Genomic DNA, 54,407 nt, shown 5'->3' on the forward strand with positions numbered 1-54,407 from the left:
CCCCGAGCAGTTGGAAAATGCTCTTGGCCCGGTATTCAAGCTGAGCGCGAAAGTGGGTCTGGTATCCCCACATGAAAAAGTTGATTGTATTAGGCATGGTAGGAATAGTTTTGTAGGCGCGACGCGCGATGCTCAAGCGCTTCTTGCCGTGCGCACAGTTTGCTAGAAGGGAACGTGATGACCGATGAGGCCACTCAGAGCGCGGACGCGCCCACACCGTTTCGCATCTTAAGCTTGGATGGCGGCGGCGCTAAGGGCTTCTACTCGCTCGGTGTGCTTCGTGAAATCGAGGCTCTTGCGGGCAAGCGGTTGTGCGAGGTTTTCGACTTGATTTTTGGCACCAGCACGGGCGCGATCATCGCCTCGCTCCTTGCGCTCGGCCACTCCGTCGAGGAGATTCACGCACTCTACGTCGAGCATGTCGTCAAGATCATGCGTTGTAAGTCCCCCGTGGACAAGACGGGGGCGCTAAATACGTTGGCCCGCGACGTTTTTGCCGACACTAAGTTCGAGAGTATGCGGACCCGTGTGGGTATTGTCACAACCAAATGGGACATCGAACGACCAATGATCTTCAAGGGTCAACCCGCTCAGGCGCACGGCCGCCGCAGTACATTCGTACCCGGCTTCGGGGTCTCTGTTGGTGAGGCTGTCGTAGCATCCTGTTCAGCCTATCCTTTTTTCGAGCGCAAAATCGTCACCACTGCCGCTGGTGACCGAGTCGAGCTGGTCGATGGTGGCTACTGCGCCAACAACCCAACTCTTTACGCGATCGCCGACGCGCTGGGGGGGCTGGCTCAGCCGCGGTCGGCGGTACGGGTGGTCAGCGTGGGCGTCGGTGTCTATCCCGAGCCAAAGCCGGCTTTCTTCAGTAAAATGGCATTCGCTCGTCGACTCTTGAGTATCCAGCTTCTTCAAAAGACGCTTGAGATCAATACGCAATCGATGGACCAGTTGCGGCAGATCCTGCACGGCGACATCCCTACTGTCCGGATCAGCGACACGTTCGAGAAACCGGAGATGGCGACTGACCTGTTTGAGCACGACCTAAACAAGCTTAATCTGTTGCGTCAACGAGGAGCTGAATCTTTCGCGAAGAATGAGGCTGCTTTGACGGCGCTTCTGACGTAAGTTCAGATCATGACCATCTCGGAAATGCAGCTCGACATCTGGTCGCGGCAAGGCTCCATCACACAGTCAGCGGCGACATACCAAGCGCTGCGCAACGTGCTGGACCGCGATGACGCACCCTATGCGCAGCGAAGCTACCTGACCTTCCTGCAGGGGTCTTATGGCAACGACACCAATATATATGCCGACAGCGATGTCGACATTGTCATGCGGCTTGACTCAATCTTCTACACTGACCTGTCCGAACTTTCTGCAAGTGATAAGGCCAATTACGAGACCAATCGCTCACCGGCGCAATATAGCTGGACCGAGTTTCGGAAAGAGGTAATCACACAGCTTGTCAAAGCTTACGGCTCTGCCGTTCAGCCCCGCTCGAAGGCGATCTATGTCGAGGGGAATGGCGGACGTCGTGATGCTGATGTGCTGCCCGCAGCAGAGTTTCGCCGCTACTTTCACTACGTCAGTCCCTCTGATCAACACTACGCCGAGGGCATCTGTTTCTGGCTCCCGAACGGGACACAAGTCGTCAACTACCCGAAGCTGCATTCGGCGAACTGCACGGGCAAGCATCAGCGTACTGGGTCTTGGTTCAAGCCGACCGTTCGTATCCTCAAAAATATGCGCAACGCTATGGTCAATCAGGGCCGGTTGGCGGAGGGGATCGCTCCGTCTTATTTCATCGAAGGTATGCTTTATAACGTGCCTGACGCCAACTTTGGGTCGAGCTACCGAGCCACGCTGGTCAAAGTGCTCAATTGGCTGAATGGCTGTAATCGGGCCGATCTTGAATGCGCCAACGAGCAGTACTTTCTCCTTCACCCTACGTCGCCCGTTACGTGGCGTCGGGAGCAGTTCGAGACCTTTTTGACAGCATTGATTAATTTCTGGAACGACGGAGGCTGAGCAACTCGGGTGTCCCCTGCAGAGGTGTTTTCATCGAGTTCAAGGGGCACCAGAGAGAACGGTAGAAATGTCCCAATCGTGGTCTATCACTGCTCTCCTAACAGTTTGTCTGCTTCATTTTCCTTGAGCGGACAGGTGCTACAGGAGGGGATTGTAGCAAGTCCGCTTTCGGACAAGAAAAGGGAAAGCCGCCAGCTCCTACACTCATGTTCATAATGCCTGCCGACCAGAATGCGTCATTCACGTATAGGGCTTTGAACGGTAGCTTCATGTTAGAACTAGCCATTAAATCTCAATTAGCAGTTCCATATCCGTCACACTCTGCTCAGAAGGGATCAGGCGGCTCCGTCGCGACAACAGAGAAATGATAGTTGACTTTGTCGATGTAACGAACTGCGGATGCAGTTTCATCGAAAGTGAATAACGCAGGTTCGAATACGCAGAGGTTACGGCCTGTGCCGACTGAGCTGCCATAGGAAACTGCATCAAATCCTCGCCGGATCAGCACGTCGGCAAGGAGTTGGGTGGCGGCGTAGAGGTACCGTTCTTCCGGGATGACCGGCATGCTGAGTAGCGAGTCCAGATGATAGATGAGTGCAAATTCGTTAAGTCGCTTATCGGAGCTGGAAAACCCGGCAATCGGCACATCAAAGCGCGCGACCCGGAGTGACCGTGTCGGCCGAAACCCGGCGACCGAAATCGTATGACCCGGATGCGGGCGGATTTCCGCAAGCGCGGTGTCGATCTCTGACGCCACATAGAGCACCGACACACCGGCACGATTCATCCGGCCGGCGCTCGCCCTTGGGGGTGGCAGCGCCCCAATGTCGGCACCTTTGTACGGCGTGACGATGCGTGTAACCGTGTTAAAGCCAATGTGCGTTTCGCTATGTTCGAAGCCGATCCGGCCGCGATACCAGAGCGTTCCTTGAGGGATCTCGGACTCTATGTCAGCGCTAATAGAATCAACGAGCTTTTCCATTTTGGGTTCCACTGCGTAGAAATTCTCGCGCATCAGCCGAGACTCGATATTCCGCAGTTGGGCATTGATCGTATTTGGGATCGAGAATTGCACCATCCTCATGTCATGTTTGTCATGGCCGGCGTAGAGGCAAATTCCTTGGTCATACTCCGGGTAGATCCCACCTTCCCAAGTAATTCGGTCGATTAATTCGTCAGGAAAGCCTGCGGGTTTGGCGGTCTCGATGATCGGATTTTCCTCGTTGAGCAGAATGTCATTGATCGATGACCCTCCCCAATGGCTGTTATAATCCTCCTCATCGAAATAGAGCCGGATCAGCGCGCGGATCAGATTGCGTAACGGTGCGAACTGTTCCGGATTGAATACGCCTTCTTCCGACTGCCCGCAGACACCGCAGACACCATGTGCGAGATTGTTCTCAACAAGCGCTTTCACCTCGGGATGTTTGGCGCAAGCGGCGCACAAGCTGATTTGTTTTTGCGTCCAGTGATCTTCGTCTGTCATATTCTCGCTCGGCTAGGCGGCTCTGTCAGATACGGTGTCGGGCGGGCAAACGCCGTATGTCGGCTTCCCACCCTAGCCAGACGCGAGAGGCCGTGCTGCTCATGTTCGCTAGGCGGGAAGCTGTTCATGGGGGCGTATACCCGAATGTAAGCGACTGCTGCCAGTCTGCTCTTGTATTACTGAGCGGGCAGGCAGATTGGGGACAGGGAGAGCGGAGTGTCCGCTGTTGATGGATAGGCTTCGATAAGCATATATCTTGAACGGGGAGCATTGAGCACCTGTGAACTCGGAGTACAAATTCTGTCTATTTCCTAGTCGCGAACACCTTCCCAGTTCCCGAGAACTGGCCATCCTGATCCAAATATCCGTCATAGGTCTGGCGGACTTCATCTTCTAAAAATGCATCGAAGATACTTGTAATCTCGCGTGGTGAGAAATGAAAAAGCTGCTTCTTGCTCTGCGTATCTGATGCGATCAACAAGCCGTCTGGCAAATAGGTGCTCCCACAAAGAACGCCTATGACCCGTGCATGCAGCATTTTGTCGGAGATTGTTTTCGGCATTTTTCTACCAAGCTGCCGCCCCGTCATGTCGTAGTTGTTGAATATCTCGCTTGCAGTGCGACTTACAAACGGTTCACGCCATTTCGCATCCTTTTTACGCATGATCTCGTGAACCTCCAGCGGCGTTGCGCAAAAATGATCCGTCACCAGCCGGCATTCGATCAACCGTCTCATGCATATCGCGGCAAGTCCAACCGCCTTTTCTAGCATATGATAGGAGTTGTTATCGGTTTCCACCTCAGCAAATGCTTCGCCAAGGTGCATAATAATTCTGCGTCGCTGCTCGGCTAGCTCGTTCTTCCATGTGTAAGACTGCCACTCGGAAGAGCTCACGCGTCCCAACTTACGCGCTTCGTTGATCCGATTTTCTATGTCTCGGTCAGCTACCATCGCTTATACTCCTTTACTATCTCGACAATAATAATTTTAGAAAATTTCTAGTTAGAAATAGCACAGATAATTAACTTATTTACAACTTTCGTTTTAGATAAATCTAATTAGAATAAATAGTTTGCTTTTGGGATTAATCAGGCATGTCCGTATATCTCTATGTATAAGACATTGACGTCTTATGAGTAGGCACTGCGCATCAGCGGCGGGATCTATCATCGTGGCATACGATCGGCAGAACCGACGATGTCAAAATTAGGAATTTAAGCGTGACACTGATCCAAGGGATGCGACATAGATCGCGATCGGAAATCCATTTGGCAGGGGTGAAAGGTGGTATGAGCAACGCTGAATTCGCGCACTGGGACAGTTATTCCCGCTTTGCGCGCCATGTGCGGTTCACCAGCCGCTATGTCCTTGGCGCCGAAGAGCGGAACTTTCTGGACACCGTACTGGCAACGATCCGAAACCGAGAAGGCGAATTTCAGCCCGGACATACGCTCTATCGTGCACAACACGGCGTTGATTGGGTCGAGCAAACCGATGGAGAAGGCAACTGGATCGGGGAGGACGTTTGGGGCTTTGGGGCCTCCCGAATGAAGCCTCTCACCGATCGTGCCCGCGAAGGGCGGGCTAATCCCAGAGGGATCCCGGTCCTGTATGTCGGCACGACGGTCCTGACGGCAATCTCCGAAGTTCGGCCATGGGTTGGAGCTGATGTGTCGGTCGCAACGTGCAAGGTTCTGAGGCACATGAAAATACTTGATCTCTCGCCAGGCTACGGTCAGTCCTCGCTCGCCGGTGCAGTATTCAGTCATGTTATGGGCGGCCGGGAGTTGACAGCCGATGAGAAAGAAAAGGCGGTCTGGATCGATATCGACAATGCGTTTTCTGAGCCTGTCACTACCTCGGATGACAGGGCGGACTATGCGCCAACGCAGATTCTCGCAGAGTTGTTTCGCAGCGCCGGGTATGATGCAATTGTCTACAAGAGCCATTCCGGCGATGACGGAGAGCACAAGAGATACAATGTCGCGATATTCGACCCAGCGGCAGTGGAGATCGTTAGTTGCGCGCCGTATCGCGTGAAGTCGATCAAGATTGAGGCGGAGCAGAATGGCAATCCCTGGTCGCGCGTGAAGGCATAGGACGCACAAGATATTTTGCCCCCTATTTAGCCCGATTTCGTGCTTGCCGATCCGGCCAAACTGATTGCCATTCAATATCGCGGGGAGGTATCCACACACCGTTTGGAGACAATATTTGAACAGTACATAGATCCCATTCACAGCCGAGCGCTGTATGATTGATGTCCGCTGTGTGGAAAGCGATATGAGCAACCGTATGACCGAGATGAGGCGATAGCTGTCGCTACATTTATGTGCCAAACTCCAAACACATGCCTCTCCTTCGCCTCGCCGTCGAATTTGCTGTCCTCTATTTCGGTGGCCCCCTTGTCATCCTAGAATTCCGCCGTCCCGGCATCCTGTTCGGGCTTATCTGGGTGGCGGCTATCGTGGCGTTTTTCGCGATCCGAAGTGAAAAGCCGCACCCTCATGACGTGCGTCGCGAGCTACGGGCCATCTTCGTGCGTTTCGCGATCCTCGCGCCGGTTATTGTGGCGCTAGCGGCATGGTTCTGGCCCGAGACATTCCTCAGCCTGCCGCTTCAGAAACCGCGGTTCTGGCTGCTGATCATGGTGCTTTATCCGGTACTGTCCGTATGGCCGCAGGAAGTGCTCTACCGCGCATTCCTGTTTGCCCGATATCGCCCGCTGTTCCGTAGCGACACAGGCATCATCATCGCAAGCGCGCTCGCTTTTGGCTTCGCCCATGTGATCTTCCTGAACTGGATCGCAATCGGCATGACCACCGTCGGCGGCCTGCTCTTCGCCCGCGGCTACGCACGCCACCGGTCGCTCCGCCTGACTTGCCTGGAACACAGTCTCTATGGTTGCCTGATCTTCACCGTAGGCCTTGGCCGCTTCTTCTACACAGGCGCCGCCTGGCACCCCTGAGAGCGCTAGCCGACCGGGCTGGAGCCGCCGTTTGCCCGCCTCGGCACCTGCAGACCAACGCCCCTGAATCTAGCCAGGCCGCCACGTCAGCGTTATGGAAGATGTCCAATTTCTGCGTCTCGCGCGGGCAGTTCGGGCAGGGCGATGACCGACACCCTGGTGTACCGCCGGTTAAACGGCGTCAGGATCGGCCGAAAATCAATCCTTGCACGCCATGAGACACGTCTGCTTCGAGAAAAGGTCGTGCCGCGCTCTGACGTTCGACAAGGAGGCGAAAGCGGTCACTTTACGGATAGCGGGAAATGCGTTGTGCCGTAGGCAGAAGGTCCCGGAATTGTGTCAGTACAGGGCGCATAAACGCGTCACTGAACTGACCGATGGATGAGGTTTGCTGCAAGTAGTATGAGCTGGCGATCGGATCTAGATTGTACTCGTCGAGTACGATCCATTGACGCAACGCTTGATCAAGGCCAGCACGCTTCTTTTCGGTCGCTGGCACTTCAACAGCAATGCGGGTTGCAGACGGCTGTTTTGTCGTCAGGGGCAACAGCAGGACATACTGACGATCATCACGACCTATAAAGACTGCGGCCACCGCCGTTGGACGATCCTTGCGTCCTTCTGTTTCGCCATTCCCGTTCTGCCAATGCCATAGATAAGGATACCGCAGCACCATGCCGGGCCGGAAAGTCTGGCTCATGGTTCTGTGCGGGTTTCCAGCAGGTACCCGTCAATCGCATTTGCTATGTCGTGAGCCAAATCCTGAGGCATTTCCGTAGTGGCACCGGCAGTGCGCTCTGGTGCACTTCCGACCAATGCCTCGTATTGTTCGACACTCAGCATGACCAATCGTGGTTTGCCGCGCTGATTGATTGAAATTGGCCCTTGCAGGGCACTGGCGATGATGTCTCCGGATTTGCGGGACAGATCGCTTGTCGAGAATGTGCGCATTGCGTTCTCCTTTATTTGCGTAAAATACAGCATTTGCAGATCTGATGCAATTCCTGACAGGAGAGTGCTTTGAAAAGATGAAGGACAAGAAGAAAAGTCGGGGCTGTCACGAACCAGCCAGCCGCGCAAGGCTCAGGCCGGGCGCGCTTCGCGCGGCCTTGCGCGGCTGGCTGGCCCGTGACGCGGGAGGGACATCTGAAAAATTATAGAAAGAGCGTCCCATGGCCGAGCTGCGCCGCGTCGATCCGAAAACCCTTGTGCCCAATCCGAACAATCCGCGCTCTTCCATCGGAAGCCTTGAGGAACTGCGCAAACTCGCCCTGAACATCCGGGCGATTGGTATTATCCACCCTCCGGCTGTCCGGGAACTGGAAGACGGACGCCTGATGATCGTGGCGGGCCATCGTCGCACGCAGGCTTCCATCTATGCGGGCTTGACCGAGATCGACGTGTATGCCGGCGATCAGAGCGAAGACCTCGACGCTCTGGCCGCTGTCAGTGAAAACTTCATTCATCTGGACATGACAGAGCCGGAACAGTGGAACAGCGTTACCCGCCTGCGCGAGCAGCTTGGCTATACAGATCCGCAGGTCTGTGCCGCCCTGATGGTCACGCCGAGCTATCTCAAGCGTCTCAGTCTGCTGGCGAAGCTGCACCCGCCTATTCTGGATGCCATCGCCCTCGGCCGAGGCCCTGACGAGCGGCAGCGCAAAATTATCGCGCAGGCCTCACTGGACGAGCAGCGCAACGCGTGGGCGGAAATGTTTTCCGAAAGCGTCGAAGACGACGAGGATCCGGCCGAGTACCGCGTAAAGGCCGAAGATCCAGAAGACACCGTGGCCTGGGGCGCGCTGGCCCGAAACCTCGAACAGAAGGAATGGTACGCCCGCGACGCCCGGTTCGGCGACGATCTTGCCCGCAAGCATAACATTGTCTGGATGGAGGATCTGTTTGCAGAACCCGGGACGGACAGCCGATATACGCTCGATGCCACGGCTTACGCGGCCGCACAGCAGGACTGGCTGGACAATGAGCGGCCCGAAACCTCCATTGTCCTGACGTCGGACGAATACGGATATGCCCGCGCCCCCGAGGGCTTCATCACCATGGGCACCTGGATGGCGACACAGGAGGGGGAGGTCATCGGTTACGGCCTCAATCCCCGAACCCTGAAGATCGTGGAAGAACGCTGCCGTCCTTACAGCGCCGCGAAGGTTAACCACTCGGGCAGCTCTGCTACGCCAGAGGCCCCGAAAGAGCGACCGGACGTCTCCGGGACTGGCCACAAGATGATCGGTGAGATCCGCACCGTCGCTTTGCGCGAAGCCCTCGGCCAGGTATCCGAGACAGCCGACCCATGGGATCTGATCGCTGCCCTTCTGCTGGCGCTGGAGGCCGAGAACGTCCGGGTGCATGGCGATGCCAGCGGAAACAACTGGTCAGAACCGACCGCCCGCACGCTCGCTATGGCTGACCTCTTTCCCGAAGGCAGCCTTGTCCGTGACGAAAAACTGATCCGCCGCCATGCCGTCACCGTCCTGCAAAGCATCCTGAACTGCGATGTGTCGATGCACAGCGGCAGCGGTCTGCCCGCGCAGCTCGTGGGCGTTCTGTTCGGTGCCGACCAGAAGATGCCGAGCATGGCCTTTGAGGCGTTCCTCAAATGCTACAGCAAGCCGGGCATCACCAAAGCCGTTCAGGCCGAAGGCCTTGCCCCGCAGAATACGGGCAAGGAGATGCGTGCGGCCCTGATGAACCATGTCGGGGAAGGCCACTGGTTGCCCGAGGTCGCATCGTTTGCGCAGGCGCAGGACGTCTGGACGCAAAAGCAGAAGAAAAAACAGGAGAAGATCCGGGAGCTGGAAAGCGTGATGGACGATGAGGACCTGGACGAGATGCCTGAAGATGATTTCGAGGAAGCAGCCGATGATGAGGTTGACCTTTCGAGCGGCCCTGTCGTGTCGGTGACGGAGCCTGATACGGAAGAGACCTTCTCTCTGCAAGCGCCCGAGAGCGAGCCCGAGCAGACGGCGCACAATGAGGCCATGCAGTTCATGCGTGACCATCTCGAAATCGTGGTCGTGGCCTGAAGCAGGGAGAGGAAAAAGAAGAGGAAAGGAGGGGAGAGGCGCTGCCATCGCGCTCCGTCCGGGTCAAAAGGTGGCTCCTCACCGGCTTCGCCGCCTCCGGTGCCGGCGCACGCGCCGCTTTTGACCCGGCCGTCCCGCGCTGACGCTGGAGAAGACATCACGAAAATCCAAAGGAAAAGGATCAGACGATGTTCGTCCCCTCTCTCGTTCCCGTTCAGGTCGGCACCCGCGTTTACACCCATCTCTACAGCCGGGGAGCCGGGATCGTCATGGCCGTTTACGGCGAGGAAAGTCCGACCACCGTCCGGTCCCTGTCGCGTGGCGGGGCCATCGTGTCGGGCGGGAGCGCTTCCTATGACATCGTCTTTGCCTGTGGCTCGATCTCCCGTCGTCTGCCCGAGGCCATTCTGCGCGGTGTCCAGTGGCGGATCGAAGCCGACAAGGGACTGGCCAGTCCCGAGGAGATTGCCTTTCTCCGCACTCATGCCGAAGAGGTGGAGGCTGAGAAGGTCGCGGCTGAGGCGCGCGCCAAAGCCGAACATGCCGCTGAGGTCGAAGCAATCCGCGTCAATCCGGACTATGCCCATCTGGAGCAGGGCGACGACAGCAGCGGCACGTTGGCCGCCAAAAACATCCGCCGGATGCTGAAAAAGGCGTTCCCGAAGGTCAAGTTCTCCGTCCGCAAACGCGACTACGGGAGTGTGACGGTGCAGACCGAGGAGGATCTGGACGAGACGGCGACCGAGACCCTCCAGGCCATCACCTCGCGGTTCAAGTCCGGATATTACGACTGGCAGTCCGACTGCCACCTGACGAGTAACAGTCCCTGGCAGGACGTGTTCGGCAGCTCCGAATATGTGAGCGACTGAGTCTTTTCTTTTTTCGTCCGCCCTTCAAGGCCGCCCGCTCCGGGGCGGCCTTTTCCATTTCTGGAGCCTGACATGCCCGTTTTTATTGTGACGCTTAGCGAGCGCCAGCTTCTCTCCGACCGCGTCAATTTTGAGGTCGAGGCCGAGACCGCCGAGGCAGCCGGTCAGTTCGTTCTGGACGCGACGGCCGACGAGGCGAATGAGAGCGGGCTGCGCCCTGTTCACCTGCCGGACGGTCAGAAGACCGTTCTCGAACCTGAAAACGTGGACGGTAACGAAGTCTCCGTATCTGTCCGCCCGGTCGATCAGCCGGACGCCGTGGCCACGCAGCTCGGTGCGTGCTGGCATCTGGATCTCTCCGCCCCTGAAGCGGGCCGCCTTCTTCCTGTCCTGACCGGGGCCATCGTGGACGAAGACGATCCTGTGACGCGCGCGCTCTGTGCCCGTCTGGCGCGACAGGTCGCCAATCTCGCGCAGTAGGAGGCGGGAAAAGAAATAGGGGGAAGGGAAAAAAGGGAGGGCAGGCACCACACCGGAGCCTGTCTGGCAAAGGGTGGGTCGGCCGTGTCCTCGCTGCGCTGCGGGTCGTCCGATCCCGCTGCGTTGCAGCGCCTTTGCCAGCCAGTCCCCGCTGCGGTCGCCGGAAAGGGTCATGGAAGAAAACAGGAGAATGACATGGCCGACATTTCCGATCTGCGTCCCCGCAACCGCACAGAATGGCTCGAAGTCGCGGGCTTCGTAGGAGGTGCAGCGCTGTTTGCAGCCTTCATCGTTCTGGTGGTGGTGCTTCCCGCCTTTCTCTGACCCGATCCGAGATCAGCCGCCCTCACGGGCAGCCGTGTCCTGTGTGGAGATCACCATGCCGACATACACCCTGGCTGCCATCCCTGCGGCCTCTCACGGGAGCCTCATCTCCTGTTCATCCCCCTACCGCTACAGACAGAAACGGATCGAGGCGGCTGACCTTGCAGGGATCCGGGCGGCAGTAGCCGAATACGGTGCACGCCTGCACGACGACTACCCGGACGCCTCCTTTCTCGTGTCTGTGACACCCAAGCGTGGGAGCGATCATCCCGAGGGCTTCTGCGACGCCCGCTGGAAAGGGTCTCTGGGCACCGAACACTGGATCAGGGTGATTCCTGAAGAGACGCCGTTCAAAGCCTACCTCACTCAGGTCGAGGCGATGCTCGCCCATGAGGTGCGCTCATGAACGGGCCGGAGCCCGCGTCCCTCGCGTGTCCCGCGCTACGACGGCCGCCGATCCAGCCTCAGGGCCTGACGGCAACGCAGTTCAGCGACGCGGCCGAGAAGGCGAAGATCGGGAACGCGCTGCTGTCATTCATCGCACGCGGGTTTCCGCAGAGCGCATGGAACCGCACGCTCTACAACCGCCTGAGCCAGATGTTCGGGCATATCGCCCATTACGACATCCACGGCTTCTGGGGCGCGCAGTTCTCCACGACACCGGCACGTCTGGGCTTCCTGCGCGGCATCGTCCTGTACGGCTGTTATGGCGATCCCGCCTGGACCTGGTCGGACGTCGAACGCGACATTCGCAACCGCATCATCGGCAGCGGCCTGATCGAGGCCTACACGCGCGCCTTTGCCGCAGAGCAGGAGGCACGCGACCGGGCCGATCTGGCGCGTCTGGCGGACCGCTTCCGGATCGCCCTGCCAGCCACACATCAGTCTCCCCCTGTCGCGCCCGTGCAGGCCGAGCTTTTCTGACACGGGCAAGCGAAAAGGACAGAACAATGGCTCAGACCTTCAGCCTTGCCATCGTCATTGGCAATCTCGGTGCGGATCCCGAGATCCGCACAGGGCAGGACGGACACCGTGTGGCCCTCTTCCGTCTGGCAACCGACAGCCAGCGCACCGACATGACGACGGGTCGCCGCGTCCCGCAGACGGTGTGGCACAGGGTCGTCTGCCACAACGACTTTCTGACCGATCTTCTCGAACAACGCGCCCGCAAGGGCCAGCTCGTGTTCGTGCGCGGCTCTTACGAAGTCCGCGCCCGCACGGATCAGGGGCCACCCGAGCCCGAGATCGTGGTGAGTGCGCAGGACGGGGATGTGAAGATCCTCTTCGATCCCGGACGCTGACCCCCTCTCTCTTTGAAACCCACATGCAAACCGGCCCTGGAGCCGGTCTTTTTATACCTGCTTCCTGACGGAGGCGGGTCTCAGGAGGCTTTATGTTCTATTCCACACCCGCACCCCTCACAGTTCCCCGCAGTCAGGCGCGCGCCCTGAGCGCCCGCCTGATGGCAGAGGCCGTCTTTCTCGAAGACAGGGATCAGTCCGTCATGCTGCCATCGCGCCTGACGGCCGGTTTCCGCCGCAAGGCCGCGACACTGCGCCGCCGCTCGCAGGAGAAGCTCCTGGACAGTCTCGATCGTCCGGAAGGTGTGGCATGAGAACGGCTGTGATGACCCGACGCGACTATTCCCGCCGTTTCTGGGAGGGAAAAACGCGGTTCTCGCAGGCTGTGAGACGCACGCTGGCGGAGTTGGAGCGACAGAAAGGGCAGACGAAAGAGGAAGACGGCCAGGGGGATGATGCGCCATCCCTGAAAAAAAGCTGAGGCCGAAGGCTTCAGTCGCAGATGGCACGGGCAGACTGGCGATACTTCTTGAAGGATCCGTTCATGCCGTATCATCAGACGTTGCCGCTTCAACCACCCCTTGCGGGGTGGCACGGAGCTGTGTTCCGACCTCGCCGTCATGCGATCAGTGTGACAGTCACGGTCCGAGGGTCTCAAGACAACCCTTCGGGCTCCAGACCGCGTCTTTCGTCAAAAGAGGGCCGCGTTCATCGCAGGACCTTGTCCCGCGCTGCCCGCAACCCGCTTTTGCCGATCCGCAGTCTTCCGGTCCTGACACCCTCGGTCCGCAACTGTCGTGTTCCTGGCAGGACGGGACGAGAAAAACGTCTCCACACATCTCCTTTCAGCGGCAACACCGGGGGCTGCGCTGCCCCCGAAACCCCCGCAGGACGAACAAGAAAAACTGGTTTTTGTTGCTCGGGACGCAAGAACTATTTTACTCAATCAAGTAAATATATTCCGCGATATTCCGTTGTATTCATTGGATATTGTAACGGATATTTACTATACTTTCCACAGATCGAAAGTAACGGACGTTCGGGAGGATATTCCGCCATGGCTTACCAGAACACGCCCCAGCAGATGAACGAGGAACTCCAGAAGTTTCGTGACGAGATCAGTTGCATCGTTGTTCTGGAGCAGGCTGGTTACAGGTTCGTCCGCTCCGAAAGCTCGGCCCGTCACATGCGTTTCCGTCGCGTGAAAGGCGAGAGCATCATCGTCACCCATGGCGGCAAGGGCTGGTGGGATCCGCACAATTCCTCTTCGATCGTCAAAGGCTCGGTCATCGACCTGGTCCGGTTCCTCAATCCCGGGATGTCTCTCGGTAACGCACGCGTCGAACTCCGTGGAATGCTTGGCCTGGCACCCAGTGGGGCCGAGTACGTCGCAGAGCCGAAAGAGCGCAAACCCGCACGCGATCCAAACTATATGTGGAAGAACCGTCAGGCTCCCCAGCCGGGGTCGGCTGCCTGGACCTATCTGACCCGCGACCGGGCTTTGTCGGAACGCATTCTTCATCTCGCGAACCAGCAGGGTCTCCTGCGGGAAGGCATGAAGGGCACGGCCTGGTTCGCCCATCACAACAATGCAGGCCGCCTGACGGGCATGGAGATGCGCGGGCCGGAATATCGCGGCTTCTCCTCGGGCGGCGGCGGCAAAATGCTCTTTCGGATGAGGACTGGCGAAAAAGGAGTGAAGCCCGTCCGTCTGGTCATCGGTGAGTCCGCCATCGACGTCCTGTCCTATGCGGCCATGGATCCGTTCTTTGCAGACCCCAGTCTGTATGTCTCGACCGGAGGCGGCATGAGCCCCGAAGCATTGGAGGAGTTCCGCGCTCTTCTTGGCACGATTGAGGCTGGCGGCCGCGTCATGATCGTCGTGGACGGCGATGCCCAGGGCGACCGTTACGAGGAGATCTATGCGCCCATGATCCGCGAAGCCGGGCTCAAGCCCCTGCGGTATTCACCCAAAGGCGAAGACAAGGACTGGAACGCCGTTCTGCAGCGCCGCGCCCGTCAGGACGTGGCGGCATGAAGCAGAGCAAATCCCGTCTGAGCTGGCAGGCCGTCACACTGATCCTGTGGCGGCAGGACGCAGAGGCCATCAAGGTTTGGAAGAGAACTGGTCTGAGAACCTCGGCCCCCGAAGTCTTCTGTGAGGCGCAGACGCCCGAAGGACTGGTGCAGGGGGTCGTCATCGGCGGTGATCGCCTGAACGACGCCTGGGACCGCGACGGTGAGCTGATCGTCTTCACCCGAAAATCAACGATCGTCCGTTTGAACGGACCTGAACTCCCAACGCTCACCCTGTCAGCCTGCCCCAAGGCTTTTGAGGACGTCATGATGTATAAGGACACCCGATCCACGGCCCGCCAGCATATCGACCATATCGTTATCAAGACCGGCCTGACCTTCAACATGCTGGGCCATGAAAAGGCCTCGGCGATCTGGATGGATCATGCGCGCCGTCTTGGCTGTACGGATCCTGAAGCGCCTGAAATGCCGGTCCCGCACCAGCTTGTGTGGCTGGGTAGCGGCCTGAACCGCGCGTTGGCTCTCGTGATTGCCGGACGATGGGATGGTCCTCATGAGGGCTTTAACCTCTATCATCCTCTGACCCTCTTTACCGACAGCAGCAATATCGTTCCCGTCGAGGATCCCGTGGCGTCTGAGGTCTATCCCGTCGAGCAGGTGCCCGCATGACCTCTTATCCGCAGACCCTCGCTCCGGTTCTGGAGCCACTGACCCCTGTGCAGCGTGAGGCCGCCATGGCGCTTGGCCGGGTTCTCGTGCTGGCTGGAGCCGGAACGGGAAAGACCAAGACCCTGACGGCCGGTGTGGCGTGCCGGATCCAGATGTATGGGATGCGGCCGTCCCAGATCCTGTGCGTGACCTTTACCAACAAGGCCGCGCAGGAAATGCGTGAGCGCATCACGAGCGTCCTGGGCGAGGGACAGGCTCCGTTCTGGCTTGGTACGTTTCATGGCCTTGGCGCGCGACAGCTTCGGGCCGAGCCCGAGGTGGCACAGTTACACCCCGGCTTCGATATCCGCGACGCGGACGATGCGACAGCGCTGATCCGCCGTCTCATGAAGGCCATGGATCCCGACACTGTGCCCGAACCGGACACAGGCAAGAAGTGTGACGTCCGGCAGGTCAAGACAATGGGCGAGCGGATCGGGCACATGAAAGAGAACCTTGTCACACCTGAGGCCGCACCGGCCTGGGTGCGCGGGCTGATCGAGCGCCGCCGTGCCGCCCGACAGATGGTCGATGTCGAAGGCTGGGAGTTCGCCGTTCGTCTGTACCAGATCTATCAGGCGACCCTGCGCGAGCAGAATGCCGCCAATTTTTCCGATCTGCTGATGTGGCCAACGCTTGCCCTGATGAACGACCGATCCTATCGTGATAGGTGGTCGCAGCGCTTCACATCCGTGATGGCCGATGAGTTTCAGGACGTGAACCGTGCACAGATGCTGTGGCTCACCTATATGTCTGAATACTCACGGGAACTCTTCGCCGTGGGCGATGATTCGCAATCAATATATTCTTGGCGTGGGGCCAAAATCGGCTTCATCCGGAACTTCGTTCGTGAGTTTGACGGAGCCAGACTTTTCAAGCTCGAAGAGAACTTCCGCTCGACGCATCATATTCTCCAGGCCGCCAATGCCATCATCGCGCGAGACCCGGGCCGGATCCCCAAGACGCTGTTTACCCAGAAGGGCGATGGTCAGAAGATCGAGGTGCTCACCTACGATTATGCGTCAGACGAGGCCGACGCGATCGCGGCCGAGATGGGACGTCGTGCGGCAGAAGGCGTTGCCTGGCACGATATGGCGATGATCTACCGGATCAACCGCCTATCCCGCTCCCTGGAAGAAGCACTGCTCAAAGCGCGTATTCCCTACGAGATCATAGGCGATGTCGGGTTCTATCACCGCGCCGTGGTGAAGGATGCGCTCGCGTTCCTGATGCTGGCGGCCTGTCCGGACAGCCGCCAGTCCGATGAGGCGTTCCGTCGCGTGGCCAACGTGCCCAGGCGCGGCCTTGGCGCCAAGGCGCTTGGCCAGATCGAGCAGGACGCGCACGATCGCGGCCTCAGCCTGTGTGCGGCCGTCACCACGGCAACGCTGCCCGCGAAAGTGCGTGACAGCCTGCTGGCCTTTCGTGAGACGGTCTCCCGGATCGGGCAGATCCCGGACATGCGGCTCTGTGATCGCCTCGATACGCTCCTGAAGGAGACCGGCTACTATACGATGTGGCGGGAGGCCGCGTCTGAAGAAGGGGAGACGGCCTTGCAGAACCTGTCCGAGCTGGTCGGGCTGGCCGAGGGCTTGACCCGGCTTCAGGATCTTCTGGAGCACGCAGCCCTCGCCACGGCCTCACCGAATGAGCGCGGACGCGATCGGGTGCAGCTCATGACCATGCACCGGGCCAAGGGGCTGGAGTTCCCGCATGTGTTCCTGCCCGCCTGGGAAGAGACGGTTTTTCCGGGGATGGGCGAGCGGAACTATGAAGAAGAACGCCGACTGGCCTATGTGTCGCTGACCCGTGCCATGCAGCAGGCCACGATCAGCAGTGTCGGCTATCGTCAGGGTGTTTCAGCGAGGCCGTCAGGCTTTATTGAGGAAATCCCCGCCGAGCATCGCGTGACGGGCTGGCTGCGCCAGCAGGGGCAATCAAAGAGAAGAGAGGCAGGGGGCCGGTTCCGCTACACGGCGGCCGCTCTTGATGCCATGGGGTTTTAAGGGATGTCCGATCATCACAGTCCTGACGACAGGCCTTACACCTCTCAGCGGCCCAGGACGAAGTCTGGCTGGCTTTATGACTGCGAGGTTTGCGGGAAGGGCGCAGCTTTCGGGTACACCGGAACAAAGGGCGATACACACTCTTGTTCCGAACATCGTCATCTGGGACGAGGTGTTGCGCCCGCTCCCATGCCGCGAACCACGCGGCCTCAGTGACTTGTCAGGCTATCTTTTGTATAGAGTGCCATCTTGCACAGTCGAAATTTGAAAAGGGAATTTGCAATGACCTCAAATAGTGAGACAGATTTTCGGCGTCTGACAGCCAATATTGTGGAAAGCTATGTGAGTGCCCATGAACTTCCCGTAGAGCAGATTTCTGATTTGATCCGCAGTGTTCATACAGCCCTTGCGTCGGCCGGCCAGCCGCCGGAGCCAGAGCCAGTTGAGCTGGTCCCGGCCGTCCATCCGAAGCGGTCCGTGTTCGAGGACTACATCATTTGTCTCGAAGACGGAAAGAAGCTGAAGATGCTCAAGCGCCATCTCAAGAGCGTCTATAATCTCACCCCGGATGAGTACCGCTCAAAATGGGGACTGCCGTCCAACTATCCCATGACGGCGCCAGGATATTCACGGCATCGGACCGAACTGGCGCATCAGATCGGTCTTGGGACCGCGAAGGGTGGTCGGAGCCAGCCTGCACCTGAGCCCGAAGAGGCCGAGCCTGAGGTGCTCGTGCGGAAAATCCCACAGAAGCGTCGCGGACGCCCTGCAAAGGGGTGAGTCTCTTCGGGAAGTCGCAGAAGCGATCTTTTCAGATCCAGTGAACCGCAAGGACAGACCGTGACCCGCCTTCTTTCTTCTCTTGCCCTGGCAGCAGGCCTTACGGCCGCTGCCCTTTCGCCCGCCATGGCCCTCGATCCGGCTCTTGGGAGTATGGGGTTTGCATCCCCGACACCGACGGCCAAAGGCCATGCGGCCTCCGTGCCTACGCCCTTCGCAGCCATTCCCGAAAACCTTCAGGCGCTGCTCGATGCCGGCTATTCCATTCGCACGTCGGCTGGTGAAGAAGGCAACATCCTGACCCTTGAAAAATTCGTGGACCGGACCTGCCCGTCAAAATGGGTACGGTGCGAGTTGATCGGTGATCACAATGGCAACACACGCCTGACCTTCAGTCAGCATGTGACCTCCACCTGCTGGAAGCTGAACTGATGAGTGATGTCATGCCGGTCTCAAAGACCGGACCTTTTCGTCCGCAGACCCAGCAAGTTGTGGATGCGCTGAACACGGCGTTTCCTGGCCTGTATGCGGGTGTCTGCAAGGCCTCTGATCTGCCGTCAGATGCCGATGAGGCTGAGGATGACGACGATCTTGAGGATGACGGCCTGCTCAGCGATTTCGTCTTCTTGTCGGATGGATGGGCTGTGCGGGTCGATTACGATCCCGAAGATCCGGATCTCTGCCTGGGCCTGTCGGCTGGCAGCACGGAGGCACCGGCCGACGGTCTGGAAGTCGATCTTGATGACGGTGAGGAAATTCCGGATGGCGTCCTGAAAGACGTCACGGACTTTATTGACGAACAACGCCAGGCCTCGGCAAAACACTGACCTGTCCCGATAAGGGAGGCACCCTTGGCGCTTTCCTTATCCATCTCAGCAAGGAAGGACTGGCCGCGTGACTGGTGAACCGATCTATCCCGCCCCCTGCACATATGAGAGCCTGACCGAGCAGCAGAAAGAGGCTGTTGGTCAGTTCATGTCAGAGCGTCTGAAGCAGAAAACCCGAGGGATTCTCCCGGGAACGCTGCATACCATGGTCGAAAAGGGACGGACGCATGCGTTCGTCTCCTGGGACGAGCATCACGTTTATGAAGTCAGCCCGATCACCAGCCTGCGTCTGGTGCTTGATCCGGATGGGCGCCCCCTGGGCTGTCCGAAGGACGGGCTGCTGTATCTTTCTGATGTTGGCGGTGAGGCGGTTGTCCGGATCCTGACGACAACCCGATATACGGCCGCCGCGATTGGGATTGGCACGGACTAAGGCACTGCGCGCCTATTTTCTTGTATGACGGGCGACGTGCACAATCCTCTGCCACACGCCCATCATCACTCCTGAAGCCTCTCCGCCACTTTGTCTCAGTTCGTTTGCCAGAGCGTCCGGCGATCTGACACTGGACTCTAGGGCCGGGCTGACGCTGGCGCGTCCGGTGAGGACTACGCGGCTCAGGATCTCCACATCCAGACAGGCCTGCGAGGTGATGGCGCGGACGGCCGCGCAATGGCCTGCGTTCTGGCGGACGGGGCTGTAGATCAGCCGGCCTTCTTCCTCCTTCCCAAGACGTTGGCGCCAGTATTCGTCATTCGGATGCCCGCTCAAACGGCCTGCGAAGTGCTTGGTCTCAATGACCATGAGACCACGGGGCAAGAGGACGAGATGATCAATCTGGGTCGTGCCATCACCAGAGGCCTTGGGAAGGTGAACGTCATGGAGGCTGGGCCGTCCCAGTTCGTTCAGGAGGGTGCGGATCCTGTCCTCGCCTTTGGCACCCTTGAGTTCCGCCTGAAGGCTCTTCCATGCTGCGTGCGCGCTGTCGCTACGCTCGATGCGAGAGGGGCCGCCACGCGGCCGAAGTCTCAGGCGGACCATACGAAGGCGCGCCTCCAGGCGAAAGTATGGGGGTTGGTAAAGCGCATGGCATGTCTCTGGTCTAGCAAACGATATCCGGACTCTAGCAACGTACTTTGCGACTTTGCGGTCTGTCTATTTAGCACCCCATCGCGAGAACACCTGTCACACTCTGCCGATGCCAACGCCTAATTAGGGGGGAAAGCGGAAAGTCCGCTATCCCAGCATGATCGCTGGGAAGCGGACATCCCCGCAAATCTAGCGTTCTTCAGGTCCTTTTATAGCGCGGTGCAGGCACCCCTGTTTGAGTTGCACCGAACAAAGTCGAGCGAGCGTTTTCGTAGGCCAACCACAAACCCGCATCATGGACCGACGGCAGTGTTACATCTTCACCTTGATCGAACCCGACCAATGCGGCATCGACCAGATTCTCGGTCGTCATGATTGCGGCCCGATCGAAGGCCGAAAGCGGGATTCCCGCGTGGTCGTAAAACTCGGTTGCGGTGCCGGCCGGAAGTACGGCCTGCACGCGCACGCCGGTTTCGGCAAGCTCGGCCTTCAGGCCTTGGGTGAACGTCAGAAGGTAACTTTTGGTCGCACTATAAAGCGTCGTGATCGGGAGCGCGCAGAAGGCCATCACCGAACCAATATTGATGATCGCGCCAGTGTTACGTTTGACGAAGCCGGGAAGAACCGCGCGAGCCAGCCGGGTCGGGGCGACGATATTAAGTGCGAGCGTCGCATTCGCATCAACATCGCACATATCAACCGTGTTGCTGAGCTTGCCATTTCCCGCATTATTCACAAGCAAGGCAATCCGTTCGTCAGACCGCAGAAGATCCTCGAGCGAAACAAGATCATTTTCAACTGTGAGGTCAGCTTTGAGGGTCCGGATCTCGACCCCATGCTGTCTTGTGAGTTTTTCTGAAATTGCATGCAGTCGGTCGACGCGGCGCGCAACCAGCAGAAGGTCGTAGCCGCGTTCGGCGAGACGATTGGCATAGACGGCTCCGATACCGGAGGAGGCGCCGGTGATAAGAGCTACCGGTTTGCTGGATGACATCAATCGATCTTCCATTCTGTAATGATCGTTTAAGAATGACTTCGTTGATTCCTGCTGTCAAACGATGTTTAATGATCGTTATGGAAATAGCGTCAAAACGTCCCAGCGGGCGCCCCCGAAGTTTTGACCGCGATGCGGCACTTGAAACCGCCATGCGCTTGTTCTGGAAATACGGTTATGAAGGTGTGTCGTTCCAGCAGTTGACGGCGGCACTTGGCATCGGCGCACCGAGCCTGTATGCGGCGTTCGGCAACAAGGGAGCGCTTTATCGCGAGGCCTTGGACCGGTATGCAAATATGCGTGGTGCGTCGGATTTGTCCTTCATGGAAGCTGCATGCTCTCTACGCGAGGCGGTCCGCCTCCTCCTTGAAGGGACGGCACGCGGACTGGTGGATCCAGCGGGTGAAGTCGGCTGTATGCTCAATACCGGCATGATTGCGAGTCATCCCGACCATGAAGATCTGGCGCGCGATCTGGCGCAACGTCGCGCGCAGTTTCGCGCGCTTTTGACCGATACATTGCAGCGATGGGTCAGCCGAGAACACGCGACACGGCTGTCGTCTTACGTCACGGCTGTTATGCAGGGCATGGCTATTCAGGCGCGTGACGGTTTTCGTCAGGAACAGCTTCAGGTCGTTGTCGACGAGGCGCTCAAGGCGGTTCCCGATGTTTCCGCTCCCTCGAACTGATGTCCGGTAAGGATGACGCTAGCTATGCAACTTAACGGCTGACATGTAGGCGAGAGCAGCACATCCACTCTCGGATAGGGAGCGCGGACCGGCATGATCGGGGGGGGGGGGGGGAACCGGTCAATCGAGTTTTGGATGGAATGCTTCTGAAAGCGGACGTCTTCGCAAATCCCAGAGCGCCTCAAATATAGGTGTTGACTTGGAGCAGCGTGATCGTCGAGTTGGCCGCCCTGACGTTGCTTGAGACGAATTGCGCGCCGCTACTCAGTCGATCGGTTAGCGATTATTGCAGCGGCTTCCAGGTGGTCGAGACATGGCCCGGCTTCGGCGGAGCGCGCGGCGTCTACTCCATGACGGGTTCGAGCATGGAGCTGACCCGGGCTAAGGCGAACGCCTACCGCGGAAAACATGAGCGTCGATCATACGTATTCCTTCATCAGCCGGAGTGATTGTCGACTCAAGGTTGATTTTCAGAACGAAATTCCTCCGATGGTAGAGAATTATTTTCATCTACCTGTTAGGTATTTAGTGCGCCACCTCTCCCCTCCAAACAACCACATAAGTAGCGCTACCTAAGCAGCGTTCAGAGATAGCATCGCAAGTAGTCCTAATCGGGTAGCCCCTTCGATTTCACCACCCCCACTCTGTGCGAGCGTTGCGCTGGTCCGGTCCCATCCATAGGTTGGCGTCAGGAGAAGTAATATGAGCGAGACCACTAACACCGTCGTTGATTTTCCGAGTGCCAAACCGACGCGCAAGCTTTCCTCGACGGAAGGGATTTGGGGCAAATCTGTGGTCAGCCACGGTTATGCCGGCGTTCCTGCGATACTCATTCGCTCCCAAGGGCGCATGAACTTGAGCCCGATGCAATTCAACATCATTATCCAGCTGCTGGAATACTGGTACGACGCGAGCCGCCCACCCTTTCCCACGAAGAAGGATATGGCGGACCGTATGGGTGTAACCGTGAGGGCGATCCAGAACAACATCGCTCTGTTGGAGAAAGCCGGGCTGATCCGTCGCGAGATGCGGCGCACCGCTGCGGGCGACTATGACAGCAATATCTATCATCTGGATGGGCTGATTGAGAAGGTGCGTTCCCTGGAGCCTGACTTCGCGCGGGAAAAAGACGCGAAAAAGGCGCTCCGCCAAGCCCGGTCGGACGCACAGCTATCGCCGCTCCGACGGCGAGTCAGGACAAAATCCTAGCCCAGAAACAGGTTGCCCCGGCCGCATGTCATTGCTGACAGAGACGGGACCGGGGCTTACGCGGAAAGATATAGATCAACTGACGTCCTAGGGCAAGGCCAGAGGACGCCTTCGGGAGCGTGTATATGATCGTGGACGAAGAACTTGAACAAGCCCTCTCGCTGGAGCGGTTCAGCCGCTACCTGAGTTGGGCGGGTGGCGATCGGCGGAGGGCGCTCGACCTCTACGCCCTTAACACGCGCCTATCCGAAGCGCTCTACGTCCCTCTTCAGGTGCTTGAAGTGGCGTTGCGTAATCGCGTCCATGCCGTGCTGGCGGAGCACAAGGGGTGCCGTTGGTTCGAGGAGCCAGATCTCCTAATCGGCCCCTATCAAAGGGAGCAGGTCACGGCCGCGCTCTTGGACTTGGCGCGGCAGCGCAAGGAGGCCACGCCTGGCCGCGTCGTAGCGGCCCTCACCCTGAGCTTCTGGACCACGATGCTTGGCAAGCCCTACGAGAATTTGTGGCAGACGGATTTGCACCGTATTGCCAGACGCGAGGATGGTAAGGGTCTCACGCGCAAGAGCCTGTCAGTCCCCCTGACCCCGATCCGCCTTCTCCGCAACCGGATCGCTCATCATGAGCCGATCCTGTTCTGGGACCTAGAAAAACACCATTCCGCGATCCTGCAAATCACGGTGTGGCTTTCGCCGGCGGCCGCCTCGTGGTGCCGGTCGCTTGATCGTTTTTCCCAAGTGTTCCCGTCCGAACGACTTGTCTTGCAAGACGGTGACGGCGCTTAGATATAGCAGTCTGAGCTACCGCCCTCTGGCACCGGAAGCGCCGACACCACCATTGCCGACCTCCTATTTCACTCGCTCCATCCCACCTCCGACTGGCAATGAAGGCGGAGACGACAATGCACTTATGCTCAACCCGCCCCCGCTGGGAGCTGCTTATTGTCAAGCGCGATTTCCAAGAGATTCTTCATTCAAAACGCGAAAAATGTTGGATTAAATCCATTTATTCGCTAAACAAACCCTATGACCGATATTCGCCGCACCATTCTTGACGCTCTACCCAAGCACCTCTTGCTCGATCTGGAGGACAGGCTGCGGGCAGAAGCACTCAAGGCACACGAGGTGGTGCGCAAAGAGTTGACGCTTAACCCAAAGCGTAGTCGGGAAGCGGAAGGTCAAATTCGATTCCGTCTACAGGAAGAAGGCTACGAAGAGGTCGTTCAGCTTCATGGCGGGCATCTGCTTATCGATGGCGTGATGCTCGGTACCGACTTGAAGGTGTTCCAACCCTTTGCACGATTTGCCGGTCGCGAATCTGGCGTTATCCTCGGGTTTGCCGCCATGCCGGAACGGCGCAAGATTCCTGCCAAGAATATGTCGAGAGCAGCCGGGGTGACGCTTAACGTCCATCTTCAGCCTAGCCTTCTCGTTGATGAGAAAAGCCCGCGGCCAACTGATATCTTCGCGCTCTTCTTGACCGCGAGGGATCGCGAGCGCGCCGGGATGATCGAGGAAATCGCAATCGGGGTAATCGGGTCGGATTATAAAGACTTTATCTTCTACGAATCCTTGGAGAAATTCCTGGGCGGTTACGCTTCCGATCCAGTCACACCAGATGGTCCGGATTGTGAAGCGAAGATTGTGAAGCTGCGTCAAACCCGTAAGATATTCGTCCCACCCGAGACACAGCCCGACAGCGATATCGCTGAGGGAACCACCGACTAACCGGAACCCGGTTTCAGACAAGGTATGCTTGCTCCGTATCCATTGGGTACGGAGCCGATGGGATTCGAAATATGCGTATTGGTACTCCGGGATTTATACCCGCCCGACTGACCGAAGCTCGCGAGGCTCGCCGGATTGCAACCAAATCTGCGCTCGCAAGACGTCTTGGTGTCAGCCCTACCTCAGTATCGCGTTGGGAAGATCTTGGGGCTGACCAGAGTCCCGATTATTCCACGCTCGTCCGAGTTGCTGGTGAGTTAGGCGTTCGGCCTGAATTTTTTCTTCGGCCGCCCTACCATAGCGAACGTCCAACATTTCTGCGCTCTTTGGCCAGCACGCTTGTGCGTGATCTGGCATACCAAAAGGCGCAAATGCATTGGCTTCAGGAAGTCAGCTTCGTGCTAGGACATTATGTCGACCTGCCGGAAATCGACATCCCCGATGTTCTAGATGGGGCGACCTACGGCGAACTTCGAGATGAAGACATCGAAGACATTGCGCTACGGCTGCGCCAACACTGGAACATGGGCGAAGGTCCATGTGGCGATGTCGTGGTGCTCATGGAGCGTATAGGTATCGTAGTGGCGACGATCCCGATGGGCACGACCAAACTGGACGGTCTTTGCAGTTGGTCTCCAGTGGACGGGCGCCCGCATGTGCTCCTAGCAACCGATAAAATGTCCTTTCCTCGTCGGCAGATGGACGCTGCTCACGAACTTGCCCATGTCGTACTGCATCACCAGGTACCGGAGGAGGAGTTCCAAGATAACCTTCGCATGATCGAACGGCAGGCGTTTCGTTTGGCAAGCGCTCTTCTTATGCCTTCCACGACATATCCACACGAAGTTAAATACCCTTCACTGGCGATGCTCACCAATTTGAAAGAGCGGTGGCGTGTCTCGATTAAGGCTCAGATCAAGCGCCTTAGTGACCTTGAGATCATTCCCGAGGAATATACTCGGCAACTTTATAAACTTTACTCTGCCAAAGGTTGGTCGAAAGGGGAGCCACTGGACCACAATTGGCCAATTGTGGCGCCGAAAGCGCTCCGTGACAGCCTTAACCTGATTGTCGAGCATGGAGTTCGCGGTAAGGCCGATCTTCTGGCAACGGAGTTCACGATATCGGCGTCGGATGTCGAGAGCTTGTGCAGTCTACCGAGCGGTTGGTTTGATCGGGAGCCAGCAGAAGTTGTTTCTCTCAAAATTCGCACGGGGTCGTCGGCAGCCGATCTGTCGCCCAAAGGAGAAATAATCCCGTTCCCTGATAGGGAATAACTGAACGAACCCTCTTAGGGCCTGCCCGAAAATGAGTTTGAGCTGCACCGGGATTCAAGCAGACCCGTCGTCGCGTGCAACGGGCGACGTCTGCTTTGGGGAGGCGCTGAGCCACGCCCCACACGTCCGAGATGTAGGCGTAAGCAGCCGTCAATCGTACACTCCTCGGACGCGCACTTTGTAAATAAGAAAAAACAGGGAAGACGCGCCACAGGCCGTCCGGCCGCCACAATGGTTCGGCCGCACGCGGCCCGCGCCCTGAGGGCGCGCCATTGTCCCGTCCAGCCGTCTGCGCCTGCGGGAAAGCATCTGAAAAGAGAAAAAGGATGCTTCTCGTGGCTAGTCCCGTCACAACAGTCTTTACGCTCACCGCCCCGCAGGACCGTCTGCGCCAGATCGCGGAAGAGCGCGCCTACCGGACCTGTGCACCAAGCCAGATGGCGTGGGAGAACGACACCACGCTGGTGATGACCCTCGAAAACGGGATCGGCACGTCCTTCCTCGGGCACGGTCACGGGCTGTCCGACGACTATCCGGACGTCAGTATCCGGGGCATGGAGTATTTCGACAGCTTCGATGATCCGGGCTTTGCCAAATGGCAGGGCGGTCAGCTCGTGTATGAAGCAGACCTCATCACCGTTTTCTCGATCCTGTTTCCAACGGATCCTTCGAGAGACTGGGCGGGCTGTAGCGCCAGCTTCTGGCACAGGTCTGCGCCTCTCGCGCCCGCCGTAGCCGAGAACTGCCCTGACTTTGACCTGATGCCTTTGCGCCGACTGGTAGGGCCGGTGCCGGGATGGGTTGAGACAACGGACGGCTTCGCCACCCTCTTTCTCCGCCCGCCCTCGACACCCGATGCGCAGGATGGCCTCGGCGTGATCTTCTATCCGGAGATCGGCAGGAGCACCCTGCTGACAGGGATCGACCGGTTCGGTGGCGTCGCCCGGTTTCGGCGTCAGTCCTATGGACAGATCAGTGCCTCGTGTCCGGAGCTGCGGGCTGTCCTGCGGGGCTGCTGGAAGGCCCACGAAAAGAAGAGGCGGAAAGCGCGCCAGGAGCGCAGAGTTTTGAGAAGGAAAATGAAGAAAGCAGAGGGGGAGAGAGGGGATAGTATGTTTTCTTTCTTCGAGACTGACCCGTGGGTGATTTGAAGGGTAGGCGAAAAGAGGATTGGGGGCGGCCCTGAAGGGTTCGTTCACTCTATCTTACTAGGCTCCTGCGTCGCCAAGTTCGACCGAGCCACAGGGTCCAGCCGCCCTCAACCGTGCGTCTGGACCCTGCGTCTCGGCCCTTCCGGGTAACGGTTCACCCGCATCCTTTTCCAATAACGGTCGGCCCTGGTCTGGGGATCGGTTCGTGAGACGGCTCCTCAACCTCCCCGGCCCGTCCTGCGGACCGTCCGGGGAGGCACGTTCCATGGAGGTGGCCTCGCATCCAGCGTTCAGTCTGACAGTCGCCGTGCCAGTCCGTAAAGCCACTGCACATCCCTCGGCTTCAGGTGTCAGGCCCGCGTCTGCTGCAGGGCCGCGCGCGACCCTGCAGCAGACGCAAACCTGCCTCCCTTGCTCAGGACGCTCCGGGCTTGACGGCCTGTCCCGTCGCCCGTCTTGGCCGGTGGCAGGATGGGCTCAGGAAAACGCCACCTCCATTCCTCTTTCGTCGCCGTCAGTGTGCTCGCCGCACGGGCAGGATGGGTCTAGGAAAACATCAAATATCCATTAAGTATTCAACAAGTAAATCGTCAATTATTGAAGATTTATTTTCTCAAAAACGGCGGTTTCCTGCGGTTTTTGTTGACTGCGATAAAGTAAAAACCTAATATCTATTCATGGACGAAGGCAATAACGCCGAAACAGTCCAGTTGATACGTTCCTTAATTCTTGGAGGTTCTCATGGCCGGTTCTGTTAACAAAGTCATTCTCGTTGGCAACCTTGGTAAAGACCCGGAAGTCCGCAATACGCAGTCCGGGTCCAAGATCGTGAGTTTCCCTCTGGCCACGTCCGACACCTGGAACGACCGGCAGAGCGGGGAGCGCCGTGAGCGTACCGAATGGCACCGTGTCGTCATCTTCAATGAGCGGGCTGGTGACGTGGCGGAGCGGTTCCTCCGCAAAGGCCGCAAGGTCTATATCGAAGGCGAACTCCGCACCCGCAAATGGACCGATCAGGGTGGTCAGGAGCACTACACCACAGAGGTCGTCGTTGACCGTTTCCGGGGTGAGCTGGTGCTGATCGACAGCAACCGAGGCAATGGCGATGAGGGCGATGCCGGCTTTGCTGGTGGAAACGGTGGCGGCCGGTCTGGGGGATCGTCTGGCAACGGAAACCGCAATGCGGGCTGGGACGCACCGGGCGGGAACGACCTCGATGACGAAATTCCATTTTGAGTGCCGGGGGGAAGGGGCATAGCGTAAGATGAACAAAGACCGCCTCATGGCGCTGCTACCCCCACCGCAGCGCTCTAAACACAAGGAAGACCGCTACAAGGCGATTGCCAGCGTCCTTCAGACATTCGCCCTCAGCGCGTGGGGCTCGGCATCGTGACCCCACTCATCTCCGGGACAGGACCGTTGACCCCCATGCGTGCCGTCACCTGCTTTTTTCTGGGTGCGGCGCGTGAGGCAATTTCTTTGACTTTTCTGGCCTATATCCCTTATCCTGAGGACAAGACGGAGGCGAAAACCAATGGATAACGTGACTCAGAGTATCCTGTTTATTCTTCTTCCTGCCGCTGTTTTCACCATCGGTCTGGGGCTTGCGATCGGACCGATTGCCACCCGGCTCGCAAAGTTGCGAACGTCCCATCAGTGACACGGACAGGCGGCCTCCGGGCCGCTTTTTTTGTCCGCTCGCCCGATTTAGTCAGGCGGACGCGCCTCGTCGGCGCGAAGTGTGATGCCCCCAGTGCTCGCCCCCCACAGGGGGACTGCGCCAGGGCAGCGGAAAGAGCTAGACTGCGCTCATGTCACGACAAACCATAATCCGCATTGTTGCACTGAGTATTCAGGCAGCCGTTCTTCTCCTGATCTGGCAGGGCTTTTTGCATCCAGTCCGGGGAGGCCTGCTGGTGCTTGCCGTGGGTGGGGGTGTGTTCTTCCTGACGCGGGACTGTTCCGGTGCAAATCAGGGCCGTAGGTAGAAAAAACAGAAGAAGGGTCGGGGCGGCCCATCCGGGTAACGGTTCACCCGCGTTCTTTTTCCTGAACGGACGGTCCTGGTCTGGCACGTTCGACCGTGAGACGGCTCCTCGTCCCTCCCGAACGGTCCTGAAGGACCGCCCGGGAGGGCCGTTCCACGACGGCGGCCTCGCATCCAGCGTTCAGTCTGACAGTCGCCGTGCCAGTCCGTAAAGCCACTGCGCGACCCTCGGCGGCAGGTGTCAGGCCCGCGTCTGCTGCAGGGCCGCACGCGACCCCGCATCAGCCGCAGGCCAGCCACCCTTGCTCAGGACGCTCCGGGCTTGACGGCCTGTCCCGTCGACCGTCTTGGCCGGTGGCAGGATGGGCTCAGGAAAACGCCACTGTCGTTCCACTCTCGTCGCCGTCAATGTGCTCGCCGCACGGGCAGGATGGGTCTAGGAAAACGACAGGTATTAATAAAGTAATCAAGAAATCTTTTTACTTGTCACGCAAAAATAAAGCGAGTTTTATAGCGGTTTTTCGTGCTTTTTCTCTTGTCATGAAAGGCCAGAAAGGCTATCTTTTACTTGTCGAAAGGGATTGCCCCTCAAGACAAAGCGCCCCGAACGGTGTTCTAGCACCGAACGGGACTTCGCTAGACTAGAAAAGGTGAGTTTCATGTCCGACGCAGCAACCACAATCGCACCGAAGGCCCAGAACCGCAAGGCTGCAAACAAGGCCAGCCCCGCCGCCGTCCGCCGTTTCAACGAAGCCCGCGAGCGCACCAAGGCCATTGCCTCCCCCACGCTGGCGGACGTTCTCCGTCTCGCCCCCAATGATGACAAGATTTCCGCCATTGTTCAGCATTTCGGTTTCGAGGCTGGCGATTATGACGAGCTGATGGGGGCCGGTTTGAGCATGATCCGCGACCAGTACACGCTTCTTGAGGACGTGCTTGTCGTCACAGACTTCCGGGGCGAGCGCAATTTCAAGGCCATGGAAATGCACCTTGGCCGCATCGTGGACGGCTTGATCCGCTCTGCCTATGGGGCCGCCAACTTCTACGAGAACAAGCGCCAGATTGCCCGCGACGAACAGAACTCTTTCAGCAACGAAAGCCGCGACGAAGACCGCCAAGGCATCGACGGCGGGGAAAACCGCGTAGATCGGGCCGTCCGTTTCGCTGCACAGCAGGCTCCCAAGGCTTACGCGCTCGCCGTCCTGGCTCAGGGCGCATGTGACGCCTACCGCGAACTGATCGGGGAAGACTGGAAGCCTTACGTCAAGGACAACGCCCGCAGCCTCACCGAGAACGTCCGCGCCGCACAGTGGGGGGCCGTTCTCTAACCCCCACAAGCCGGGCCAGCAGGTCCGGCCACTAACCGGGGCCGCGCTGACGGCCTCGGCTCTGCCCTCGGCCTCTTCTCCCGTCCGCCCTCTGGTGTCCCCCTCTCGGTTTTTCCCGCAAAGGCGGACGCGCCTAGTCGGCGCGGAGTGTGATGCCCCCAGTGCTCGCCCCCCACAGGGGGCTGCGCTAAGGCAATCGAAAGAGGCAAGGGTAGAATTGCCTCCCTCAACGCGGTTTCCTAGTCTCGAACGAAGTTACTTCCAGAGAGGCCATAATGCTTTCAAGAAATGCGTCGTTCGTTAAAGGTCACACGATGAGGCTGGACGACTACCGGTTTGATGGGCCGGGAGATATTGGAAGTGCTGAAAAGCCTTCCACCTGGCTCTGTGGCATTGAGTTTGGTGATTCCGAAAATACAAATCCCGCCCTGGTCGCGGAAGAAGGTTTTTCAGTCGAAAAGCAATGGGGATACCCCGGAGGATACAATCGAAAAGCCCACAAGCTGCTTTGTTGCATCGAGGGTTATCCCATCAGCGAAGCCTTCGAGTTTGCAAAAGAAAGAAGCATTTTCGCGTCTCCAGACTGCGGCTACATGCTCACAAACCTCTTCCCGGAAAACTGCCTGACCGTCGATACATGGTCCGCTGAAGCGCAGGAGCGTACAGGCTTCGCAAGCAAGGCCGATTACATCGCATATGTCAGAAATGTTTGCTTCAAGACAATGAGAGCGCAGGTCAAGGAGCATAGACCAAAACTGTTTATTGGCGTCGGCGTAACACACGAGCGAGATTTCGTGAGCATCGCATCCGAACCAGAAATCAAGTGTGAACTCGCGGAGTTCAAGGTCGGAAACCACACAAAACGCATCAGGCTCTATCCCGGAGAGACGCCTCTCGCCGTGATCCCGCATCTCACCAGTGCGGGTGGCCTCAACAGCAATGAGTCCATCGAACTCGCCGGAAAAATCATCCGTGAACGGCTCCTTTAACCGGGCGGCCCTGAAGGGTTCGTTCACCCGCGTTCTTTTCCGACGACGGCCTGTCCCGTCGCCCGTCTTGGCCGGTGGCAGGATGGGCTCAGGAAAACGCCACCTCCATTCCTCTTTCGTCGCCGTCAGTGTGCTCGCCGCACAGGCAGGATGGGTCTAGGAAAACCGGGGGCGATCAGCCGGGGCCGGGTGTTTGGGCAGACGAAAGAGACGGGCGGTCTGCCGGGTCCGTTGTGGCGGTTAGGGCGGGCTGGCCGGTCAGGGTCTGAATCAGGGCGCGGCCCGGTTCAGAAGTGGGAGTCCGGCTGGCATGGCGGGCGATCTCCCGATCCGTCCCGGCCAGGTCTGTCAGGATTTCTGTTTCCCGACCGTGAGCGGCCCCAAACGCAAAGGCCTTTCCCCGACTGTCGCCATAGGCTGCCATGTCCTTCTGCACCTTGCCCAGCTCGCGCGCGAAGGTCGGATTGTGGCGCAGTTCCTTTTCGATCTTTTTCCCGAGCGCCGCATGACGGCCTCCGGCCTTCATGCCGGTAAAGGCCTGTGCTGCATCGCCGCCCTCCTGGCGGATAGCGGCCTCGATGTCGCGGCAGACGAGGGAAGGCGGGGCCGACCAGAACGCATGAAGAGAGGCGGCGGCCTTAAGGCCTTCTTCCTTGGCCTGTGCCAGGAGCGCGTTTTCGCGCTTCTCTTCCGCAGGCCCGAAGACAGCCGGGACGACCGGACGCGGTACGGGCCGAAGCATCGGAGCAGCAGAGGCCGTCAAAAAATCCGACTGCACGGTGATGGTGTACCCGCCGTCCATTCGGACAGCGTTTCGCAGATCCGCGACAGGCACCGCCACGATCCCGTCAGGCGTTTCAAACGCACCGGATAAGCTGGTTCGTGTTTTGAAGATCCCCGAGACAGTTTCCCCAGGCGCGGCCGTGCGGATGACGAGGTCATCCAGCGGCCTTGCGGCAGGACCGGAGCCCATGTCCTGCATCAGCTCCTTAAGAGCACGGGTGCGGGCGGGCGAACTGGCGTCCGTCAGCAGGGCCGCCATGGCCGGATGGTCCGGATCCTGCGTGCCGGCAATGGACGCGGAGACCATCCGAGATCTCGTGATGACGGAGAGGTCCACATTATGCCCGTAGTGTCGGCCGAGTTCCGCGACAAACGCCTCCTGCGTTCTGCCGTTGCCTTCCCGGAACGGGTGGACGTAATTGAGTTCGTTCAGAACCTTGCCGGCGATGGCCGCAAACTGCTCCGGCGTGGAGGTCTTCAGGACGTCCGGGTCGCGGATGGGCTTGAAGGCCTCGGTCAGCCCCATGTCGATGTGGGAGCCGGGCAGGAAGGTTGTTGACCCTTTCCGCATGGAGCCGATCGGTTCGACCCGTGCCCCGTCCACGACCGGCCTTTCGTGGCGCATGTGGCCCGCCCATTCATAGACGTCCTGAAAGATATGCCGATGAATGGCCTTCAGGTGGTCGGCATCGAAAGAGCCGGATGGCCCCATTCCAAGCCGGATTTCCAGAATCCTGTGGCTGGTGCGGCGGTATTCTTCAGGGTGAAGTTCGGAATGGCGGCGAAGGCCGATCCGGTTCCGCAGGACGTCTGTCTGGTCCGGATCGTCGCAGACGTTCGGGTAGGTGTAACCGTGGACGGGAGGCATCGACGCGTCAGAGGGCGGGATTCAGTCTCCGCCCCAGTTCAGCAAGGTCGATCTGCCCCGCAACGAACGACTGGCAGGCATCCTCGATAAGGGGATCATGCGTGTAGCCCTGCCGTCTCTGGGCCGCGAGAGTCCACTCGACCGCGTCCTGGCGGCGCGCGCGCTCTTCATCCGAAAGAGCGGAAAAAGGCGTCGGAGCGAAGAGGGTTTTGGCTGAACTCATAAGAAGAAAATAGCGGTTTTTGCCCGGAATGGCAAGGTTTTCCGGTGGTTCGTGGCCGTTCTGAAGATGTGTTTCAAGGCGAGATTTTTTGCGTTCAGTCGCAGAACACAGCGGCAGGATGCTCGCATGACGAAAAGCCTTTCCCCTCTCGATAGCCGCCCGAAGCACCTGACCGGTCCGCGCCTGTCTCTTGCCCTGTTCCGGATCGGATGGTCCGAGCGTCAGGCCGCCGAGAAATGCGATATGCACAGAAACCAGTTCCGGCGCTGCCTGGAGGGCACGTCCTCACTTCCGGCTGATCTGTCCCTGTGGCTGCTGGATCTGGAAGCGGCTCATCTGGCCCATCCCTGTCCCCGGCAACGTAAGGCCGATCCTATTCTCGCCGAGATCCGCAAAGCCGGGTGACATTGCCCGCGAAGTGGTAGGTTCCGGTGTCTCCACGTCCAGGCTCAGGGGATATGAAAAAGGCAGCCCGGAGGCTGCCTGATCGTCATCAGTCGTGGTGATGGCGAATTAGTTGTGGGGATACATGAATCCCTGTGTGCCATCAGACATCACGGCGGGGACACAACGCGCTTTTGGGTCGGCTGCGGCCGCATAAGGTTTGACCAGCGTGGCTTTCACCCATGCAGGCTTAAAATCAATCCGCAGCGTGGGGAGATAACCGTTTACTGGTGAGGCCCCGGTCTTGATTGCCATTTGTGCGCCAGCAAGGCCTGCATCGCTCGCTGTGTCGGACGGTGCTGATTTGAATAGCGCGGGATGGTTGAAATCCATCGCCTCTTCGTCGGTCTGGTTGATAGCCATGCATGTGTAGCCTGGCAGAACTTTGATGGGGTGTTTGCCCGCAGCATGGGCAGAGGACAGGCTGGCTAGTGCCAGACTGAAGGCCGCAAAAGTGAAAGCTTTAGTCATCAACATATGATCCCTCTATCTTTTACGAGAGTACAGAGGCGTTTGCCCCGGTGCCCATTTTGTTTGCGGTAGCCTGTTTCCATTGGCCCACGGTCTCTCCCGCCGATATGCCGTTTTGCGCAAGTTTGTCCGAAGAAAAACTGGTCAGAATATCGCTCATGGGCATATCGTCCGAAGCAGTAGCAATCTGCTTTCCGGCTGAAGGTCCGAAGTTATAATAGCCTCGTGTGTCTAGCGCGGTAGGATTGGTGACGCCTGCCGCCTGAAGGGACAGGGCGGCATCCTTTAGATATTGTGCGGCTGCAACGGCTTGCGTAGCAGGATCTTGCTGACCTGCTGTTCCAGACGTAATGCTGGTTGCTAACCCCGGATTATCCGCAAGGGCTTTGCTCATCTCTTGGGAATATGTGCCATTCGACATCTGGAAGGCACCAGTAATCGTGTTTCCTGAACTATTCGCCGTATGGACATTTTGGCAGCCGGACTCCACTTGGCATGTCGCGGCCAAGGCAGCGGGGTTTACACCGATGGAGGAGGCATTGTCGGCGGCCTGATAGCCCCACGCTTTACTATAAAGCGTTTGCAGTGAGTCTGACCCCGTCGAGACCGGCTGAGTGGTCTGGATGACCTTGCCGTCTCCGCCGATCTGCTGGACGGTCCCGGCCGGTACCGTAAAGTTCGGCAGGCCGACTTCCGGATAGACGACATGCGGGACTTCCGGCAGGCCGTTAGGCACTTCGATCGACTGCGCCTGGCACGAACCGCTGAGGCCAAGTCCGGCTGAGAGAGCCAGACCTGTAATCAGGAAGGATTGTTTGACGGGGGGCGGCATTGGGCACTCCTGTGTTGGGGTGCTCAGTATCCGTCTGTCGTCTGCGACTTTGAGGGCTGTTTGAAACGCTGCCTGATGGCGCGAGGTGGTGTGTCCGAAACGGACACACCTAAATGAGGTGATCGAGGATAATTCCGAAGACGGTTCCCCCGACGATCATGGTGGCGAACCATCCGGCCCGCTTGCTGATTTCGTCCCTTCGAACCCGGGTGCCCGCCATCACGATCTGGGCCTTCATGCTCTCGGCGATTTCGCCTTTGACCGTACCAAGGACTTCCGCGACCTTTGCCTTGACGGTCTTTTCGTCAATCTTCTGAAGCTGGCGAGAGGCTGCCACGCCTTCATGAAGAGCACGCCTGACCTCAATTACCTCCTCCGTTGCCGAGCGTGTGCATTGATCCAGCAGGCTTTCACACTTCGCGACACACTGCTCCATCCGCTTCTCGGCCTCCTGAAACAGCGCTCTGTGCGCTGCTTCAGAGTGTTCGCGATCCTTGAGGAGGAGGGCCTGATGAAGATTGTTCATCTCCATCAGAATCATGAGGCCATCCAGAACCTTGGCCTCAGGTGAACGCGGCCGAAGCGTCCACCGATGCGTCTGCTCACGGAGCGCATCCAGTGAGCTTTCAAATCTGGCCTGACAGTCGGAAATCCTCTGGGTAAGGCCGTCAGACATTACACGTCACTTTCGGCCGGAACAGGGAGGCCCTTAGGCATATTCGGCAGACGAGGCTCGCCTAGCTCCCGCAGGAAGACCGGGAAGTCACGGCGGTACCAACGGTCAATCGCGAGCCGGTCAAAGATTGAGGTGGTCGGGAACCCGTCCTTTTGTTCGCCCTCGGCATAGGCGCGGAATGTGAGCGTTCGGTCACAGACGTCTTTCATGGGCTCGGCAGCCGGATAGAGGACGAGCTTTGCGCCGTTGTCCATGGCTTCGACAACCGCAGGGTGAATGGCAACCTCTTCAAAGACGTCATCCACGTCCAGGGAAGGAGGAATAAGGCCTTCGTTGAGAATGACTGCGGCGTTCCGGGGAGAGAACTTCTTGTTGGTTTGGAGGTCTTCCAGATAATCGAGATCTGCGCGTTCATGGCCGATGAGGAACGCCACTGAGAGCGTGATGCCCATCATGTCGAGGGCGCGTGTCAGTGATTCCGTGCTGATTAACTCATGCAGCGCTGTCCATCCGCCGCCGATGTCGAGAATGGCGTCATGGCGACTTTCCATGAGAGACTGGATCTTTTCTTCCAGCCATTTCCGCTGACGTTTCGTGTCACCGCCTGTGGGGCTTTTCGCATCATGGAAACTGGAAATGGAGTGCGACCGGTTCAGCAGATCGGTGTTCCAGATTTCGGGTGTGCCGCCCTGCTCGTGGATTGTCTGGGCGAGAGCATTAAGCAGGGTCGTCTTCCCGACCCGCTGACGGCCAATGATCGTAAAAATAACCGGCTTGCGCTTGGGGGCGGCTGCCTTCTGGTCGGCAGCGCCTGTGGGGGCTTTGGCGGCAATATCCTTGGTCATGGATGGTCGGCTCCTGATGAGGCAGCCCCCTCACTGTGAGATGGGCTTCTCTTCCTCTTTCAGACGCCATAGTGCCGGGCCATTCTGCGACTTAACTCCGCCGCTCAGAAAAAAATCAGTCTGGCGTGAGCCTTCTTTTCTCTTCTCTGCGCGCCCGGAGCTTTGCCCGGATGTGTTCCAGAGACTGGCGACCCTCAGCAGAAATGTTCGTATGCGGGTCCGCGTTTCTGGAGGACGGTGACGTTACGGCGGCCGAAATGGCGGGCACCTGTGGCGTGGCGGCAGGTGGCGGCGCGACGGGTCTTTCCTCACGTTCCGCGTAATACTCTTCCACAGCGGCAGGCCGCCAGTCTGCCGGGGTTCGGCTCGGCGGTTCTGGCGTCTGATCGGGTGCGTCGTTTGCCGGTTTTCCGACTGTGATTTTCTCTCGCTCGCTCTTGAGGCGTGACCACATTTTTCTGATGGCCCCAAGTCCAACCGGAGAGAGTTCGACCTCCACACCATCCTTTTTCGCGGCTTCGGCGATCATCTCCCAGGTGGCGATTTTCGCCTCGCGAAGTTCAGACACGATGTCCTGATTTTTTCTGAGCCACTGATAGACGGCTTTCGAGTGCGGTTGAGCAGGGCGTGTCTTGTGTGCCTCCTGAATCTCTCTCAGTGCCTTGGACATGATCACTTTCGCCCCCGCTTTGTGTCCGTTCTGGACACACCTCGCACTCTGAACCGTTTTCACGGCCTCTGGTGCGTCGGACCTCTTTCGCAGGCGAGGCATCTCCGTGTCAAGTTCGAGGCATCATGGAGGCATCTACGAGGCGTCTCCGAAGCCATTTCGAGGCTAGTACGAGGCGACTGCAAGGCGGGATTGAGAATTGACGAGGCAACTATGAGGCAAAGAAAAGAGCTTCTTCATAGACCATTGCACCGTTGGTGCGGGCGGATGCGCCGTGCGGGCTTGAAAGGGCGTCGGAACTAACGACGCCCTTTGCTGCTCCCAGAGCGCGAGAGGCCGTCTATTTCAGGCATCTCAGTCGCATAAAGACCCAGCACGATGGCGGCCGAAAGAGGAAGAGAAGCCTACCTCACAGTGAGGGGGCTGCCTCATCAGGAGCCGACCATCCATGACCAAGGACAGGGATACCGAAGCGGGAGCTGTCGCCGCAGAGGCAGTTCATGATGCTGCCCGTACCACCGAGTTTATGTTTCAAAACCACTGTTTGGAGGGCGTGGTTCACGAAGGAAAACTATGGCTCCGTGCTAGCCAGGTTTGCATGGTACTGGGGCTCTCGAATTCACGCGATGCGATGCTGCGGCTGGATGATGACGAGCACACTTCAATGAAGATGATGACCCATGGAGGTTTGCAGACGGTCAACGCGGTTAGCAGAAGCGGTGCCCTTCACCTCACCTTTGTTTCTCGCTGTCCTCACGCAAAGGCCTTTCGTCGATGGGTTACAGACGCGGTCTTGCCGGAAGTTTTCGAGACAGGTTCCTACCTCGGCAAAGACCGTTCTCAGGCCGGTGTTGAGGGAGCCGAGATGATGCGGCTTCGAGAGAGGCTCCGACTGCCAGGCCGGTATATGGTTCTGAACCTGCCGGGGCGGCCTCTTCACATCGAAGCGCGAGATCTGGAAGAAATTCTTGTCGAGGTTGATCAGGCCGATGTGCAGGCGTTGGTGAGTTCTGCTCAACTGGTCGGATCCCTGTGGCGAAACTTCCGAACCGAGGACGTCATCATGAACAAGGCCGTGACCGAAAATTCCTGCGGCCAACAGCTTGATCAGGCCATCTCTCTGAGCACTCGACTAGCGCAATGGGTCATGCAGGCGGCAACAACCGCACAGAAGGAGAGGGAACGGCCTGACGCTTTGACGAAATGATCTCAGTCGCATGAGGGCTTTCTATCCTGCCAGCATGACAGATCAGACCCAGACCCCCGACCGCGCTCCCGAGACCGATATTACGGACCGGGAGCTTCTTCAGCATCTCATCACCCGCTCTGACGAGCAGGGGGAAGAGATCCGGTTCATCAGCGAAAAGCTGAGTATCCTCATTGAGCTTCTGACCCCCTCGGAGAAGGGGGACGGCCCGACACTGGACGACATTCTCGCGCGCCTGGTCGAGCTGATGAAGGATCAGGAGCCGGTCATCAGGCGCATCGACCATACGACCGCCCGCAACAATGACCTGCTTGAAGGCCGCAAGGTTCGCACGAAAGCAGAGGACGGCCGCCCGTCATGATGACCTTCCGCAAGATCTCGGCGGAGTGCAACGGCCGGTTCGTCGCCGCCTACTTCACCGAGGGCGCGCCGGATCCGGAGCACGATTTTCGCACGGATACCGGCAAGGTGCCTGACGGCGACGGTCAGCGCCTCACGAACTACTACCTCGGCCGGGATGGCAGGGCGTCGTTCAATCCGGGCATGAGTCAGAAGATGGCCGATGTGCTTGGCGTGGATCGGCGGGCCATGCCGACGACCGAAACACTTGCGGCCCTGTTCGAAGGCAAGCGCGCCGACAATGGCGAGCAATGGTCTCAGGCCAAGCGGAAGATCAGCGCCTACGACCTGACCATGGCCCCGCACAAATCGGTCACTCTGGCTGCCGAGTTTGCGCCAACACAGGCCGAAGGAGCCGCGATCTGGAACGCAGTGCAGCGGGCCAACGACGCGACCATGCAGTATGTGGCCCGTGAGCTGGGCTTTGCCCGACGCGGCCATGGTGGGGAAGACGGAGAAGAGGCCGGGGAAGTCGCCTGGACGTCCTACCGGCACCGCACGTCTCGACCGACCCTGACCCTGCATGATGCCGAGACCGATACAACCTACCTGCGCGAGGCTCCGACCGGGGGCGATCCGCAGATGCACATCCATAATTCGCTCTACAATGTCGTTGTCACCGACAGCGGCCATGTAGGCTCGCTGGACACGAAGCGCCTGCGGTCCCGCGTCCACGAGTTCGGAGCCTTCTTCCAGGCGGAGCTGGCGGATGAGCTGCGCAAACTCGGGATTGCGCAGTCCTACGACGCCAAAGAGCAGGCGACTGTTATTTCCGCTGTTCCGCAGGAGGCCTGTGACGCCTTCTCCAGCCGCACGGCCGAGGTGACGCGGGCCGCGCGAGCCTATGCCGAGAAAGAAGGTCATGACTGGAACGCCATGACCGCCGAGCTGAAGAACAAGATGCTCAAGGCCGCCAGTCTGGCGCACCGGCAGAAGAAGAATGAATCCGCCGACGACGTTCAGGCCTGGCGCGAGCGCGCCGCCGAGATCGGGTGGGAGCATCACAGCGTTCTCGATACAGCCGAAGCTCCTGCACTCTCGGTCGCGGAGCGACACGAGCAGGCCTATGCGTTTGCGGCCAAGCATCTCGGCAAGGAGTTCGAGACGGCTGCCGTGCTCGATCACGACAAACTGCGGATGTACGCGGCACGCGGCCTCATCGGTGCGGGGATCTCAGGTGGCATTGAGGACATTGACCAGGTCGTCAAACTGATCGAGGACAAGGGGCTTGAGGTCCGGGGCGAGCAGGTCAGCCTCGTGTCCTGCATGAAGAATGATCGGGTCCGCGTGACCAATACGGCCCAGATCCGGGTCGAAGAGACGCTCGCCAAAGAAGCCGTAAGGGCCTCGGCGGATCGCAGCGCTTCCCTTTCGGATGCCCAACTCACAGAGGCCATCGAGCGCTGCGACCTCGATTTTGACAACGAGCACGGCCAATCCCAGAAGGCGGCAATCTATGCCCTGGGGAAGGCCGGAAAGATCTCGATGCTCACGGGCGTTGCCGGCTCCGGTAAGACAACGCTGCTTAAGCCGCTTGTGGATGCCTGGAAGCGCGATACCCGGTTTTCGGAGAAGGGCCGTGAGATGATCGGCCTTGCGACGGCCTGGCGTCAGGCCGATGCGCTTGGCGATGCCGGCATTCATCAGCGCTACGCCATGATGCCGTTCCTGAGCCGCCTGGAGAAAGGCGAGCAGACGGTGGACGAGAACACGGTGCTGGTCATTGACGAGGTCGGGCAGATCGCACCGCGCCAGATGCTTCAGCTTCTGGAGCTGCAACGCGCGAGCGGCTGTACCATCAAGGCCTTGGGTGATCGGGAGCAGGCACAGTCCATTGAGGCCGGTGATACCGTCGAGATCCTGCGCAGGGTTCTGGCCAAGGAGGACATGCCGGAGCTGCTCTCCACGGTCCGCCAGACGACCGCCCGCAATCGTGAGATTGCCGGACTGTTTCGTGGCGAGAAGCCGAGTGCGGATGCGCTGGAAGCGCTTCGACCCAAAGGGAAGGCCGCCTACGCCAACCGGGACGAGGAGAACTCGGACGATCCCCGCAACGCCTTTCACCTCGAAGAGGTGCGCCGTGCGATCGACATGAAGCGTGAGGATGGCACGATCCGATTGGTCGGCGGCGACCAGGACGAAGTGCTGCAACAGATTGCCGAGCTGTATGTCACACGCCGCGACGCCCTGGCCGCGTCCGGCTCAACGCGTGGCATCAGCATGTCGGCCCTGACCAATCAGGACGCGGCCGATCTCAGCCGCGCCGTGCGCAGGATCCTGCAGGAGCGTGGCGAAATCTCCCGCGATGAGGTCAAGCTCGATGCGGTCGATCAGCGCGGCGAGGCCTACGAGCTTCAGGTGGCGGCCGGAGACAGACTGCGCCTTTTCCGGCGCACCTGGGGGGCGGTCGAAGGGAAAGGGACCACCGTTGGCAACAATGGCGATGTCGTGGAGGTTGTCTCGCACGGCAAGGACGGCCTGCGCGTCCGGATGAAGGATGGTCGGGAGGCAGATGTTGAGTGGCGTCGGCTGAAGGACCACAAGACCGGCCGGATCCTGCTTGGCTTCGGTCATGCCATGACCATTGATGCCGCCCAGGGCCTCACGTCTGACGAGCATATCAACGCGCTCCCGCGAGGTGTCGCGACGGCAACCGGGTTCACGTCCTACGTGGCGGAGAGCCGCGCCAAAGGCACGACCTGGACCATGATCTCAGACGGCGCGACATTTGAGGCCGTGCGCAACGGGCGCGCGCTCGGTGATACGACGGAGATCACCAGTGACGATCTGTGGAACCATGTGGCCAAGGGCATGTCCAACAAGCCTTATAAGGCGCTTGGCATGGATCTGCCTTTTACGTCCCAGGAGGAACGGGAGAAGCACGTTCAGGAACTGATCCGTCTCGGCAAGATGCAGGAGGAGATGGCGCAGGAGGGCCGGGACTACGGGCGCGAGGTCGCGGACCGGGTTCAGGCGATTACCTTAGAAAAGACGGCGCGGCCGAGACTGAAAGATCTTGACCGTCAGATTGAGGAGCTTCTGGCAGCCAGTGCTTCTGTTGCGTCTCAAGAAGAGCGCGACTTGCGCGCAAGACGGGTAATGAAGCTTTCGGAGCATCTCTCTCCTTCCGGCTAAGCTTGGGAATGCTTTCAAGCCTGACGAAAAGACGCCCCAAACACTTGAAATGACCTCACATAGAACAGAAGTGGAACTATGGGAGCTCGTTCCGAAGCTCAAAAACTTTGCGGTAGAGAGATGTGTTATGGTTGCGATGAATGAGCTCCGGCCCCTCCTGGATAGCATGGTTGATCAGGGTATTCAGCGATGCGTTTTTCCCTACGAGAGAAATGGTGTACATTTCTCGGTAGTATTCACTAGAGAATCCGGAAAAAACAACAAACCCTTAGCCCTACTTTTTGGGGCTACCGGTGTAAACCCGTTTGCATTTATATTTTACGGGACGTTAAATCTTCATTTTGACGCTTTTCTGGACAATGAAGAATATAGAAGGCTGTGCAATTATTTGGGTTTGCGTTATGACCCTGCTATGCCGTTTTCTACCTCTGCCTTTTTACAAAATTTTGCTGCTAGTGGGCAGATACCGAATGGCGCGAACCCTTTAGTAGTCCCTGATCCTCATCAAGTACCCGCACCTGCACGTTTTGTTGAGGATGCTGAGCGGCCATATTTTCATGGGTGGAGACAACTACCAGTCAATCAACAAGTAACCGATGGTAATTATAGGCGGACTCTGTTTTCTTTTGGATTGGCCTACGCCGATTATTGCAGGCAGCAGCGTATCTCCTCTTGCTGGACTGCAATAGAAAGAGATGCCCAAAGAGCTGTGGCGCCTGGAGGCTTTCCTGGTTAATGGCTTTTTGAGAAGGGCGAGGTGAATACTCGCCCCAATCCGGATGGCCTCATCATGTTTGGTGTCCGCGGACAGTAAACCGTTGGTCTCCGGATAAAGCTGCCACAGCGGATCAGGGCTGCTTTGTTTTGGCTATTATGGCTGGATCGCTGGGGACAATGCGAGCCTTTCGAAGCGTTCTGCATTGCTCTTAAGTCGTCTTGCGCAGATCGACGTTACGCCTGAAGGCGCTCCCCAATTTTGCGGAAAGATGCCAGTATCTCTTTTTCGTTCGCCCCCTTCGCTCCGGACGTATTGGCTGGAAGGACCCTGATCTGATCGCGCGTCGCCAGCACCAGCACAGCACGACGACGAGGCGTCCGCCCCGTCCTGCTCCCAACCAGGCGCTCCAGTTGCTCGACCTTCCCCAGAAAGGCCCCATCCATGGGCTGCGCAGGCACAAGGCTTTCATCCTTGTTATCGTCGCGATGGAAGCGGCCCCAGGCCAGCATCCCGGCAAACGGCGTGCTTCCGTCCGCCTGTACCTGTGTCGTCGCCGTCCGCAGGTAAGACGCGATTTCCGTCAGGTGCGTACTGACATCGCCCATGAGGGCCTTGCTGTCCCGATGGTTTTCATTCGCGATCTTGCCGATCAGGGCCTTGACCTCTGGCGGGAGGTTCGAGCTGCCGGTCTCGATCTGGAAGTCTCCATTCTCCAGCGTTTCGACAATGCCCCATGTCTCGGCGTCCGGATCCACACCATGCCCGGACTTGGGAGAGGGGAGCATGACCGGACGGGCGCGGCGGACCTCGCCGGAGCGTCCATTGATGTCGGCAAAGAAGGTCTTGGAATGAATGACGCGGCCGCCGAACATCGTCACGGCCTCACCTTCGATCAGGCTTTGCAAATCGTTCCAGGGCAGACGGGAAACTTCGCGGACCTCAGCCCCTGAGCCGTTGTAATAGCCGTAGCCATCATTCTCCACGCGGGTGGCCTGTGTCACCTCAACCTTGTCGGCCTGCTGTTCCAGCCATTCACGGGTCTTCATGGCATCCTGAAGCCGGAGCGCATGGGTAAGGTTGGCATTGCCAAGAAGCGAGAAGGCCTTTTCGCCAATCCGGGCCGTCAGGCCGGGCAGATCCTGAAACGAGATCCAGAACATGCAGTTCAGGCCACGGCCCATGGCGAGCATCCGGTCCATGCCGTCCGTTACATAGGCGGCCAACTCATCGAAGAAGATCTGGAACGGCGCATCGCCGGCACCGGCCTTCAGCTTGAACACTTCGCTGGCAGAGCCGTGCAGCTTGGCCCCGAGAAGCTGGGCCATGACGCCGCGCAGCGAGGCCACGACGATCTTGCCCAGGCCCGCCAGACTGTCTGATGAGTTTTCCAGCGATGGCAGGATGACGATCAGGATGCGGCGGTTCAGGACCACATCGCGCATGATGATGTCGGCCGTCTCCGCACTGAAGATATGCCCCAAACTCACGCCAAGCTGGGTGAAGACGCGCGAGAAATACATCTTGGCATAGCCGTGCTGCTCGGACGGTCTATTTTCCTTCTGGGCGTTCCACTCCAGAGAGGAATCATAACCGGGCAGCTCGCCGAGGTAGGCCTGAAGTGGCCAGAGCACATCGTCCGGAATATCCTCGACCCTGCGCTCGATGGCCTGATTGGAACCGGGATTGCGAATGAGGAAGACCTTGTGCCGGGCGAGGGTGCCGATCCAGCGCAGGTCGGTCGCATAGCGGATGGCGTCGATATTGATGGGGATGCCGTGCGTGTCGCGCATCCAGACGAGGGCCGGAACCACTGTGCCGATGAGGCCGACAGCGCGGTCGCGGAACACGCCATTGGAATCATTGGCCGACTGTTCGCCAAGCTGGCTGACCAGCATTTCGCGAATGGCGTCCGCATTCCCGGTGGCAAACGGGTTGAAGGTGTTGGAATCCCGGGTGCCGGAGGCGGCGAGGAAGTTCAGCGCCAGCACCTGGTCATCGAGCCCAAACCGCCTTGCGAGGGCCAGCACATCGCCGTAGACCGTGTTGTCGCCCTTGGCGTCCACGAGGATGCAGCCGGAGCCATGGGCCAGGGCGTTCGTCATCAGGGAGACAATGGCCGTGGTCTTGCCTGATCCGGTGGTGCCCGGAATGGCCGCGTGCTGACGGGCCGCGTCAGAGGACATCCAGAGCTGGCGTCGGGTGCGGGCTTCCGTGCCGAGATAGAGAATGCCGTTGGCCTGACGGGCCTTGCGATCTTTGGGATTGAGATCGTTCGCATCCTTCAGCCCGCTGTAACGCGGCATGTGGAGCGGGAGGCGCTCAGGACGGAGGACCACCCAAGCCGCGACGGCCGGGGCCGCGAGGATCAGCGCGCCATCTATCGCGGGCACGAACCAGCCCAGACCGACCCCGACGAAGCCAAGCCATCCGGCCAGAGGGGAACGCAGCTCTTCCTTCGTTTTCGTCCAGAACGGGCGGGTATCGCGGTATGTCTTTCCCCGCTCGACCTGCTGATGGCCAAGGGGGGCACCAATCTTGCGAGCCGTCATGGCCTCAGTGCTCCAGACCGAATGGCGAACCGGCCTGCGCGGGCGCGGGTGCCGGGGATGGCATTTCCAGATGGGCGGGCTGATGCAGCGCCTTCAGGATCTGTTGTGGTGCCGTGGGTGCCGCAGCTTGCGGCTGAGTCTCCAGCGGGCCGCTGGAGGGCAACGGCGGAAGAGGTGCGGATTCCGGCATGGTGGGAGCCGACGCGTGCAGGCCCCCAAAAGTGTACAACAGACCGGCACAGACGGCGGCTGTTGCGGCAACCGGCAGGAAGCGGCGGATCCGGCCAGGTGCGACGGCCTGAGTTCCAGCCGGGACGATCTCGGCCTGAACGGCCGCGGGTGGCAGGGCTTGCGGAAAATGGAGATGGATCGGGGCCGTGTTTCCCTCCTCGATGTCGAGCGTGAGGGGAGCGTTCTGGCCGTGCTGGAGAATGATGCGGGTCATGAAACTGTCTTCCAAGTGGAGCGGAGCGTGGAGAGGGCGCGATCAAGCACCGGGATGTAGAGGGGGCGACGCAGACGCTGTTCCTCGGACCAGTGGGCACGGGCGCCAGCGGCTTCGATCCGGGGATTGGGATGCACGTCTTCGTTCGGGTTTTCACTGGGGTAGCCCAGAGAGTGCAGGGCGTACCAAAGCGGCCGGTCGATGAGCTTGATGATGGCGAAGGCGGGCGGCGCCAGCACACCAGCCTCAAAGCGGGCATCGCACAGAAGCGTCATAAGGGCGGTCGTGGTCCACCCGTGACGGTTACAGCTCTGCGCGATCGTGGCCTGCACATCGGGATCTGCAAGGAAGTCCTGCGCGTTCTTCAGGACCGCTGCGGGCACCTTCAGGCTGACCTTCGGGCCGGTATCGCCATCAAGTCCTGCGTCAGTCAGACCTTCTGACAGTTGCCCGAGCAGGGTCATGGCCTCATCGCGACGCTTGAGTTTGTGCAGCGCAAAGGCCGCAAAGAGCACCTGGGCCGCAGGTGGGGCCGCGCCCGGACCGGCCGTTGTGTAGCGCGGGCCGAGCTGACGCTCGAAGGCTTCCTGCGCGCAGACCTCACTGAAACTACCATCGGCGGCCGTGGCAAAGCGGCTGCGCCATTCGTCAGCCGTCAGGGCCGGGTCGGCCGGAAGAGGTGCCCCGTTAGAAGGCGCAACCAGCCGGGTGATGCGGCGCTTGGCGAACCCGCGCAGGGTCGGAAACATTTTTGCCTGCACGGCAATCAGGCCTTCGAGATCAAGGACAGCCCGCAGCGCCTTGTTCTCCCCGAAGAAGAGACACAGACCTGCGCAGATCCCGCCGACCAGGACTGCAACCCACCGGAGCTGCAGACCGACGATGGACAGGCCGTAATAGAGCTGGATCAGGCGAATGGACGCCGGATGGTGCAGGGCCTGATGAAGCTGGAGATTCAGACGCGCCAGCTCAGGCGTGCGCGGCAGGATGCCGATCTGCCAGATCAGGGCCTTGCAGTAAAAGCGGCTGATCTCGGTGTGGAAGGTTGACCAGACCATATAGGCCAGGACAACGCTGCCGAGCAGCGCAACACCGGCCAGCATCAGGGTAATCTCGCCTGACGAGCGCGAGCCTGAGGACCGCGAAGCTGTGCCGCTCATGCCGGGTCTCCTTGATGGCTGGTTCGGATCAGAGTCTGGGAAATCTCGTAAAAGCGCTTCAGATAGGCCGTGCCAAAGCGGGGCGTGTGGGAGTGATAGCCCGCGACGGCCTGCCAGAGATCACCTTGGGCCTTGGCCATTTCCTGCCCGAGGATCCAGCCGCCCGCTTCGAGATTGGCGCAGGAGTTATTCCGCAAGGCCGCGTAGGCACGGGACGGGGTAGTGTGCCAGTGCCGCGCAATCTCGGGGACGTGGATCGTATTGACCTGCATGGGGCCGAGATCGGACGTCCCGTTCGTATTCTGCACGGCCTGTCCGGGATGACCGCCTTCGACATAGAGCAGGACCAGCATGACGCCTGCTGGCACATGCGCGTTATGGGCTGACTCTTTGAGGCAGGCTGCGATCTGGCGTCCGCCATCGTCCTCGGCCAAGGCAGCCGGGGCTGCGATGAGGGCCGCGAGGGCCAGCGGAAAGAAAATCCGGGTTTTCATGCGGCTTGCTCCTTCTGGACGGAGACCGGCTGAAGACGCGCCATGCTCGCCTGCCAGAGGCCGTTCAGATCGCACAGGTTGATCTGCCCGTTCTGAACCGGGAGGGCATCCAGCACGTCGAGCAGACAGAGCAGGACCGTCACGGCAGACTGCGCGTCATGGTCGAGGACGGTCACGCCGAGGGCGGCTTCAGGATCATCGACCAGCTTCAACCCAAAGCCGTGCCGAGTCATTTCAAACCAGAGCGCCTCGGCAGTAATCAGGAACGCTGGCAGGAAACCGCTGCTGGACGCCGCGACCGTACTGGCGCAGGGGGTTGAGTTGGTGGCATCGCTCAGAATGACGCCGAGGCCCTTGCGGTCGATGGCCCGGACCAGAACGTCCGACAGGAGCGTGACTGCAGGAGAGGGGGTCATCCGTAGCGCCTCCGCTTCCAGGTCGGCCGCCCGGACCGGACGGGGCCGGTGATGAGGCGACGGACAGTTCTGAGGGCAGCCGGCAGCGTCAGGCCAAAGAAGCTGATCGTTGCAAACAGGGCGGTGCCCAGAGCGCCGATATACAGCGTCGTCCAGCTCCAGTACGTGACCGTCACAAGGAGCGGGAGACAGGCCCGGCCATCAAGGATAGCCAGACGGACAGGTTGTGCGGTTGCGCGCCACATCAGGCGTCTCTCCTCCAGGCATCGTTGGCCGTCTTTTCAGTAATCAGCCCCTCTTCCAGGGCTTTGCGGATAGCGACGGCGTAGCTCTGACCGTCGCTCTCGATGGCCTGCGCCACGAGGTCGGGCCAAAGCTCGCTTTCGGTTCGCATAAGCTGACGGCGCAGATCCTGATGAAAGGTCAGGAACTCGCGCACAGCCACACGGCCCCCGCCGACCCGCTCCAGAAGACGCTGGTTGATGACAAAGCGCAGGGACTGCGCCAGCGCGCTCACGAGGTTGTCGCGTTCAGCCCGTGGGCAGAGTGCAATGGCACGCTGGATCATGAGCGGGCCGTTATCGGCGTGAATGGTGGTCGAGAGCTTGCCGCCTGTAATGGCGCAGTTGATGGCCGCCTCCATGGTCGGGCCGTCACGACATTCGCCGAGAACCAGATCCGAGTTTTCACGGCGCATCGAGCCCTCGACAAACAGCGGTGGTGTCAGATTGGGCGGGCGGATCTCGGTCTGGGTGATCCGGTTGCCGTTGGGGGGCTTGAGGCTGTCGAAAAGGAACTCGATCGGCTGCTCGCCTGTGGAAATGTTGCACGAGACGGTCGGATCCATCAGCCGGTCATGGATCAGTCCGAACTGTAGTGTCGTCTTGCCCGATCCCGTCGCTCCTCCCGTGAGCACCATGCCGCTTCTGAGCAGGTTGGTGTCGCGGATCTCCTGCTCGACCCGCTGCTTATCCAGACTGTCCGGCAGGGTCGGGATGGGCCGGAAGACAAGATTCATGCCCGGGCCGCGCATGGTCTGTACGGGAAATATATTGATCCGAAAGCGCAGGGACTCACGGCGGTTGAGCGTGACGCTATAGGCCGTATCGAGCTGAAGGCTGATCAGGACACGCGCCGAGCCGTCCGCCCCATAGACGTGATCCACGATCTGCTTGAGATCCAGCGATGTCGTGGGGTCCATGGTGGCGTAGCGGTTGCGGCCATGAACCGTCAGCGTGGCGCGATGACCGGTCAGCAGGTCAATCCGCGACGCGCCGAGGCCGTGTGCCCATTTCAGGAAGTCATCGAGACCGGGTGCATGTTTCCGGGCTTCGGCGACCCAGGGATATTCGCGCTTCGCCCGCTCGTGCGCCCAGGTGTCAGCGTCACGCAGTTTGAGGACGGCGCTCATCGGCAGTCCTCCGGATAGGCAACACGGGTGCGGGCCTGAAGACCGGGCTGCCCGGTGATGCGGATCACGCGGTCGCCGAGATGCAGACTGTCCCCGCCGCCCACGGCCTGACGGTTCTCGAACACCACGCGCGGCTCTTCGACACGACCGGCCCGCAGAAGGACGCGGTAGCGGGCCATGCCGGTGATGTCGCGCTGAAGGCGCGAGAGATCGGCCAGGTAGATCTCATCCGCTACCTTTTCTCCGGAGGCCCAGCCTTCGGCCACCCAGTCGTTCCAGTGCCGCACTTCCTTGTCGGTGTGTGGCAAAGCGGATGAGGCCGGATGACGCGGCCTGTTCCAGGAGCGGATCAGATAGGTGCGCCAGTTCGGAGCGGCAGAGGTGAGCTGTGCCTCACGGGTAATCTCGAAGACACAGCGGCTTTCATGGGCGATGGTGCCGGTGTCGTTCAGGGCGAAGGCCATCTGCGCCTGACTGACGATCGGCGGCTGCATGAGGGTCTGGCCATCACCGACCGGCAGGACGAAGGGACGGAAATCAAAGGTCGTGTCGAGGATGGGCTCGTTGTGCCGCAGCATTTCATTGATGGCAAAAGAGCGCGCCGCCTGTCCGCCCTGTGCGCCGTAGGTCAGTGCGGCCTGACGGATCTGCTCGCGTCGGCCCGGCTTCAGGTCATCGCCTGCTTCATCGTTCGGCCGCGCGTCCTGCAAGGCTTCGAGAGACGGCGGAGCCTCGCCGCCTGTGATGCGGTCGAGCTGAAGCGCGCCTGTGACCGGGGTGTTGGCCGGATTGCCCAGGGCCTCATCATTGGCGTTGACCTGATCCGCGCCTGGTTCAGGCGGGTTGGGCATGGAGACGAGCGTTCCGCTCCGGGCTGGCGGAGGAAGAGAGCTTGTGGACGGCATGATGGTGCCGTTGTCGGCCGCACCTGCGAGGGCGGGAAATGCGAGGAAGGCAGCCGTTGCGAGGCCGCAGAGCAGGGCGCGATCAGCCATGGTACGTCACCGAGATTGCGTGGGAGAGGGGATCGACAGAGACGGTGGCCTGATCTCCCGCCTGCTCGCCGAGCGCGCGCAGGTGGTCAATCACCGGGGCCACGGCATTGATCTGGACAGCGACCTTTCGATGCGGGCCGAACGCGGTCACGCTGTAGCCGATGTCCTTGCCGAGTTTGCGCACCGCAGGCTCAAGCGGCCCTTGCCAGACGAACCAGACCTGACGCTTGAGGTCAGCGGGCAGGCCGGGATCCGGCGTCATGGGCGGCGGGGTAGGGCGCAACGTGCCGAGCTGGGCCAGATCCGCGTCGGTCGTGGCGATGGCGCGTTGCAGCGCAAGCTCGGGATTGGCCATGCCTGTTGTCGCAACAGGTTCGGGCGGTTTGGTGGCGCAGGCCGAGAGGGCCAGCAGAAGAACGGGTGTCAGAAGGTAGTGGTGTCGCATGGATCCCTCCAGATGTTGGAAGGATCATCGCGAGCCTATCTGCGACTTTCAGAAAAAAACCTTACGGCGGTTCATCGCCATTCAGGGATGAGTCTTGTTTACCCCGTTTTTTTGTGTTGCTTTTGTTGAACATATGTTTGACAAACATTTCTAGTAAGTCGGTCCGATAGAGAAGATACGCGAGTGCCAGTGAGTGCCGCAGAGTAAAGAGAGATCCTGACACGATGCCCCAGATCACTGCAAACACAGCCCATTTCGGAATGCGGCTCGAAGCCGATTTCAAAGAAGAGTCCTTCAGGAAGGTCAAGGAACTCGGAACGACGCCTGCTGACCTGTTTCGGGACGTTCTTGAATATGTCGTCAGAAACAACCGTCTGCCGATCCGCAAAGAAGTCGTGAGCGACGATGACGCCGTTCTTCTTGATCTGGTCAAGAAACGCCTGAAGAACCCGGGGGAAATTATGAGGAACGTGAGCCTTGACGATCTACTCTCTGGACATCCCGGAAGTCGTAAGGGATGAACTGTACGCTCTGGATTATAGCGTTGCAGAACGGTTTTTAAAAAAACTTCGCAAGATCCTGCACAACCCCCATGTTCCAAAGAACAAGCTACGCGGTTTGCCGAACTGTTATAAAATCAAACTGCGTGATGATGGCATCCGGGGCGTTTATCAGGTGCATGATCAGGAGATCAGTGTGCTTTTGATCGCTGTCGGCAAGCGCGACAAAAGTGCAGTTTATGAAACTGCAAAAATCCGATTGTGAAAACAGGGGGGCTCTTGCCCCCTTCTTTTGTCGGTGGTGTGTCCTAGGCCGCCGCCCGTTGTTGCTCGTCCATGGCTTCCAGGCGTTCGTACAAGCCGCCTGCAATGCCCTGACCTGAGAGAATTTCCTCGACCAAAGCGTCCATGACCCCCTGTTGGGCCTGTTCGTCCTGAAGAAACGAGCTTTTCATCGCCAGAGCCTTGCGGCGTGCCAGTTCCTTTTCCGCACTCCCGCCTGGAAACACGATGGCAAGGCACCGCAAGGCGCGGCTTGAGGGCATCCGGGCGAAGAGACGCGACCGCAATGCGGTATCGTTCGGCGTGCTGGAGAAGGCCCAGAGTTCGATGGGGCCGAGCACATTGACCAGAAGCTGCTCGTATTTGCCCTCGGCCGCGTTCATCACCACGAAGAACGGCGCACCGTTGCGGCCTGGACCGGGCAGGCGGTTGCGCACTACATAGGCGCTGGCAGGTGTGAGCTTGAAGTTCTCGATCATCTCGTTGGCCTCGCGCTCGTCGCCGCATTTCAGGATCCAGCGGGCCGTGGACTGGCCGACGAGATCGGCGCTGAAATCGCCGCTGCGCTGGCTGATGAACGAAAGCTGGACGTTGTGCTTACGGCCTTCACGAACGTCGCGGATCGCCTGCTTATCGACCTGCGGAGCCTCCTTGGGACGATGCCACTCTTCGAAATCGAGGCGCTTGATCGTCTCTTTCATCTCGGTGAAGCGGCTGCGGTGATACTCCCGCACATCGTCCGGCATGACCGGCAGATCCGCATATTCCGGGTGCAGGAAGAAGTTACGGCCGATCAGGTAACGGCCGAGCATATACATCAGGGCCGTCTGCCGGTTTGCACTCTCTGAACCCTGTGGCGCGACACGGGCCAGATCCAGCACGATGATCCGGGCATCACCGAGATCAAGCTGGGTCGGCTCTGAGAGCGTCGGATATTTCTTGATCGCCGCCATGATATAGCGCTCGAACGCATCAATGAGCGTCTCGTGCGTCGGCAGGATGATCTTGGAATAGCGATTGAAGATCTCCGGCGCGCGGGCCGCTGCAATCAGATCCTGAAGAATCGGAACCGCGTGACGTTGGGCCATCCCTGCCAGACGATGCTCGCCCGCAGCGATCAGAGCCGTCACCACGTCCCGCCACCAGGTCGGATCCGCGCTGTCGAGATCGCCTTCGGCCGCAGCGTGGTGCGGGAGCTGGAGGCCGAGGCGGTGGATGGCCTCATCCACACTGGGCTCGATTCCTTCGCGGTAGTGCTTCGGATTGCCGCCCGCAAAGCCCGTGCATTGACGGTAGGCCTCCGGGATCACATCGCCGACGAGCTGGTCCATCCCCTCGAACGGGATGCCATCGAGCGGTGTGGCCAGCAGCGACACGAAATTGTCGATCGCGACCTCTTCGAGCGGCAGCGGGTATTCGAGGCCGACCTGAAGGTCGAAGATATTGACCTCAAACCCCGGAGCCATCTGCATTTCCACGAAGATGGCCTCATGGGCACGATCTGGCCCGAGCGCGTTGCGGACCATTTCGATGAAGCCGAGAGACGCATGGCCGATGTCCAGCTTCGCCAGCAGCGGCAGCTTGACGCCATTATTGCCCATAGCGGCAGAACTCAGGAGCAGGCCGAGAAGAATGGTGTTTCCGAGCACGGTCTTACCGCTGCCTGGGGGGGCTACGATAATATCCGCGATATGTTCGCGCACACCACCGCCAGTCGGATCGAACGGCCAGATCCCGCCATCGGGCTTGCGAAAAAGGATGGAGCCTTGCGGGAAGGGGGAGGCGCTTCGCATCCACGGCATCATGCCCATGGCATCCCCCAGAGGCGCAAGAGACGGGGTGGCCGTAGAGCCCAGAGAGAGCACGGGCACCGATCCCATGGCGGCCTCAAGCGGATCGCCCGGTACCCGGGTCGTTTTGCAGCCGCCCCAGCTTTCAATGCCCTGGGACAGATCGGCCGCACGGCGACGCAGCAGCTTGTCTTCGCCGACCGGAGCCCAGGTGCTGGCGGTCATCCGCATCCGGACGGAATTATGGTTTTCCTTCTCGCGCTTGGTTTTGATCGCCTGAAACGCCCGCGTGATGTCCTTGTTGCCCGGAAACATGCCAAGCATCGTGGCCCCCGTTTCCTTGATCGCGAACGCGGCCTTGCCACCGCCTTCAAGGATGATGGAACTCCGCCAGGGTAGGCGCTTGCGGCCCAGAGTGTTGAGCAGTTCGGAGAACGGGCGCGGATCCTCGGGACCGAGAAGCATGTCCACGGGCGCATAGGTGTAGTCGCCGACCGTCACGAGCTGACCGCCCTGATTTTCGGCGTCGGCATTAAAGATCTGGTCGCGCAGGGACGGCCAGAGCAGATTTTCAGTCTTTTTGCTCTGTTTTTCGTCATCCGGGAGCCGCGCCATGACACGATCGCCTACTAGCGTCGGCTTCCAGCCGCTTCCGGCCGTCTCGCGATAGAGCGTCTCACGCGCCAGCGTGATGGATTCATCGGCGCGCAGAAGCGTCGTGGAAATACCGAGATTGGACATGCTGTCCTGCACGCGCGCGACAAAGGCGTCGTGACGACCGGCCATCAGTTCGGAGCGCAGGGTAAAGCGCTGGCCGCTCCCCGCTTTTGGCCACGCCTTGACCTGCTCTTTCCGCTCCGCCGCCACCTGCTTCTTTTCTTCACGCGTCAGAACGGCCGGTCGGGTCCACAGAATGTAGCAGGCATCTTCCCACCGCATCACCTGAGGCCACCGCAGGCGGCGCTCATTGATGATGTCGTGGAAGTCGGCGTTCATCATGCGTGAAATCTGCTCGCATCCGTTGAGCGCGAGCAGATCGACGGCCACGCGGGCCTGATCGGGATCGGAGATGTACCAGCCTTCGATCGCATGGCCAGTGCCTTCGAGAAGGCCTTGCAGCTCGATGCGCTGTTGCTCGGCGATGGCCTCCACGTCCGCACGCGAGCACATGGTGCGCAGACCGTTCACGCGCAGGACAGAGACGTACTCGCCCCGCAGCGTCACGAGCCGGTCGTGATGTACGGCATCTGTGTGATTGGTCTCGACGTCGCAAAAGGATTCGAGGGGCTGACGAAGGAAGAGGCTCGCGCTGGCAAGCAACTCGGTCAAAAAGCCAGACATTGGAAACTCCG

General features: G+C 59.4%; 63 protein-coding genes (1 of these 63 cut by a window edge). 38 read left to right on the forward strand and 25 right to left on the reverse strand.

Going from position 1 to position 54,407, the window contains the following annotated elements; genetic code table 11:
• On the reverse strand, positions 1-136 hold the beginning of the coding sequence (locus tag A0U94_RS15150; RefSeq protein WP_077804146.1) for a diadenylate cyclase. 1,637 nt of this gene lie to the left of the window's left edge; the window shows 136 of its 1,773 coding nt (coding positions 1-136); it begins with the start codon at positions 134-136; the stop codon falls past the left edge of the window.
• A 41-nt stretch (positions 137-177) separates the two neighbouring features.
• Between A0U94_RS15150 and A0U94_RS15155 the strand changes: the two genes are divergently transcribed.
• Complete coding sequence (locus tag A0U94_RS15155; RefSeq protein ID WP_077804147.1) at positions 178-1,131, forward strand: patatin-like phospholipase family protein; 954 nt, start codon at positions 178-180, stop codon at positions 1,129-1,131.
• Positions 1,132-1,140: 9 nt separating this feature from the next.
• The gene (locus A0U94_RS15160) at positions 1,141-2,034 is read left to right on the forward strand and encodes a nucleotidyltransferase domain-containing protein (RefSeq protein ID WP_077804148.1); all 894 of its coding nucleotides are present in this window, start codon (positions 1,141-1,143) and stop codon (positions 2,032-2,034) included.
• A gap of 325 nt (positions 2,035-2,359) precedes the next feature.
• On the opposite strand, the gene A0U94_RS15165 is transcribed toward A0U94_RS15160, so the two are convergent.
• Positions 2,360-3,520 (reverse strand): RES domain-containing protein, encoded by a 1,161-nt coding sequence (locus tag A0U94_RS15165; RefSeq protein WP_077804149.1) that lies wholly within the window; start codon positions 3,518-3,520, stop codon positions 2,360-2,362.
• 304 nt (positions 3,521-3,824) lie between these two features.
• Positions 3,825-4,472: a hypothetical protein gene (locus A0U94_RS15170; RefSeq protein ID WP_077804150.1), complete on the reverse strand. Its 648-nt coding sequence runs from the start codon at positions 4,470-4,472 to the stop codon at positions 3,825-3,827.
• A 338-nt stretch (positions 4,473-4,810) separates the two neighbouring features.
• Between A0U94_RS15170 and A0U94_RS15175 the strand changes: the two genes are divergently transcribed.
• Both A0U94_RS15175 and A0U94_RS15180 read left to right on the forward strand, forming a co-directional pair.
• Positions 4,811-5,620: an RES family NAD+ phosphorylase gene (locus A0U94_RS15175; RefSeq protein WP_077804151.1), complete on the forward strand. Its 810-nt coding sequence runs from the start codon at positions 4,811-4,813 to the stop codon at positions 5,618-5,620.
• 251 nt (positions 5,621-5,871) lie between these two features.
• On the forward strand, positions 5,872-6,489 hold the full coding sequence (locus A0U94_RS15180) for a CPBP family intramembrane glutamic endopeptidase (protein WP_077804152.1): 618 nt from the start codon (positions 5,872-5,874) through the stop codon (positions 6,487-6,489).
• Positions 6,490-6,775: 286 nt separating this feature from the next.
• Here A0U94_RS15180 and A0U94_RS15185 read toward each other — a convergent pair whose 3' ends face one another.
• Together A0U94_RS15185 and A0U94_RS15190 are read right to left on the reverse strand one after the other, a co-directional pair.
• Entirely contained in the window at positions 6,776-7,189 is a 414-nt protein-coding gene (locus A0U94_RS15185) for a hypothetical protein (RefSeq protein WP_235993408.1), read from the reverse strand.
• Positions 7,186-7,440, reverse strand: coding sequence for a type II toxin-antitoxin system prevent-host-death family antitoxin (locus tag A0U94_RS15190; RefSeq protein WP_077804240.1), 255 nt, complete (start codon positions 7,438-7,440; stop codon positions 7,186-7,188). Before A0U94_RS15190 ends, A0U94_RS15185 begins: the two co-directional genes overlap by 4 nt.
• Before the next feature lie 221 nt (positions 7,441-7,661).
• On the opposite strand from A0U94_RS15190, the gene A0U94_RS15195 reads away from it, so the two are divergent.
• The 16 genes from A0U94_RS15195 (at position 7,662) to A0U94_RS15265 (ending at position 19,295) form a co-directional block, all read left to right on the forward strand.
• Positions 7,662-9,530, forward strand: a complete 1,869-nt coding sequence (locus A0U94_RS15195; RefSeq protein WP_077804153.1) for a ParB/RepB/Spo0J family partition protein — start codon at positions 7,662-7,664, stop codon at positions 9,528-9,530.
• A gap of 188 nt (positions 9,531-9,718) precedes the next feature.
• Positions 9,719-10,399, forward strand: a complete 681-nt coding sequence (locus tag A0U94_RS15200; protein WP_077804154.1) for an LPD29 domain-containing protein — start codon at positions 9,719-9,721, stop codon at positions 10,397-10,399.
• 72 nt (positions 10,400-10,471) lie between these two features.
• Complete coding sequence (locus A0U94_RS15205; protein ID WP_077804155.1) at positions 10,472-10,879, forward strand: hypothetical protein; 408 nt, start codon at positions 10,472-10,474, stop codon at positions 10,877-10,879.
• A gap of 195 nt (positions 10,880-11,074) precedes the next feature.
• A complete protein-coding gene (locus A0U94_RS16275; protein WP_264784645.1) occupies positions 11,075-11,203 on the forward strand; it encodes a hypothetical protein in 129 nt (42 codons plus the stop codon).
• A 55-nt stretch (positions 11,204-11,258) separates the two neighbouring features.
• Entirely contained in the window at positions 11,259-11,609 is a 351-nt protein-coding gene (locus A0U94_RS15215) for a hypothetical protein (protein WP_077804157.1), read from the forward strand.
• On the forward strand, positions 11,606-12,127 hold the full coding sequence (locus A0U94_RS15220; RefSeq protein ID WP_077804158.1) for a hypothetical protein: 522 nt from the start codon (positions 11,606-11,608) through the stop codon (positions 12,125-12,127). The genes A0U94_RS15215 and A0U94_RS15220 overlap by 4 nt, the downstream gene beginning before the upstream one ends.
• A gap of 26 nt (positions 12,128-12,153) precedes the next feature.
• Positions 12,154-12,504, forward strand: a complete 351-nt coding sequence (gene ssb / locus A0U94_RS15225; protein WP_077804159.1) for a single-stranded DNA-binding protein — start codon at positions 12,154-12,156, stop codon at positions 12,502-12,504.
• 92 nt (positions 12,505-12,596) lie between these two features.
• Positions 12,597-12,818 (forward strand): hypothetical protein, encoded by a 222-nt coding sequence (locus tag A0U94_RS15230; protein WP_077804160.1) that lies wholly within the window; start codon positions 12,597-12,599, stop codon positions 12,816-12,818.
• On the forward strand, positions 12,815-12,985 hold the full coding sequence (locus A0U94_RS15980) for a hypothetical protein (protein ID WP_167369418.1): 171 nt from the start codon (positions 12,815-12,817) through the stop codon (positions 12,983-12,985). Before A0U94_RS15230 ends, A0U94_RS15980 begins: the two co-directional genes overlap by 4 nt.
• A gap of 576 nt (positions 12,986-13,561) precedes the next feature.
• Positions 13,562-14,542 carry a DUF3991 and TOPRIM domain-containing protein gene (locus A0U94_RS15235; protein ID WP_077804161.1) on the forward strand — a complete coding sequence of 327 codons (981 nt, stop codon included), beginning with the start codon at positions 13,562-13,564 and terminating at the stop codon, positions 14,540-14,542.
• Positions 14,539-15,210 (forward strand): hypothetical protein, encoded by a 672-nt coding sequence (locus A0U94_RS15240; RefSeq protein WP_077804162.1) that lies wholly within the window; start codon positions 14,539-14,541, stop codon positions 15,208-15,210. The genes A0U94_RS15235 and A0U94_RS15240 overlap by 4 nt, the downstream gene beginning before the upstream one ends.
• The gene (locus A0U94_RS15245; protein ID WP_077804163.1) at positions 15,207-17,255 is read left to right on the forward strand and encodes an ATP-dependent helicase; all 2,049 of its coding nucleotides are present in this window, start codon (positions 15,207-15,209) and stop codon (positions 17,253-17,255) included. Before A0U94_RS15240 ends, A0U94_RS15245 begins: the two co-directional genes overlap by 4 nt.
• A 282-nt stretch (positions 17,256-17,537) precedes the next feature.
• Positions 17,538-18,035: a Ros/MucR family transcriptional regulator gene (locus A0U94_RS15250; protein WP_077804164.1), complete on the forward strand. Its 498-nt coding sequence runs from the start codon at positions 17,538-17,540 to the stop codon at positions 18,033-18,035.
• A 60-nt stretch (positions 18,036-18,095) separates the two neighbouring features.
• The gene (locus tag A0U94_RS15255) at positions 18,096-18,467 is read left to right on the forward strand and encodes an ABC transporter substrate-binding protein (RefSeq protein ID WP_077804165.1); all 372 of its coding nucleotides are present in this window, start codon (positions 18,096-18,098) and stop codon (positions 18,465-18,467) included.
• Complete coding sequence (locus A0U94_RS15260; protein WP_077804166.1) at positions 18,467-18,862, forward strand: hypothetical protein; 396 nt, start codon at positions 18,467-18,469, stop codon at positions 18,860-18,862. The genes A0U94_RS15255 and A0U94_RS15260 overlap by 1 nt, the downstream gene beginning before the upstream one ends.
• A gap of 67 nt (positions 18,863-18,929) precedes the next feature.
• Positions 18,930-19,295, forward strand: a complete 366-nt coding sequence (locus A0U94_RS15265; protein WP_077804167.1) for a hypothetical protein — start codon at positions 18,930-18,932, stop codon at positions 19,293-19,295.
• A gap of 12 nt (positions 19,296-19,307) precedes the next feature.
• Here A0U94_RS15265 and A0U94_RS15270 read toward each other — a convergent pair whose 3' ends face one another.
• Positions 19,308-19,901, reverse strand: coding sequence for a nuclease-related domain-containing protein (locus tag A0U94_RS15270; protein ID WP_077804168.1), 594 nt, complete (start codon positions 19,899-19,901; stop codon positions 19,308-19,310).
• A gap of 247 nt (positions 19,902-20,148) precedes the next feature.
• A complete protein-coding gene (locus A0U94_RS15275) occupies positions 20,149-20,943 on the reverse strand; it encodes an SDR family NAD(P)-dependent oxidoreductase (protein WP_077804169.1) in 795 nt (264 codons plus the stop codon).
• A 152-nt stretch (positions 20,944-21,095) separates the two neighbouring features.
• On the opposite strand from A0U94_RS15275, the gene A0U94_RS15280 reads away from it, so the two are divergent.
• The 9 genes from A0U94_RS15280 to A0U94_RS16285 all read left to right on the forward strand — a co-directional run bounded on the left by A0U94_RS15280 (position 21,096) and on the right by A0U94_RS16285 (position 28,653).
• Positions 21,096-21,632 carry a TetR/AcrR family transcriptional regulator gene (locus A0U94_RS15280; RefSeq protein WP_207728953.1) on the forward strand — a complete coding sequence of 179 codons (537 nt, stop codon included), beginning with the start codon at positions 21,096-21,098 and terminating at the stop codon, positions 21,630-21,632.
• Between the two features lie 702 nt (positions 21,633-22,334).
• Positions 22,335-22,841: a helix-turn-helix domain-containing protein gene (locus A0U94_RS15285; protein ID WP_077804171.1), complete on the forward strand. Its 507-nt coding sequence runs from the start codon at positions 22,335-22,337 to the stop codon at positions 22,839-22,841.
• A 125-nt stretch (positions 22,842-22,966) separates the two neighbouring features.
• Positions 22,967-23,623 carry an Abi family protein gene (locus A0U94_RS15290; RefSeq protein WP_077804172.1) on the forward strand — a complete coding sequence of 219 codons (657 nt, stop codon included), beginning with the start codon at positions 22,967-22,969 and terminating at the stop codon, positions 23,621-23,623.
• Positions 23,624-23,863: 240 nt separating this feature from the next.
• Positions 23,864-24,565, forward strand: coding sequence for a hypothetical protein (locus A0U94_RS15295; protein WP_077804173.1), 702 nt, complete (start codon positions 23,864-23,866; stop codon positions 24,563-24,565).
• A gap of 71 nt (positions 24,566-24,636) precedes the next feature.
• Complete coding sequence (locus A0U94_RS15300) at positions 24,637-25,842, forward strand: helix-turn-helix domain-containing protein (protein ID WP_149026843.1); 1,206 nt, start codon at positions 24,637-24,639, stop codon at positions 25,840-25,842.
• A gap of 326 nt (positions 25,843-26,168) precedes the next feature.
• On the forward strand, positions 26,169-26,993 hold the full coding sequence (locus A0U94_RS15305; protein WP_077804175.1) for a hypothetical protein: 825 nt from the start codon (positions 26,169-26,171) through the stop codon (positions 26,991-26,993).
• A gap of 741 nt (positions 26,994-27,734) precedes the next feature.
• Positions 27,735-28,229, forward strand: a complete 495-nt coding sequence (gene ssb / locus A0U94_RS15310; protein ID WP_077804176.1) for a single-stranded DNA-binding protein — start codon at positions 27,735-27,737, stop codon at positions 28,227-28,229.
• A 28-nt stretch (positions 28,230-28,257) separates the two neighbouring features.
• Positions 28,258-28,386 carry a hypothetical protein gene (locus A0U94_RS16280; RefSeq protein ID WP_268898553.1) on the forward strand — a complete coding sequence of 43 codons (129 nt, stop codon included), beginning with the start codon at positions 28,258-28,260 and terminating at the stop codon, positions 28,384-28,386.
• A gap of 141 nt (positions 28,387-28,527) precedes the next feature.
• Positions 28,528-28,653 (forward strand): hypothetical protein, encoded by a 126-nt coding sequence (locus A0U94_RS16285; RefSeq protein WP_255376059.1) that lies wholly within the window; start codon positions 28,528-28,530, stop codon positions 28,651-28,653.
• A gap of 568 nt (positions 28,654-29,221) precedes the next feature.
• Here the strand turns inward: A0U94_RS16285 and A0U94_RS15985 are convergent.
• Positions 29,222-29,389 (reverse strand): hypothetical protein, encoded by a 168-nt coding sequence (locus A0U94_RS15985; RefSeq protein WP_167369412.1) that lies wholly within the window; start codon positions 29,387-29,389, stop codon positions 29,222-29,224.
• A 250-nt stretch (positions 29,390-29,639) separates the two neighbouring features.
• On the opposite strand from A0U94_RS15985, the gene A0U94_RS15315 reads away from it, so the two are divergent.
• A complete protein-coding gene (locus A0U94_RS15315; RefSeq protein WP_077804177.1) occupies positions 29,640-30,308 on the forward strand; it encodes a hypothetical protein in 669 nt (222 codons plus the stop codon).
• A 314-nt stretch (positions 30,309-30,622) separates the two neighbouring features.
• Complete coding sequence (locus A0U94_RS15320; RefSeq protein ID WP_077804178.1) at positions 30,623-31,297, forward strand: hypothetical protein; 675 nt, start codon at positions 30,623-30,625, stop codon at positions 31,295-31,297.
• A gap of 175 nt (positions 31,298-31,472) precedes the next feature.
• Here A0U94_RS15320 and A0U94_RS16350 read toward each other — a convergent pair whose 3' ends face one another.
• Positions 31,473-32,948: a Fic/DOC family protein gene (locus tag A0U94_RS16350; protein WP_077804179.1), complete on the reverse strand. Its 1,476-nt coding sequence runs from the start codon at positions 32,946-32,948 to the stop codon at positions 31,473-31,475.
• Between the two features lie 7 nt (positions 32,949-32,955).
• A complete protein-coding gene (locus tag A0U94_RS16210) occupies positions 32,956-33,171 on the reverse strand; it encodes an antitoxin VbhA family protein (protein ID WP_063905511.1) in 216 nt (71 codons plus the stop codon).
• Positions 33,172-33,297: 126 nt separating this feature from the next.
• Between A0U94_RS16210 and A0U94_RS16215 the strand changes: the two genes are divergently transcribed.
• The gene (locus A0U94_RS16215; protein WP_228119316.1) at positions 33,298-33,576 is read left to right on the forward strand and encodes a hypothetical protein; all 279 of its coding nucleotides are present in this window, start codon (positions 33,298-33,300) and stop codon (positions 33,574-33,576) included.
• A 108-nt stretch (positions 33,577-33,684) separates the two neighbouring features.
• Here A0U94_RS16215 and A0U94_RS15335 read toward each other — a convergent pair whose 3' ends face one another.
• From A0U94_RS15335 to A0U94_RS15355, 5 genes are all read right to left on the reverse strand, one after another.
• Positions 33,685-34,086 (reverse strand): hypothetical protein, encoded by a 402-nt coding sequence (locus A0U94_RS15335; RefSeq protein ID WP_077804241.1) that lies wholly within the window; start codon positions 34,084-34,086, stop codon positions 33,685-33,687.
• 22 nt (positions 34,087-34,108) lie between these two features.
• Entirely contained in the window at positions 34,109-34,918 is an 810-nt protein-coding gene (locus tag A0U94_RS15340; RefSeq protein ID WP_077804181.1) for a hypothetical protein, read from the reverse strand.
• A gap of 109 nt (positions 34,919-35,027) precedes the next feature.
• The gene (locus A0U94_RS15345) at positions 35,028-35,594 is read right to left on the reverse strand and encodes a hypothetical protein (RefSeq protein ID WP_077804182.1); all 567 of its coding nucleotides are present in this window, start codon (positions 35,592-35,594) and stop codon (positions 35,028-35,030) included.
• Complete coding sequence (locus A0U94_RS15350) at positions 35,594-36,439, reverse strand: hypothetical protein (protein WP_077804183.1); 846 nt, start codon at positions 36,437-36,439, stop codon at positions 35,594-35,596. The genes A0U94_RS15345 and A0U94_RS15350 overlap by 1 nt, the downstream gene beginning before the upstream one ends.
• A 115-nt stretch (positions 36,440-36,554) precedes the next feature.
• Positions 36,555-37,109, reverse strand: a complete 555-nt coding sequence (locus A0U94_RS15355) for a hypothetical protein (protein WP_149026844.1) — start codon at positions 37,107-37,109, stop codon at positions 36,555-36,557.
• Positions 37,110-37,557: 448 nt separating this feature from the next.
• Between A0U94_RS15355 and A0U94_RS15360 the strand changes: the two genes are divergently transcribed.
• The 4 genes from A0U94_RS15360 (at position 37,558) to A0U94_RS15810 (ending at position 42,586) form a co-directional block, all read left to right on the forward strand.
• The gene (locus A0U94_RS15360; protein WP_077804185.1) at positions 37,558-38,316 is read left to right on the forward strand and encodes a BRO-N domain-containing protein; all 759 of its coding nucleotides are present in this window, start codon (positions 37,558-37,560) and stop codon (positions 38,314-38,316) included.
• A 10-nt stretch (positions 38,317-38,326) separates the two neighbouring features.
• Entirely contained in the window at positions 38,327-38,677 is a 351-nt protein-coding gene (locus A0U94_RS15365; protein ID WP_077804186.1) for a hypothetical protein, read from the forward strand.
• Positions 38,674-41,850: a MobF family relaxase gene (gene mobF, locus A0U94_RS15370; RefSeq protein WP_077804187.1), complete on the forward strand. Its 3,177-nt coding sequence runs from the start codon at positions 38,674-38,676 to the stop codon at positions 41,848-41,850. Before A0U94_RS15365 ends, mobF begins: the two co-directional genes overlap by 4 nt.
• A gap of 166 nt (positions 41,851-42,016) precedes the next feature.
• Positions 42,017-42,586, forward strand: coding sequence for a DUF6037 family protein (locus A0U94_RS15810; RefSeq protein WP_149026845.1), 570 nt, complete (start codon positions 42,017-42,019; stop codon positions 42,584-42,586).
• 215 nt (positions 42,587-42,801) lie between these two features.
• Here the strand turns inward: A0U94_RS15810 and A0U94_RS15375 are convergent, their stop codons facing one another.
• From A0U94_RS15375 to A0U94_RS15415, 9 genes are read right to left on the reverse strand one after another with little or no spacing between them, the layout of a single operon-like run.
• Positions 42,802-45,117: a type IV secretory system conjugative DNA transfer family protein gene (locus A0U94_RS15375; protein ID WP_077804188.1), complete on the reverse strand. Its 2,316-nt coding sequence runs from the start codon at positions 45,115-45,117 to the stop codon at positions 42,802-42,804.
• 4 nt (positions 45,118-45,121) lie between these two features.
• Entirely contained in the window at positions 45,122-45,562 is a 441-nt protein-coding gene (locus tag A0U94_RS15380; protein ID WP_077804191.1) for a hypothetical protein, read from the reverse strand.
• Complete coding sequence (locus A0U94_RS15385) at positions 45,559-46,722, reverse strand: secretion/conjugation apparatus DotM-related subunit (protein ID WP_077804192.1); 1,164 nt, start codon at positions 46,720-46,722, stop codon at positions 45,559-45,561. Before A0U94_RS15385 ends, A0U94_RS15380 begins: the two co-directional genes overlap by 4 nt.
• Positions 46,719-47,216 (reverse strand): lytic transglycosylase domain-containing protein, encoded by a 498-nt coding sequence (locus tag A0U94_RS15390; protein ID WP_077804193.1) that lies wholly within the window; start codon positions 47,214-47,216, stop codon positions 46,719-46,721. Before A0U94_RS15390 ends, A0U94_RS15385 begins: the two co-directional genes overlap by 4 nt.
• Entirely contained in the window at positions 47,213-47,632 is a 420-nt protein-coding gene (locus A0U94_RS15395) for a hypothetical protein (protein ID WP_077804194.1), read from the reverse strand. Before A0U94_RS15395 ends, A0U94_RS15390 begins: the two co-directional genes overlap by 4 nt.
• Positions 47,629-47,877: an IcmT/TraK family protein gene (gene icmT, locus A0U94_RS15400; protein ID WP_077804195.1), complete on the reverse strand. Its 249-nt coding sequence runs from the start codon at positions 47,875-47,877 to the stop codon at positions 47,629-47,631. The genes A0U94_RS15395 and icmT overlap by 4 nt, the downstream gene beginning before the upstream one ends.
• Positions 47,877-49,043 (reverse strand): type IV pilus twitching motility protein PilT, encoded by a 1,167-nt coding sequence (locus tag A0U94_RS15405; RefSeq protein WP_077804196.1) that lies wholly within the window; start codon positions 49,041-49,043, stop codon positions 47,877-47,879. The genes icmT and A0U94_RS15405 overlap by 1 nt, the downstream gene beginning before the upstream one ends.
• Positions 49,040-50,038 (reverse strand): type IV secretory system conjugative DNA transfer family protein, encoded by a 999-nt coding sequence (locus tag A0U94_RS15410; protein WP_077804197.1) that lies wholly within the window; start codon positions 50,036-50,038, stop codon positions 49,040-49,042. Before A0U94_RS15410 ends, A0U94_RS15405 begins: the two co-directional genes overlap by 4 nt.
• Positions 50,031-50,483, reverse strand: a complete 453-nt coding sequence (locus A0U94_RS15415; RefSeq protein ID WP_077804198.1) for a DotD/TraH family lipoprotein — start codon at positions 50,481-50,483, stop codon at positions 50,031-50,033. Before A0U94_RS15415 ends, A0U94_RS15410 begins: the two co-directional genes overlap by 8 nt.
• A gap of 224 nt (positions 50,484-50,707) precedes the next feature.
• On the opposite strand from A0U94_RS15415, the gene A0U94_RS15425 reads away from it, so the two are divergent.
• On the forward strand, positions 50,708-51,004 hold the full coding sequence (locus A0U94_RS15425; protein ID WP_077804200.1) for a type II toxin-antitoxin system RelB/DinJ family antitoxin: 297 nt from the start codon (positions 50,708-50,710) through the stop codon (positions 51,002-51,004).
• Entirely contained in the window at positions 50,961-51,248 is a 288-nt protein-coding gene (locus tag A0U94_RS15430) for a type II toxin-antitoxin system RelE family toxin (protein WP_077804201.1), read from the forward strand. The genes A0U94_RS15425 and A0U94_RS15430 overlap by 44 nt, the downstream gene beginning before the upstream one ends.
• A gap of 43 nt (positions 51,249-51,291) precedes the next feature.
• Here the strand turns inward: A0U94_RS15430 and A0U94_RS15435 are convergent, their stop codons facing one another.
• Complete coding sequence (locus tag A0U94_RS15435; protein ID WP_077804202.1) at positions 51,292-54,396, reverse strand: secretion protein; 3,105 nt, start codon at positions 54,394-54,396, stop codon at positions 51,292-51,294.
• Positions 54,397-54,407 lie beyond the last annotated feature (11 nt).

The organism is Gluconobacter albidus (assembly GCF_002005485.1).
GTDB lineage: Bacteria > Pseudomonadota > Alphaproteobacteria > Acetobacterales > Acetobacteraceae > Gluconobacter > Gluconobacter albidus.

Bases quoted from the DNA above. Each gene is read 5' to 3' on its own strand.
- A0U94_RS15155 (WP_077804147.1), top strand. From the start codon at position 178: ATGACCGATGAGGCCACTCAGAGCGCGGACGCGCCCACACCGTTTCGC.
- A0U94_RS15160 (WP_077804148.1), top strand. From the start codon at position 1,141: ATGACCATCTCGGAAATGCAGCTCGACATCTGGTCGCGGCAAGGCTCC.
- A0U94_RS15165 (WP_077804149.1), bottom strand. From the start codon at position 3,520: ATGACAGACGAAGATCACTGGACGCAAAAACAAATCAGCTTGTGCGCC.
- A0U94_RS15170 (WP_077804150.1), bottom strand. From the start codon at position 4,472: ATGGTAGCTGACCGAGACATAGAAAATCGGATCAACGAAGCGCGTAAG.
- A0U94_RS15175 (WP_077804151.1), top strand. From the start codon at position 4,811: ATGAGCAACGCTGAATTCGCGCACTGGGACAGTTATTCCCGCTTTGCG.
- A0U94_RS15180 (WP_077804152.1), top strand. From the start codon at position 5,872: ATGCCTCTCCTTCGCCTCGCCGTCGAATTTGCTGTCCTCTATTTCGGT.
- A0U94_RS15185 (WP_235993408.1), bottom strand. From the start codon at position 7,189: ATGAGCCAGACTTTCCGGCCCGGCATGGTGCTGCGGTATCCTTATCTA.
- A0U94_RS15190 (WP_077804240.1), bottom strand. From the start codon at position 7,440: ATGCGCACATTCTCGACAAGCGATCTGTCCCGCAAATCCGGAGACATC.
- A0U94_RS15195 (WP_077804153.1), top strand. From the start codon at position 7,662: ATGGCCGAGCTGCGCCGCGTCGATCCGAAAACCCTTGTGCCCAATCCG.
- A0U94_RS15200 (WP_077804154.1), top strand. From the start codon at position 9,719: ATGTTCGTCCCCTCTCTCGTTCCCGTTCAGGTCGGCACCCGCGTTTAC.
- A0U94_RS15205 (WP_077804155.1), top strand. From the start codon at position 10,472: ATGCCCGTTTTTATTGTGACGCTTAGCGAGCGCCAGCTTCTCTCCGAC.
- A0U94_RS16275 (WP_264784645.1), top strand. From the start codon at position 11,075: ATGGCCGACATTTCCGATCTGCGTCCCCGCAACCGCACAGAATGGCTC.
- A0U94_RS15215 (WP_077804157.1), top strand. From the start codon at position 11,259: ATGCCGACATACACCCTGGCTGCCATCCCTGCGGCCTCTCACGGGAGC.
- A0U94_RS15220 (WP_077804158.1), top strand. From the start codon at position 11,606: ATGAACGGGCCGGAGCCCGCGTCCCTCGCGTGTCCCGCGCTACGACGG.
- ssb (WP_077804159.1), top strand. From the start codon at position 12,154: ATGGCTCAGACCTTCAGCCTTGCCATCGTCATTGGCAATCTCGGTGCG.
- A0U94_RS15230 (WP_077804160.1), top strand. From the start codon at position 12,597: ATGTTCTATTCCACACCCGCACCCCTCACAGTTCCCCGCAGTCAGGCG.
- A0U94_RS15980 (WP_167369418.1), top strand. From the start codon at position 12,815: ATGAGAACGGCTGTGATGACCCGACGCGACTATTCCCGCCGTTTCTGG.
- A0U94_RS15235 (WP_077804161.1), top strand. From the start codon at position 13,562: ATGGCTTACCAGAACACGCCCCAGCAGATGAACGAGGAACTCCAGAAG.
- A0U94_RS15240 (WP_077804162.1), top strand. From the start codon at position 14,539: ATGAAGCAGAGCAAATCCCGTCTGAGCTGGCAGGCCGTCACACTGATC.
- A0U94_RS15245 (WP_077804163.1), top strand. From the start codon at position 15,207: ATGACCTCTTATCCGCAGACCCTCGCTCCGGTTCTGGAGCCACTGACC.
- A0U94_RS15250 (WP_077804164.1), top strand. From the start codon at position 17,538: ATGACCTCAAATAGTGAGACAGATTTTCGGCGTCTGACAGCCAATATT.
- A0U94_RS15260 (WP_077804166.1), top strand. From the start codon at position 18,467: ATGAGTGATGTCATGCCGGTCTCAAAGACCGGACCTTTTCGTCCGCAG.
- A0U94_RS15270 (WP_077804168.1), bottom strand. From the start codon at position 19,901: ATGGTCCGCCTGAGACTTCGGCCGCGTGGCGGCCCCTCTCGCATCGAG.
- A0U94_RS15275 (WP_077804169.1), bottom strand. From the start codon at position 20,943: ATGTCATCCAGCAAACCGGTAGCTCTTATCACCGGCGCCTCCTCCGGT.
- A0U94_RS15280 (WP_207728953.1), top strand. From the start codon at position 21,096: ATGCGCTTGTTCTGGAAATACGGTTATGAAGGTGTGTCGTTCCAGCAG.
- A0U94_RS15285 (WP_077804171.1), top strand. From the start codon at position 22,335: ATGAGCGAGACCACTAACACCGTCGTTGATTTTCCGAGTGCCAAACCG.
- A0U94_RS15290 (WP_077804172.1), top strand. From the start codon at position 22,967: ATGATCGTGGACGAAGAACTTGAACAAGCCCTCTCGCTGGAGCGGTTC.
- A0U94_RS15295 (WP_077804173.1), top strand. From the start codon at position 23,864: ATGACCGATATTCGCCGCACCATTCTTGACGCTCTACCCAAGCACCTC.
- A0U94_RS15300 (WP_149026843.1), top strand. From the start codon at position 24,637: ATGCGTATTGGTACTCCGGGATTTATACCCGCCCGACTGACCGAAGCT.
- A0U94_RS15305 (WP_077804175.1), top strand. From the start codon at position 26,169: ATGCTTCTCGTGGCTAGTCCCGTCACAACAGTCTTTACGCTCACCGCC.
- ssb (WP_077804176.1), top strand. From the start codon at position 27,735: ATGGCCGGTTCTGTTAACAAAGTCATTCTCGTTGGCAACCTTGGTAAA.
- A0U94_RS16280 (WP_268898553.1), top strand. From the start codon at position 28,258: ATGAACAAAGACCGCCTCATGGCGCTGCTACCCCCACCGCAGCGCTCT.
- A0U94_RS16285 (WP_255376059.1), top strand. From the start codon at position 28,528: ATGGATAACGTGACTCAGAGTATCCTGTTTATTCTTCTTCCTGCCGCT.
- A0U94_RS15315 (WP_077804177.1), top strand. From the start codon at position 29,640: ATGTCCGACGCAGCAACCACAATCGCACCGAAGGCCCAGAACCGCAAG.
- A0U94_RS15320 (WP_077804178.1), top strand. From the start codon at position 30,623: ATGAGGCTGGACGACTACCGGTTTGATGGGCCGGGAGATATTGGAAGT.
- A0U94_RS16350 (WP_077804179.1), bottom strand. From the start codon at position 32,948: ATGCCTCCCGTCCACGGTTACACCTACCCGAACGTCTGCGACGATCCG.
- A0U94_RS16210 (WP_063905511.1), bottom strand. From the start codon at position 33,171: ATGAGTTCAGCCAAAACCCTCTTCGCTCCGACGCCTTTTTCCGCTCTT.
- A0U94_RS16215 (WP_228119316.1), top strand. From the start codon at position 33,298: ATGACGAAAAGCCTTTCCCCTCTCGATAGCCGCCCGAAGCACCTGACC.
- A0U94_RS15335 (WP_077804241.1), bottom strand. From the start codon at position 34,086: ATGACTAAAGCTTTCACTTTTGCGGCCTTCAGTCTGGCACTAGCCAGC.
- A0U94_RS15340 (WP_077804181.1), bottom strand. From the start codon at position 34,918: ATGCCGCCCCCCGTCAAACAATCCTTCCTGATTACAGGTCTGGCTCTC.
- A0U94_RS15345 (WP_077804182.1), bottom strand. From the start codon at position 35,594: ATGTCTGACGGCCTTACCCAGAGGATTTCCGACTGTCAGGCCAGATTT.
- A0U94_RS15350 (WP_077804183.1), bottom strand. From the start codon at position 36,439: ATGACCAAGGATATTGCCGCCAAAGCCCCCACAGGCGCTGCCGACCAG.
- A0U94_RS15355 (WP_149026844.1), bottom strand. From the start codon at position 37,109: ATGTCCAAGGCACTGAGAGAGATTCAGGAGGCACACAAGACACGCCCT.
- A0U94_RS15360 (WP_077804185.1), top strand. From the start codon at position 37,558: ATGACCAAGGACAGGGATACCGAAGCGGGAGCTGTCGCCGCAGAGGCA.
- A0U94_RS15365 (WP_077804186.1), top strand. From the start codon at position 38,327: ATGAGGGCTTTCTATCCTGCCAGCATGACAGATCAGACCCAGACCCCC.
- mobF (WP_077804187.1), top strand. From the start codon at position 38,674: ATGATGACCTTCCGCAAGATCTCGGCGGAGTGCAACGGCCGGTTCGTC.
- A0U94_RS15810 (WP_149026845.1), top strand. From the start codon at position 42,017: ATGGTTGATCAGGGTATTCAGCGATGCGTTTTTCCCTACGAGAGAAAT.
- A0U94_RS15375 (WP_077804188.1), bottom strand. From the start codon at position 45,117: ATGACGGCTCGCAAGATTGGTGCCCCCCTTGGCCATCAGCAGGTCGAG.
- A0U94_RS15380 (WP_077804191.1), bottom strand. From the start codon at position 45,562: ATGACCCGCATCATTCTCCAGCACGGCCAGAACGCTCCCCTCACGCTC.
- A0U94_RS15385 (WP_077804192.1), bottom strand. From the start codon at position 46,722: ATGAGCGGCACAGCTTCGCGGTCCTCAGGCTCGCGCTCGTCAGGCGAG.
- A0U94_RS15390 (WP_077804193.1), bottom strand. From the start codon at position 47,216: ATGAAAACCCGGATTTTCTTTCCGCTGGCCCTCGCGGCCCTCATCGCA.
- A0U94_RS15395 (WP_077804194.1), bottom strand. From the start codon at position 47,632: ATGACCCCCTCTCCTGCAGTCACGCTCCTGTCGGACGTTCTGGTCCGG.
- icmT (WP_077804195.1), bottom strand. From the start codon at position 47,877: ATGTGGCGCGCAACCGCACAACCTGTCCGTCTGGCTATCCTTGATGGC.
- A0U94_RS15405 (WP_077804196.1), bottom strand. From the start codon at position 49,043: ATGAGCGCCGTCCTCAAACTGCGTGACGCTGACACCTGGGCGCACGAG.
- A0U94_RS15410 (WP_077804197.1), bottom strand. From the start codon at position 50,038: ATGGCTGATCGCGCCCTGCTCTGCGGCCTCGCAACGGCTGCCTTCCTC.
- A0U94_RS15415 (WP_077804198.1), bottom strand. From the start codon at position 50,483: ATGCGACACCACTACCTTCTGACACCCGTTCTTCTGCTGGCCCTCTCG.
- A0U94_RS15425 (WP_077804200.1), top strand. From the start codon at position 50,708: ATGCCCCAGATCACTGCAAACACAGCCCATTTCGGAATGCGGCTCGAA.
- A0U94_RS15435 (WP_077804202.1), bottom strand. From the start codon at position 54,396: ATGTCTGGCTTTTTGACCGAGTTGCTTGCCAGCGCGAGCCTCTTCCTT.